The following is a 52,235-nucleotide window of genomic DNA, read 5'->3' on the forward strand; positions in this document are numbered from 1 at the left end:
GCCCTCAGGACACTCCGGCGGTCTGTTGCGCTCGACCTCCTTGAGTATAGGCAAGGCTGCCCTAACTTTGCAAGAGGTAGGCTGTAAACCGTGCCGGCCGGGTACACGTGTAGCCGTGGTCGCATAACGAATAGCCCGGCCGTCTTTACGACCGCCGGTAGTAAGCCGGAGTACGCTTGTTTCAACGCTGATGGAGATGAACGAACTATGGCCAAGCTGACACGGCTAGGGGACCTGGAACGCGCAGTGATGGACCACCTGTGGTCCACGCCCGAACCGCAGACGGTCCGTCAGGTGCATGAAGCCCTGTCCGCGCGCCGCGACCTCGCCTACACCACGGTGATGACCGTGCTGCAGCGGCTGGCCAAGAAGAACCTGGTCTCCCAGATCCGTGATGACCGGGCGCATCGCTACGCACCCGTGCACGGCCGTGACGAACTGGTCGCCGGGCTGATGGTGGATGCCCTGTCGCAGGCCGAAGACCCGGGCGGCAGGCAGGCCGCGCTCGTGCATTTTGTCGAGCGCGTCGGCGCTGATGAGGCCGAAGCGCTGCGCCGTGCCCTTGCCGAACTGGAAGCAAATCAACGCAATACGCCATGAGCTGGCGCTAGACCGGCGGCCTGAGGGACACTAGTGATGTGTCCGCGATGGCCTTCACCTTCCTCGCGGTGCTGCTGATTGGCCCAACGCCAGCCCTGTTAGCGCGCGCGTCCTGGCCACTGCGCGCCCCGCGTGCGGCGATGGTGCTGTGGCAGGCCATCGCCGTGGCCGCCGTGCTCTCCACGTTCAGCGCCGGTATCGCGATTGCCACCCGCATTCTGATGCCGGGCCCCGACGGCCGTCCCACGGCCAGCGTCGTCGGCGCCGCGGGGCGGCTCGGTTGGCCCCTGTGGACGGCCTACATCGCGGCCTTCGCGCTGACCGTGCTGGTCGGTGTGCGTCTGGTGGTGGCCGTCCTACGGGTCGCCATCGCCAACCGGCGCCGGCGGGCGCACCACCGAATGCTGGTCGACCTGGTGGGGGTCGGGCACGACGCGGCCCTTTCCCAACCCTGTGCCCGCACCCGCGACCTGCGCGTGCTGGAGGTGGACGAACCGCTGGCCTACTGCTTACCGGGCGTCCGCAGCCGGGTCGTCGTCAGCGAAGGAACACTCACCAAGCTCAACAACGACGAAGTCTCGGCCATTTTGACCCATGAGCGGGCGCATCTGCGTGCCCGGCACGACCTGGTGCTCGAAGCGTTCACCGCGGTGCATGCCGCGTTCCCGCGGCTGGTCCGCAGTTCCAATGCGCTGGGCGCGGTGCAGCTGCTGGTCGAGCTGCTCGCCGACGACGCCGCGGTGCGTGCGGCCGGGCGCACTCCCCTGGCCCGCGCACTGGTGGCCTGCGCAGCCGGGCGGGCGCCGTCGGGGGCGCTGGCCGCTGGTGGTCCCAGCACCGTGGTGCGGGTCCGCCGGTTGTCCGGGCGGGGCAACAGCGTGGTGCTTTCGGCGGCCGCGTACCTGGCCGCGGCGGCCGTTCTGGTGGTGCCCACCATCGCACTCGCGGTGCCCTGGCTCACCGAGCTCAAGCGACTGTTCAACCTCTAGCGCAGCCCACAGCGAATCCCTTTGGCGGACCGCAACTCCGCTGTGCCACAGTGTGACGGAAACCGTGTAGCAAAAAGTTCTCCAACCTGAGAGGCGAAGACATGAGTGCCTTGGACTCCAAGGATTCGAAGACTGGTACCGCGCAGATCGGCGTCACCGGGCTGGCGGTCATGGGCTCGAATCTCGCCCGCAACTTCGCCCACCACGGCTACACCGTGGCGCTGCACAACCGATCGATCGCCAAGACCGACGCACTGCTCGCCGAGCACGGCGACGAGGGCAAGTTCGTGCGCTCGGAGACGATCGAAGAGTTCCTGGACGCGCTCGAGAAGCCGCGTCGGGTGATCATCATGGTCAAGGCCGGCGACCCGACCGACGCGGTGATCAACGAGCTCGCCGACGCCATGGAAGAAGGCGACATCATCATCGACGGCGGCAACGCCCTCTACACCGACACCATCCGCCGGGAGAAGGCGATCCGCGAACGCGGGCTGCACTTCGTCGGCGCCGGCATCTCCGGCGGTGAAGAAGGCGCGCTCAACGGGCCGTCGATCATGCCCGGCGGGCCGGCCGAGTCATACAAGTCGCTGGGCCCGCTGCTCGAGGAGATCTCCGCGCACGTGGACGGCGTGCCGTGCTGCACTCACATCGGACCCGACGGCGCCGGGCACTTCGTGAAGATGGTGCACAACGGCATCGAGTACTCCGACATGCAGTTGATCGGCGAGGCCTACCAGCTGCTGCGCGACGGACTGGGCAAGTCCGCACCCGAGATCGCCGACGTCTTCGCCGAGTGGAACTCCGGCGACCTGGACAGCTATCTCATCGAGATCACCGCCGAGGTGCTCAAACAGACCGATGCCAAGACCGGCAAGCCGCTGGTGGATCTGATCCTGGACGAGGCCGAACAGAAGGGCACCGGTCGCTGGACGGTGAAGTCCGCGCTTGACCTCGGCGTGCCGGTCACCGGTATCGCCGAGGCGGTCTTCGCCAGGGCACTGTCGGGTTCGGTGGCCCAGCGCAAGGCCACCACCGGACTGGCCTCCGGGGATCTGGGACGGCGAATCAGCCCGGAAGGTGAAGACGCAACGCAATTCACAGAAGACGTACGTCGCGCGCTGTACGCCTCGAAGATCATCGCCTACGCCCAGGGCTTCAACCAGATCCAGGCCGGCAGCATCGAGTACGACTGGAACATCACCCCCGGCGACATGGCCACCATCTGGCGAGGCGGCTGCATCATCCGGGCCAAATTTCTCAACCGCATCAAAGAAGCCTTCGACGAGAACGCCGACCTGCCGTCGCTGATCGTCGCGCCCTACTTCCGCGAAGCCATCGAGGCTTCAATCGACAGCTGGCGCCGCGTCGTGGTGACCGCCACGCAGCTGGGCATTCCGATCCCCGGGTTCGCCTCGGCGCTGTCGTATTACGACGCCCTGCGCACCGAGCGGCTGCCCGCCGCCCTGACCCAGGGCCTGCGTGACTTCTTCGGCGCCCACACCTACGGGCGCATCGACGACGACCCGGACAAGCGCTTCCACACGCTGTGGAGCGGCGACCGCACCGAAGTGCCGGCGTAGCGGAGACATACCAGGGGGCGAGTGCGATGAAGTATCTGAACGGCGACCGGCCCGGCTACGACCTGACCTATAACGACGTGTTCATCGTGCCGAACCGATCCGATATCGCGTCGCGGTTCGATGTCGACCTGTCCAGCAGTGACGGCTCCGGCACCACGATCCCGGTGGTCGTCGCGAACATGACGGCGGTGGCCGGGCGGCGGATGGCCGAAACGGTCGCGCGGCGCGGGGGCATCGTGATCCTGCCGCAGGATCTTCCGATCACGGCGGTTCAGCGGACCGTGGAGTTCGTGAAGAGCCGGGACCTGGTGCTCGACACCCCGGTCGTGCTGTCCCCCGACGATTCGGTGTCCGATGCGCTCGCGCTGATCCACAAGCGGGCGCACGGCGCCGCGGTGGTGCTCTTCGAGGGCCGCCCCATCGGCCTGGTCACCGAGGCGTCCTGCTTCGGCGTGGATCGTTTCGCCCGGGTGCGCGACGTTGCGGTGTCCGACTTCGTCAGCGCCCCGCTGGGCACCGAGCCGCGCAAGATTTTCGACCTGCTGGATCACGCGCCGATCGAGGTCGCCGTCATCACCGCCGCGGACGGCAAACTCGCGGGGATCCTGACTCGTACGGGGGCGGTGCGTGCCGGTCTCTATACCCCCAGTACCGACGCCGTGGGCCGGCTGCGCGTCGGCGCGGCGGTCGGCATCAGCGGTGACGTGGGAGCCAAAGCCCGTTCGCTGGCCGAAGCCGGCGTCGACATGCTCGTCATCGACACCGCGCACGGGCACCAGCACCGGATGCTTGACGCGATCAGCTGCGTGGCGTCGCTGGACCTGGGCCTGCCGCTGGCGGCCGGCAACGTCGTGTCCGCGGAGGGCACTCGTGACCTGCTGAGCGCCGGAGCCGGCATCGTCAAGGTCGGCGTCGGGCCCGGCGCGATGTGCACCACCCGGATGATGACCGGTGTCGGGCGCCCGCAGTTCTCTGCCGTCCTCGAATGTGCCACTGCTGCAAGGGAACTCGGCGGACATGTGTGGGCCGACGGCGGGATACGGCATCCGCGTGACGTCGCGCTGGCGCTGGTCGCGGGAGCGTCGAACGTCATGATCGGGTCGTGGTTCGCCGGCACCTACGAGTCGCCCGGCGACCTGATGCGCGACCGTGACAACCAGCCGTACAAGGAGAGCTACGGCATGGCGTCCAAGCGCGCGGTGGTGGCGCGCAACGCCGCGGACAGCGCGTTCGACCGTGCCCGCAAAGCGTTGTTCGAGGAAGGCATTTCGCGGTCGAGGATGAGCCTGGACCCCGACCGTGGCGGCGTCGAGGACCTGATCGACCACATCACCTCGGGCCTGCGCAGCACCTGCACCTATGTCGGTGCCACGAACCTGGCGGAGCTGCATGAGCAAGCCGTCGTCGGGGTTCAGTCGGCCGCGGGCTTCGCCGAGGGCCACCCGCTGCCGCTGGGGTGGTAATCGGGCCAGCTGTCTTCGCTACCATGTGAATTTCTAGATCTGCACGCCCGTAGCAGCGTGCTGCGAGGCATCAAGCGAAAGGGATGACGTGCCGCAGGCACCCGTCGAACCCCCATGCTGACCCAGGTGCGATAGCTCAGACATGAACCTCACCATCGTCATCAGCGTGCTCGCCATCGCGCTGCTCATCTTCGGCAACGCGGTCTTCGTGGCGGCCGAATTCTCGCTGACCGCGCTGGACCGCGCCACGGTCGACGCCAACGCCCGCAAGGGCGGTCGGCGCGACCGCTACATTCAGCGCGCCCAGGACCGGCTGTCTTTCCAGCTCTCGGGTGCCCAGCTCGGCATTTCGATCACCACGCTGGTGACCGGTTATTTGACCGATCCGATGGTCGCCGACCTGCCGCACCCGTGGTTGGACGCCCTCGGCGTTTCGGATCAGCTGGCCGACGGCATCACCGCATTCATGGTGATGGTGATCGTGACCTCGGTGTCGATGGTCTTCGGCGAGCTGGTCCCGAAGTATCTGGCAGTGGCTCGGCCGCTGTCGACCGGGCGCGCCGTCGCCGGTTTCCAGCTGATGTTCTCGCTGCTGTTCACTCCGGTGATCCGGCTTACCAACGGCGCGGCGAACTGGATCGTCCGCAAGATGGGTATCGAGCCGGCCGAAGAACTGCGGTCGGCGCGCTCACCGCAGGAATTGCTCTCGCTGGTGCGTAGCTCGGCTCGCGCCGGGGCCCTGGATCCCGCCACCGCCGCGCTGGTCCGGCGGTCGCTGCAGTTCGGCGCCCGGACTGCCGAGGAGCTGATGACGCCGCGGTCGAAGATCGTGGCGCTACAGACCGACGACACCGTCCGGGACCTGATTGCCACCGCGGCCGAATCCGGGTTCTCCCGCTTCCCCATCGTCGACGGCGATCTCGACGAAACCGTGGGCATCGTGCACGTCAAGCAAGTGTTCAATGTCCCGCCCGCCGAGCGCGCCTCGACGCTGCTGACCACGCTCGTGCAGACAGTGCCGGTGGTGCCGTCGACCCTGGACGGTGACGCGGTGATGGCCGAGATCCGGGCCAACCCGCTGCAGACCGCGATGGTCGTCGACGAATACGGCGGCACCGCGGGGATCGTGACGGTCGAGGACCTGATCGAAGAGATCGTCGGCGACGTGCGCGACGAACACGACGACGCCACACCGGATGTCGTGGCCGCCGGCAACGGCTGGCAGGTTTCGGGTTTGCTGCGCACCGACGAGGTGGCCGCCGCCACCGGGTACCGGGCTCCGGATGGTCCGTACGAAACGATCGGCGGCCTGGTGCTGCGCCAACTCGGCCACATCCCGGTGGTCGGCGAGACCGTCGAGCTGACCGCGCTCGACGGGGATGGCTTGTTGGACAGCGAAATCCGCTGGCAGGCGACCGTGATCCGGATGGATGGCCGGCGGATTGACCAGGTCGTGCTGACCGAGCTGAGCAGCCGCAGCGAAACACACGCCGAGCAGGGCCGGCGATGAACGACACGCTCGGAGTGCTGGTGGCGCTCCTGCTGATCGCCACCAACGCGTTCTTCGTCGGCGCGGAGTTCTCGCTGATCTCGGCCCGGCGCGACCGGCTGGAAGCGCTGGCCGAACAGGGCAAGAAGCGGGCGGTAACGGTGATCCGCGCCAGTGAGCAACTGGCCTCGATGCTGGCGGGATCGCAGCTGGGCGTCACGGTGGCCTCGCTGCTGCTTGGCCGCATCGGTGAGTCAGCGGTCGCCAACCTGCTGCATTCGGCTTTCGGGTTGACCGGGATTCCCCTGGCGTTGCGACACACGTTGTCGTTCGTGATCGCGCTCGCGCTGGTGGTGACACTGCACGTGCTGTTGGGCGAGATGGTGCCGAAGAACATCGCACTGGCCGGCCCGGAGCGCACCGCGATGCTGCTGGTGCCGCCGTATCTCGCTTACGTACGCGTCGCCCGGCCGTTCATCGTCTTCTACAACAAATGCGCCAACGCGGTCCTGCATCTGCTGCGCGTGGAACCCAAGGATGAGCTCGACATCACGGTGTCCCCGGACGAGCTGAGCGCGATGATCGCCGAATCGGTGTCCGAAGGCCTGCTGGACCCCGAGGAGCACACCCGGCTGACCCGGGCACTGCAGATCGGCAGTCGCGTGGTGGGCGACGTGGCCGTCCCGCTCGAGGAGGTCCGGGCGGTGCCGGTCGCGGCGCCGGGGTCCGGGCCGACGGTCGGCGACGTCGAAAGTGCCCTGGCGGAGACCGGCTACTCCCGCTTCCCGGTTGCGGCCGCCGACGGCAGATTCATCGGGTACCTGCACATCAAAGACATGTTGCCACTGGGCGATGACCCGCAGACGGTCATCGACCTCTCGCTGGTGCGCCCGCTACCGCGGGTGAGCATCACGTTGCCGCTGGCCGATGCCCTGTCGCGGATGCGTCGCACCAACAGCCATCTGGCGCTGGTGACCGACGGCCGCGGCGTCGTGGCCATGGTGGCGATGGAGGACCTGATGGAGGACCTGGTCGGCAGCATGCGCGAGGCGCACTGAAGCCGCCGCCCACCAAAGGGGGTCCCGTCCAGCCCGTATGATTGAACGGCGCCAGTCCAAGAAGGGGCGAGGGCGGGGTGCGGCGGGAACACGCGTTGCCAGAAGGCGCTCCCCAGGGCCCGTCGGGAAGCCTACGGCGAAGCCCGTCAACCGCACCGTGACCTAGCTAGTTGGGGCCAGTCGGGAGTCGAGTGGGACCAATGAGGCAACTATGGAGGAGAAAAATGACTGACCGCGTGTCGGCGGGGAATTTGCGCGTCGCCCGAGTGCTCTACGACTTCGTGAACAACGAGGCGCTGCCCGGCACCGACATCGACCCCGACAGCTTCTGGGCCGGCGTCGACAAGGTGGTCACCGATCTCACCCCGCAGAACCAGAGTTTGCTGAATACCCGCGACGAACTCCAGGCGCAGATCGACAAGTGGCACCGGCAGCGCGTCATCGAACCGCTCGACGCCGAGGCCTACCGCCAGTTCCTCACCGACATCGGATACCTGCAGCCCGAACCCGACGACTTCACGATCACCACGTCCGGGGTGGACGACGAAATCACCACGACCGCCGGCCCGCAGCTGGTGGTGCCGGTGCTCAACGCGCGTTTCGCGCTGAACGCGGCCAACGCGCGCTGGGGCTCCCTGTATGACGCCCTGTACGGCACCGACGTCATCCCGGAGAGCGACGGCGCCGAAAAAGGCAGCAGCTACAACAGGATTCGCGGCGACAAGGTGATCGCCTACGCCCGCAATTTCCTCGACCAGGCGGCGCCGCTGGCGTCGGGCTCGTGGGTGGACGCCACCGGCCTGAGCATCGAAGACGGCCAGCTGAAGATCGCGCTCGGTGCGCAGGCCACCGAGCTGGCCGACCCGGAGAAATTCGTCGGGTACAGCGGCGAGCTCGGCTCCCCCAATTGGTCGGTGCTGCTGGTCAATCACGGGCTGCACATCGAAATCCTGATCGACCCCGAGTCTCCGATCGGTCAGACCGACGCGGCCGGCATCAAGGACGTGGTCCTGGAATCGGCCATCACCACGATCATGGACTTCGAGGACTCGGTGGCCGCCGTCGACGCCGACGACAAGGTGCTGGGCTACCGCAATTGGCTCGGCCTGAACAAGGGCGACCTGTCCGAAGAGGTCAGCAAGGACGGCAAGAGCTTCACCCGCGTGCTCAACGCCGACCGCACCTACGCCACCCCGGACGGCGGCGAGCTGACCCTGCCCGGGCGCAGCCTGCTGTTCGTCCGCAACGTCGGGCACTTGATGACCAACGACGCGATTATCGACGCCGAGGGTAACGAGGTGTTCGAGGGCATCATGGATGCGCTGTTCACCGGTCTGACCGCGATCCATGGCCTCAAGACCGGCGACACCAACGGCCCGTTGACCAACAGCCGCACCGGTTCGATCTACATCGTCAAGCCGAAGATGCACGGCCCCGCCGAGGTGGCGTTCACCTGCGAGCTATTCAGCCGGGTCGAGGACGTGCTGGGCCTGCCGCAGGGCACGATGAAGGTCGGCATCATGGACGAGGAACGCCGCACCACCGTCAACCTCAAGGCCTGCATCAAAGCGGCCGCCGACCGGGTGGTGTTCATCAACACCGGCTTCCTGGACCGCACCGGCGACGAGATCCACACCTCGATGGAGGCCGGTCCGATGATCCGCAAGGGTGCGATGAAGAACACCACCTGGATCAAGGCCTACGAGGACGCCAACGTCGACATCGGGCTGGCCGCCGGATTCTCCGGCAAGGCCCAGATCGGCAAGGGCATGTGGGCGATGACCGAGCTGATGGCCGACATGGTCGAGCAGAAGATCGCCCAGCCGAAGGCGGGCGCCACCACCGCGTGGGTGCCTTCGCCGACGGCGGCCACTCTGCACGCGATGCACTACCACCAGGTGGACGTGTTCGCCGTGCAGAAGGAGCTCGAGGGCAAGAAGCGCACGACGATCGACGAGTTGCTGACCATCCCGCTGGCCAAGGAACTGGCCTGGGCACCCGAGGAGATCCGCGAGGAAGTCGACAACAACTGCCAGTCGATCCTGGGCTACGTGGTGCGCTGGGTCGACGAGGGCGTCGGCTGCTCGAAGGTGCCCGACATCCACGACGTGGCCCTGATGGAGGACCGCGCCACGCTGCGGATCTCCAGCCAGCTGCTGGCGAACTGGCTGCGCCACGGCATCATTACCAGCGAAGACGTCCGCGCCAGCCTGGAGCGGATGGCCCCGCTGGTCGACCAGCAGAACGCCGGCGACGCCGCCTACCACCCGATGGCGCCCAACTTCGACGACAGCATCGCGTTCTTGGCCGCCCAGGAACTGATCCTGTCCGGTGCGCAACAGCCCAGCGGCTACACCGAGCCGATCCTGCATCGGCGACGGCGTGAGCTCAAAGCCCGCGCCGGTGCCTGATTCGGGCTCACCGGGACAGATGACGATTCGACGGAGAGGCAGCGGTCGCCGCAATGGGTAGGCACAGCATGCCCGGGAAGTCGGCCGACGAGCCTTCCGACGAGTCCACGACCAAGTTCACCGCCCGTGACCTGGTGTCTCGCTACCAAGAGGAACGGGACAAGCCGGGCCCACGGAACTCCGGCGAGGACGAGGACGACTACGACTACCCGGACGACGACGCCGACCGGGACGAGCACGGCGAAGCGCACTTCGCGGACGACGAGAACTACCAAGACGACGACCAAGCCGACGAGGATTTCCCCGCCGACAAAGATCACTACGCCGCCGATCGCATCGACGACGAATATCCTGAGTTCCCTTCTCGGCCAGCCAGTGCCGGGCCGGAGGAACCGAAGCAGGGCCGCGTCCTGGGCGATTGGCGTGGCGGGCACCGCAGCGCCGGCGGGCGACGGGGAGTCAGCATCGGCGTGATCGTGGCCCTGGTCGCGGTGATCGTGGTGGTCGGCACCGTCATCCTGTGGAGTTTCTTCGGCGACGCGTTGTCGCATCGCTCGCACAACGCGGCCGCACGGTGCGTGGGAGGCAAGGAAAACGTTGCCGTCGTTGTCGATCCATCGATCGTCGACCAGGTGCGGCCGTTCGCGGAAAGCTACAACTCCTCGGCCGGCCCGGTCGGTGACCACTGCATGGTGGTGGAGGTCAAACCGGCCGGCTCCGACGCCGTCATCGCCGGCTTCATCGGCAAGTGGCCGGCGGATTTGGGTTCCCAACCGGCACTGTGGATCCCGGGCAGTTCGGTGTCGGCCGCCCGGCTAGCCGCGGCCGCTGGCCAGAAGACGATCAGCGACAGCCGCTCGCTGGTGACGTCTCCGGTGCTGCTAGCCGTTCGGCCCGAACTGCAGCAGGCGCTGTCCAACCAGAACTGGGCCGCCCTGCCCGGCCTGCAGACAAATCCAAACGCGTTGGCGGGACTGAAGTTACCGGCGTGGGGATCGTTGCGACTGGCGTTGCCGACGAGTGGCAACAGCGACGCGTCCTATCTGGCGGGTGAAGCAGTGGCTGCGGCGTCGGCACCTCCCGGCGCACCGCCCACGCAGGGCACGGCCGCCGTGCGCTCGTTGACGAGCGCCCAACCCAAATTGGCCGACAACTCGCTCACCGAGGCGATGAACGCACTGCTGAAGCAGGGTGACCCGGCTACCGCTCCGGTGCATGCCGTCATCACCACCGAGCAGCAGCTGTTCCAGCGCGGCGAATCGCTGTCGGACGCCAAGAACACATTGGCTTCCTGGCTGCCGCAGGGGCCGGCGCCGGTCGCCGACTATCCCACGGTGCTGCTCAGCGGCTCGTGGCTGTCGAAGGAACAGACCTCGGCGGCCAGCGAGTTCGCCCACTTCATGCGCAAGCCCGTTCAACTCGCGAAGCTGGCCAAGGCCGGCTTCCGCGTGAACGGCGTGAAACCGCCGAGCAGTCCGGTGACCAGTTTCGCCGCACTGCCTGCCACCCTGTCGGTGGGCGACGACACCATGCGCGCCACGCTGGCCGATGCGATGGCCGCACCGACGAGCGGGCTGGCGGCGACGATCATGCTGGACCAGTCGATGCCCGGCGACGAAGGCGGAAAAACCCGGCTGGCCAACGTGATCGCGGCGCTGCAGGACCGGATCAAAGCGCTACCACCGACGGCGATACTGGGACTGTGGACGTTCGACGGCCACGAGGGCCGCTCGGAGGTCGCGACGGGACCGCTGTCCGACCCGGTCAACGGCCAGCCCCGCCCGGCGGCGTTGGCGGCGGCGCTGGACAAGCAATATTCCTCGGCCGGCGGGGCGGTGTCATTCACCACGCTGCGCATGCTCTACCAGGATATGCAGACCAACTACCGAGCTGGACAATCGAATTCGATTCTGCTGATCACGGCGGGGCCGCATACCGACCAGTCCCTCGACGGGCCGGGACTGCAGAATTTCATCCGCACCAGCGCTGACCCGGCCAAGCCGATCGCCGTCAACGTCATCGACTTCGGTGCGGACCCGGACCGCGCCACTTGGGAAGCGGTCGCCCAGCTCAGCGGTGGCAGCTATCAGAACATGGCGACGTCGGCCTCCCCCGACCTGACCAACGCGATCGGCACATTCCTGAGCTGACGCCCTATCGCGGGCCTACCATCGTGAACATCGATGGAGCAGGGAGGGTCATGGAGCAGGAGTTCAAACCGGATTTCACCCCGGATCCACGGCTGTATCCTTTCGAGTCGCGCTGGTTCGACAGCTCGCGGGGCCGCATTCACTACGTCGACGAAGGAACCGGCCCGCCGCTGCTGCTGTGTCACGGTAACCCGACGTGGAGTTTCCTTTACCGTGACATCATCACGGCTCTTCGTGGCCAATTCCGTTGCATCGCACCGGACTATCTGGGGTTCGGGCTGTCGGATCGCCCGGCCGGATTCGGGTATAAGGTCGATCAGCATGCCCAGGTGATCGGCGAGTTCGTGGACCATCTGGGACTGGACGGCTATCTGACGATGGGTCAGGACTGGGGCGGACCGATCAGCATGGCGGTCGCGGTCCAGCGCGCCGAGCGGGTGCGCGGTGTCGTGCTGGGCAACACCTGGTTCTGGCCGGTCGACGTGCTGACGACCAAGATCTTCTCGCGTGTGATGTCCAGCCCCCCACTGCAAAAAGCGATCCTGCAGCGCAACTTCTTCGTCGAGCGGTTGATCCCCGCGGGCACGGCGCAACGGCCCGCAACCGCGGTGATGGACCACTACCGCGGCGTGCAGCCCAGCCCGGCCGCACGCTTGGGGGTGGCCGAGATGCCCAAAGAATTGTTGGCCGCCCACCCGCTGCTGGAACGGTTGAGCCGCGAGGTCCCGGCCAAGCTCGGCGCCAAGCCGACCCTGCTGCTGTGGGGCATGAAAGACTTCGCGTTCCGGCCTGGTCCGACCATTCCGAGGATGCGGGCGACGTTCCCCGATCACATGCTGGTGGAGCTGCCCACAGCCAAGCACTTCATCCAGGAGGATGCGCCCGACGAGATCGCCTCGGCAATCATCAAATGCTTCGGCTGAACTGTGTTGAACCTAGGCGGCATGCCTAGCCAGTGCGATACCGACGCGCACTTCGATGGCGCTGAGGGTGATCGTGGGTGCCCGCGGTGGGGCCGCTGACCGGTAGGTCTGTCCCGTTGGTGTGGTGAATTCGGCCGTGTGGGTGTGGGTCTCGTCGATACCGGTGGTGACCCGCCAGCCGCCGGCTTCCTTGGCGTAGTTGCACCGCTCGCACGAGCCGAGACCGTTGGCCGCGGTGGTCGCTCCGCTCGCGGCCCATGGTTGCGCATGGTCGCGATGCCGGATCGGCGCATCGCAATAGGGCGTGCGACAACGTTGATCGCGCAACTCGATGAAGCTGGCCAGACCGCGCGGGAAGAGCCGCGCCCGCGACTCCATCGCGACCAGCGCGCCGGAGCGAGGATGAGCGTAGAGCCTCCGCAGCGTCGCCCGGGACCGCCCGTCGGCGACGGCGTCAGAGACCAGTGCGCGGGCGACCGCGGCCGGAATGGGGCCGTAGCCGCCGACGTCGGCCGGTGTGGTGCCATCGCCGAGCAGCGTTTCGTCCGAGAGGACGAGGTTGACCGCTATCGGCATCGGAACCGCCGCGTCACGCCCGGTGACCCGTCCGACGAGGGTGTCGGCCATCACTTGTCCCCGCGAGCGTCCGTCCACGCGCATGTCAGCTTCGCGGCGCAGCGCCGCATACACCGAAACCCCTTGGGCCACCGGCAATAACGCGGTCAGATAGGTCATCGTGTCGGGGGCCGGCCGGATGGTGACGGTGCGTTCGTTCTCGGCCCTGGCGGCTCGTTCGACCACGGCGTGGGGGTCCAGTCGATAGGCGATCGCCTTGGCGGCGGCGGCCACTCGCGCATCGCCCATTCCGTCCAGGCCGGCCACGTCCGCGCACAGTTCGGCATCCAGGGTGCGACGGTCTTCGACGTCCAGGCACGCGCTCTCGCGCACGATCAGGGTGGCCCGCCACTCCGAGAGCGCGCCGCCTTCGAGCGCCGCGAGAGTATGAGGCATCTCGTGCACGAGGGCTTTGGCGAGGCCAAGATGTCGGCTGCCCCGGGCCGGCGAGTCCCGTCGCGCGAGTGCGATCTCGCTGGCCACCCCGCGCCCACGCTGCGCCGCGGGCATTCCGAGGGCCGCTTCGGTTGCCCGGCGCGCCGCGTCGAGGGCGGCCGCAGCCCGGGCCTGGGCCGCCGCGGCGGCGGATTTAATTCTTTCCAGCTCCGCGATGCGCTCGATCAGCGCCGATTGGTCGGCCAACGGATCGATGGCAAGTCTATCGAACATGCGTTCGAGTATAGGACGACCCACCGACACAGCCGCGGACTAGGTGACATCACAACTAGGCGCCGCGTTGCTGCCGAGGCCGGCCGAACGGGCTGGACAACTCGTACTTGAGCGCTGCCCGTTCGCGCGACAAGCGCACGCAACCGTCCACGAGCTCCATCAGCTCCGGAAACGTCGCGCCGCGGCTCAGGCCCGCTTGCAGGTAGGGTGCTTTACTCGTACGTCTCGATCGGTGGGCAGGAGCACATGAGGTTGCGGTCCCCGTAGGCGCCGTCGATGCGGCGCACCGGCGGCCAGACCTTCGGCCGGAAGCCCTTGCCCAGCGGGTAGGCGGCCTCCTCGCGCGTGTACGGGTGATCCCAGTCGGAGACCAGCAGGCACTCGGCGGTGTGCGGCGCGCCCCGCAGCGGATTGTCGTCGGCGGACCACTCCCCCGAGCCGACGCGATCGATCTCACCGCGGATGGCGATCATGGCGTCGCAGAATGCGTCGATCTCGTTGAGGTCCTCGCTCTCGGTGGGTTCCACCATCAGCGTGCCGGAGACCGGGAAGCTCATGGTCGGCGCGTGAAAACCATAGTCCGCCAACCGCTTTGCCACGTCGTCGACGGTCACGCCGGTGGCCTTGGTGATGCCGCGCAGATCCAGGATGCATTCGTGGGCGACCATGCCGTTCTCGCCGGTGTAGAGCACCGGGAAGTACTCGTCGAGCCGGCGGGCGATGTAGTTGGCCGAGGCGATCGCGGTCAGCGATGCCGCCCGCAGTCCGTCGGCGCCCATCATCCGGATGTAGGCCCAGCTGATCGGCAGGATCGAGGCCGATCCGTACGGCGCTGACGACACTGAGTGCCCCGCGGGCAGTTCGGGTGCGTGCGGATGGCCCGGCAGGAACGGGGCCAGATGCGCACGCGCGGCGACCGGACCCACACCGGGGCCACCGCCACCGTGCGGGATGCAGAACGTCTTGTGCAGGTTCAGGTGGCTCACGTCGCCGCCGAACTTGCCCGGCCGGGCCAGGCCGACCAGCGCGTTGAGGTTGGCCCCGTCGACGTACACCTGGCCGCCGGCGTCGTGCACCGCCGCGCAGATCTCGGCGATGTCATGCTCGTACACCCCGTGCGTGGACGGGTAGGTGATCATCAGCGCTGCGAGCCGGTCGGCATGTTCGCCGACCTTGGCGCGCAGATCGTCGAGGTTCACGTCACCGTTGTCGTGGCAACCCACCACGACCACCCGCATGCCGGCCAGGGCGGCCGACGCCGCGTTGGTGCCGTGCGCGCTGGACGGAATCAGGCATACGTCGCGGTGCGGTTCGCCGCGGCTGGCGTGATAGTCGTGGATCGCCAACAGGCCGGCGTACTCGCCCTGCGACCCGGCGTTCGGCTGCAGCGAGACCGCGTCGTAGCCGGTGATGTGCACCAGCCAGGTCTCCAGGTCGCTGATCAGCCGGCGGATGCCCGGGGTGTCGGCCGCCGGAGCGAACGGGTGTAGCCGGGAAAATTCCGGCCAGGTGATCGACTCCATCTCGGCGGCGGCATTGAGCTTCATCGTGCACGAGCCGAGCGGAATCATGCTGCGGTCCAAGGCGATGTCCTTGTCCGCCAGGCTGCGCAGGTAGCGCATCATCGCCGTCTCGGTGTGGTACTGCGTGAAAGCGGGATGGGTGAGGAATTCCGATGTGCGGGTGGCGATGTCGGCCCCGGATGGTTCGGCGGGTGCCACCCCGAACGCGTCCAGGACCGTCGCCACGTGGGCGTCGGTGGTGGCCTCGTCGCAGGACACCGACACATGGTCGGCGTCGACGCGCCAGAGATTGACGCCCCTGGCCTTGGCCTTGGCCAGCACTTCGTCCGCGCGTCCCGGCACGCGGGCCAGCACCGTGTCGAAGTACCTCTCGTGCACCAGCGCCTCACCGAGCGCGGCAGCGACGGATTGGGCGCGGCCGTGGACTCGGCGGGCAATGGCGGTCAGGCCGTCGGCGCCGTGGTAGCTGGCGTACATCGCGGCCATCACGGCCAGCAGCACCTGCGCGGTACAGATGTTGCTGGTCGCCTTATCGCGGCGGATGTGTTGTTCGCGGGTCTGCAACGCCAGGCGGTAGGCCGGTGAACCGTCGCTGTCGACCGAGACGCCGACCAGTCGGCCCGGCAGCTGACGCGCGTGTGCGGTGTGCACCGCCAGATACCCGGCGTGCGGGCCGCCGAATCCCATTGGCACACCGAATCTCTGGGTGCTACCAAACGTGACGTCCGCACCGATCTCGCCCGGCGGGGTGATCAATGTACACGCCAGCAGGTCGGCGCCGATCGCGACCAGCGCGCCCCGCTCGTGCGCGTCGGCGACCAGCGCGGACCAATCAGTGATCCGGCCGCTGGCGCCGGGCAGTTGGGTGATGACACCGAAGAAGTCACCGGCCGGCAGGCCGTCACGCAGGTCAGCGGAGACGATCTCGATCCCCAAAGGTTCAGCGCGAGTGGTCAGCACGGCCGCGGTCTGCGCGAAGACGTCGGCGTCGACGGCCAGCCGGCTGGTCTTGGCACGCGATGCCCGGTGCATCAGGGTCATGGCCTCGGCGGCCGCGGTCCCTTCGTCGAGCATCGAGGCGTTGGCGATCTCGAGCCCGGTCAGATCGGCGACCATGGTCTGGAAGTTCAGCAACGCTTCCAGCCGGCCCTGGCTGATCTCGGGCTGGTACGGCGTGTAGGCCGTGTACCAGGCGGGATTCTCCATGATGTTGCGCAGCAACACCGGCGGGGTGAGCGTGTCGTAATAGCCCTGCCCGATCATCGACACCGCGACCGTATTGGTGTCGGCCAGCGCCCGTAATTCGGCCAGCGCCTCGGCCTCGCCGGCGGCAGGCGGCAGTGCGCTCAGACCCGGTGCGAGGCCGCTGTCGGAGAGTTTGTCGAGGATGCCGGCCGGTACGGCCTTGGCCGCCAGCTCGTCGAGCGAGCCGACCCCGATCACGTCGAGCATGGCCTCGATGGCCTGGCTATCCGGTCCGATATGACGGTCGGCGAAACTGGATTGGTCGAGCACGGGTACTCCTGACGTCGGCAGAGGGACTATCGGCCCTCTCCCTCTGTCCTTACCCAGTCACGGGCGCCTGAGAGATTCGGCGCGTAGTCCCCCCAAGCGCCTTTCCCCATCGGCGGGTGCCGCTCGAGGCGGCACCGCTTTCCAGAGGCATCGTCACCTTGACGCGGTCCGGGTGCCTGAGAGGTTGACGGAGAGGTGTTGCTCCTTCGGCGTCCATGGCTGGCTGCCACAGAACTCTCCCGCGCGGGCGTGATGCAACGTCCAGTTTACCCGTGAGTGACGCCCGGTACATGAAATACCCCAACAATGCGTGTCGGGATAACGAACAGTGAGTTGCTATCCGATTTTGCGGTCGCGGTGCTTGCGCCGCGACGCCAGCTCGTCTTCGGGTGCGGCGATCGACTCGCCGCCGTCGGCGCGCTCACCCGGGAAGTCGGCAATCACGCCGGTCAGCTCGCGCATGGCGCCCGAGACGGCGATGCCGAACACGCCCTGGCCGCCTTGCAGCAGGTCGACGACCTCTTCGGCGGAGGTGCACTCGTAAACGGTGGTGCCGTCGGAGAACAGGGTGATGTTGGCCAGATCCTCGACGCCACGCTGACGCAGATGGTCGACGGCGACGCGGATGTTGTGCAGCGAAATGCCGGTGTCCAGCAGCCGCTTGACGATCTTGAGGACCAGAATGTCTTTGAAGGAGTACAGCCGCTGGCTGCCGGAACCGGCCGCGCTGCGAATCGACGGCACCACCAACGACGTGCGTGCCCAGTAGTCCAGCTGCCGGTAGGTGATTCCGGCGATCTGGCAGGCGCTCGGCCCGCGGTAACCGACGAGCTCGTCGGGCACCGAATCGTCAGGAAACAGGCCGGGCTGCACGGGGCCGACGGCCACGGTGACGCTCGGTTCACCATTGGCAGCGGCATCCGTTTGGTCAGCAAGGTCCAGCTGTTCTTGACGTGGCTGGTCGCTCACAGTGAATCCTCTCGCCGATCGCGCTCTAGTCACTAGCTGCGTCCACTGGCTGCCTTTACAGCCGCGTTGGCCAAGGCCCGAGTGTTAGAGAGCTTACGCTGTCCAATCGCTGCCGTGCCTTAACTTGTCCTCAAAGTATGGCGGCCGTAACGGCAAGGGGCGTGCTATCCATCAGGCGTGTCGACATCACAGTGTCAGATGAGACGGATCCGTGATGTCGGTACCCACCTTAACGCGGGATTTCCCGGCTAGGTGGCCTTGAAATCGTCGGGCGACACGCTGTCCAGAAATTCCTTGAATTTCTCCACCTCGTCTTCGCGAACGGCGGTGTTGGATTCCTCGTCGCTCTCGTCCGGGATCAGCAGACCCGCCTGGGCGAGAACGGCCTCCTCCACGTAGATCGGGACACCGACGCGAAGCGCTATTGCCACCGAGTCCGACGGGCGCGCCGACACCGTGATGTTGCGGTCGAAGACGAGGTCGGCGTAGAAGGTGCCTTCCTGCAGATCGACGATCCGGACCTCTTTGAGTGAATGGCCAAGTGCTGCAATGAGATCGCGAATCAGGTCATGCGTGAGCGGGCGGGGTGGCTCGACGCCTTGTTGTTCGAGCGCAATGGCGGCCGCTTCGGACTGGCCGATCCAAATCGGCAGGTAGCGGTCTCCGTTGGCCTCGCGCAACAACAGCACCGGCTGGTTCTGCGGCTGCTCGACGCGAATGCCGACAACACGAACTTCACCCATTTGTGTCTGCCCTCCGCACATGCCGCCGTGTCCGACTTTCGCCCGGCGTGACGACCCGGTGGGGCACCATTCCTCTCCGTGTCGTCGAACGCCAAGCTGTTGAGGGAAGTCTAGTCCTCAGCGTCGCAGAACGTCGCGAACGGCGGACTTGATCAGCGACGTGTGCAAAGTAATTGCGAGCGCGGCAACCTCACGCGCCAGATCGTCGGCGCGATCACGGGCGCCGGCCTTGTCGGCTTTGATGAGCGGCCCCGCGATCTGGGCGATTAGATCGGACTGCCGGTCGGCCGCCGAGCGGAACGCACGCAAATGCCGCGGCTCGACGCCGTAGTCGGACAGCGCCCGGGCGCACTGCAAGATCACGACGGTGTGTTCGTCGAAGAATCCGCCCGGACCGGTGGTGACGACGCCCGCTTTGAGCAGCGCGGTGAGCAGGTCTTCGTCCACGCCCGCGCGTTCGAGGAGGTCTTCTCGACTCAACCGGACGCGAGTGGGTGCCACCGCGGCCGCGTCGGATCCCGTTTCGGGGGCGGCGTCGCCGTCGCTCACCGAAACCAATCGCGGTACGCCATAAGGCGATCCGAACGGCGGCAGCTCGCCGTCGGGCTGGGCGTCGAGCTGAGCCCGGATCACCTTCAGCGGCAGGTAGTGGTCGCGCTGTGCGGTGAGAATGAAGCGCAGTCGCGCGCAGTCGTAAGCGGTGAATCTGCGGTATCCCGACGCGGCGCGTTGCGGCGTCACCAGTCCTTCGGCTTCCAAGAACCGAATCTTGGAAATCGTGACATCGGGGAAATCCGGCCTCAACAGGTCCAAGACCGCCCCAATCGACATCCCGGCAAGAGCCGAGCTATCGGGTGCGCTCACTAGCCTCCGGATCCTCCGTCGTCGTCACCTTTGGGCCCCGTCAGGAACACCAAGCGGAACTTGCCGATCTGTACTTCGTCGCCGTTCGCCAGCACCGCCGAGTCCACCGGCTCGCGATTGACGTATGTGCCGTTGAGGCTACCCACATCGACCACGTGGAATTCGTTGTTTTCCAACCTGAATTCGGCGTGGCGGCGGCTCACCGTCACGTCGTCGAGGAATATGTCGCTGTCGGGGTGCCGTCCGGCCGAGGTGATGGCCTGGTCGAGCAGGAAGCGCGATCCGGCGTTGGGCCCCCGTTTGACGACGAGCAACGCCGAGCCCGCGGGCAGCCCTTCAACCCCGGAGACCGTGCTCTCGGCGCCCGACTGGGCGGGCGCGTCCAGTTCGTTCAGGAAGTCGGCGCGGAAGACCGAAGTCGTCTCCACAGTGACTTCGTCCGAAGTCTGGTCTTGTGAACTTCCTGAGTCCATATCCGTCACGCGCTGCTCCTCACTGGCCGCTGTGGCGTCGTCTGACCGGGCCGTTCGGCCGGCTTCCCACTAGGTTTCTGCAACCCTGTATTGCCGATTACTTGCCTTCTAACGCTGATGTGTTGACCGTACCGCGCGGTGGTTCCGAATGCGCTAGCCACCGGCAGGATCGCTAACCGGCCAGCCCCCGTGGCAGGGACACTAGCAACCGTCACTCCGTCAATGTGCCGCGGTAGGCCTCGGCATCGAGCAGCGTTGAAACGGCGGACTCCCACTGCGAGCCGTCGGTGACCTGAATATCCAGCAGCCAGCCGGCACCGTACGGGTCGGAGTTGACCAGCTGCGGGTCGCCTTCCAGATCGCCGTTGACGGCGCTCACCGTGCCGGACACCGGCGCGTACAGGTCTGAGACGGATTTCGTCGATTCCACTTCGCCGAAGGATTCGCCCGCGGTCACTTCGGTGCCGACGTCGGGCAGCTGGACGAAAACAACGTCGCCCAGTGCCGATTGCGCGAAGTCGGTGATCCCGACCCGCACGGTGTCGTCACCGCTCCGGCGAACCCACTCATGTTCGGCGGTGTAGTGCAGATCGGGTGGGATATCGCTCACGGCAGTCCTGTTCTATTCGGCGTCTCACTTGACGGGCTGAGCGTATTGGTGCGGTTTTGGTTGTCGCAAGGTGGTCACGTCGATGCGGTCGCCCTGCTGCACGGACATCTTTCCGCCGACTCGCTTGATGCTGTCCTCGGCACCGCCGGGAATGTTCATCGCCGCCGCCAGCGTGGGCGGATCGCCAATCGCCAGAATCGAATACGGCGGCGACAGCGCCTTGGTGTCGATGGTCAGCGCACCGGGCGTGCCGACCACCCAGGTGTCGACACCGACCCGCACCGACTGATGTCCGCCGTTGACCTCGATCGCCTCGGCTCCGGCGGCGCGCAACTCATTGATCACGTCGAGCATTACTTCCGGAGATATCCCCGGTCCGGGATCATCGATCGTGATGGTGACGCCGGGCCCGGTCGCGCCGACCGCGCCCACCAGGATGGACAGCGCGGCCAACCGGGCCTGCGCGCTTTGGATCGCGGCCTGATCGGTGTTGCCGGACGCCTGCAACGAATTCAGCGTGTTCTGCAGCTCGTTGACCTCGCCGTTCAGCGTGCCCTCGCGCTGCCGCAACGAATCAAGCAGCACCAGCAGATCCGCCGGACGCGCGGTGTCCAGCGAGTCGCCCGACCGGGTCTGGCGGACCTGGGTGACGATCGCGACTCCCAGCAGCAGACAGAGCAGGACCGCCAGCGTTCCGAACATCAGCCGCGATCGCCCGGTCCGCCCGACCGCGCCGATCTCGGGGCGCGGGCTGTGCGCCGGTAATTCGTGACGACCATGCTGTGCGGCATCGTCGGCCCCGGGCCTCGGATCGTCGTGTCGGGTTGGCGCGTCCCGACTTTCGTCGGCCACGCCGTCGGGCGGATCCTGGCTCATTCCCGTTACGCCCCGAACAGCCTGCGCCGCAACGCGGCGGCATTGCCGAAGATCCGGATGCCCAGCACGACGATGATGGCCGTGGACAACTGCGTGCCCACGCCCAACTGATCGCCGACGTAGACGATCAGCGCAGCGACAAAGACGTTGAACACGAACGAAATCACGAAGACTTTGGAGTCGAAGATCCGCTCGAGGTAGGCCCGCAGCCCGCCGAAGACCGCGTCGAGCGCGGCGACCACCGCGATGGGCAGATACGGCTGGACGACCTCGGGCACGGCGGGGTGGAAAACCAGGCCCAACACGATGCCGACCACAAGCGCCGCGATACCGATCATGCGAGGACTTTTCTCACTAGGGCCCAATCTGCTTGGCGAACTTGACTTCCCGGACCGATCCGGCCGGCAGCGAGAGACCGTCGGAGACGTCGACGGTGATGCCGACACCGTAGGAGACCTCCAGCAGCCTGAGGCGCTGCAAACCGGGGCTGTTCTCGAAGACGTCCCGCATCCCGTTCGGCGGCCCGACCGCGAGGATCGTGTACGGGCTGCTGGTGGGGTTGTTGTCGACCAGGATCGCTCCCCCGGCCTGGCGGATCGTCACATTCGGCCCGATACGCACCCCACCGACCGAGATCGCCTCGGCGCCACTGGCCCACAACGAATTGACCACGAGTTGCAGGTCGCGGTCGAGGATGATTTGCCGGCTCCCGTTCACGCGCTGCTTGGACACGTCGGAAAGGTTCGGGCTGGCACCGGGATCGGTCACTTTCACGGTCAGGCCGGGACCGATGATCGCTGTGCTGGCCGCCGCCAGGCTGAGACTGTCCAGCCGGCTCAGCAGGCGCTGGCCCTCGGCGTCGTCGGCCAGCGCGAGCCGTTGCACGTCGTAGACCTTGCGCGACAGCATGCTGCGCTGCTGAGCCAATTTCGTGTCGGATTCTTCCGTCGATCGCACGCTGCGCGCCAGCAGCTGCTGAGCGGTGCGCACACCCGGCTCGACCGAACGGGCTTGCGCGACCGCGGCGGCGAAGACCGTGGCGACGAGCATTGCCGCCAGGGCTTGCCAGAACCAGCGGGTGCGACCACGCTGCGGTGCGCCCGCAGCGGCGCGCCGCTGCGCTGCCGCGGCGTATCCGGGATCCAGATGCTCCGACAGCAGCGCGCGCAACAGCGAGGGCACCGGAATCAGTGTGGGGCGCGCGGCGGCGTGCGCGCTGCGGCCCGCGTTGGGGTCGTAGCCGCCGAGCAGGCGATCCGGTTCAGCCATGCTCACCCGCTTTGCGGGCGGTCGCCGCGTGATGGGTGACCTTGGGCATTCGTCGCATCACCAGGACCATCTGCACCGCGTACAGGACGAATGACCACAGGTAGGCGTACATACCCCAGATCAGAAAGCCCCAACCGCAGGCGCCGATCACCCGGCTCCACAACGTGTCCCAGGTGCCCAGCAGCACGAGCGGGAAGCCGGACATCAAGGCGAATGTCGCGGCCTTGCCGAAGTAGGTCACCGGCAGCGCTGTCAATCCGCGACTGTGCAGCAGCGGCAGCGTCGCCGCCAGCAGTGCGTCACGCACGATCAGGGTGATCACGAACCACCACGGCACAATGCCGCTGATCGCCAGCACGACGGGAACGGTCACCATGTAGAGCCGATCGACCGCCGGGTCCAGCAGCACGCCCAGTCGCGACGACTGATTCAGCGAGCGGGCGATCTTGCCGTCGGCCCAATCGGAGGCGCCGCTGAACATCAGGATCGCCACCGCCCAGCCGTTGGCGTGTGCGACCAACAGCAGGTAGATGAACACCGGGATGAGGACCAGGCGCAGCGCGCTCAACAGGTTGGGCACTGTCAGCACCCGGTCTGGCGGAACCGGCTCCATGAGGCGTGACATTAGCTCGGTGACAATGTGGTCCGCACCGCGGGACGAGCCGCGCGACGCCGTTTAGCGGAATACCCCGGGCAGGCTCAGCGTGGACAGCGTGTCGTCGGACAGCGGGTTGTCGTTGACCATGTAGGTCCACGTCGACGTCGGTCGCGCCAGCTTGGACAGATCCAGGCCGGGCTCCTTCTCGAGGATGTTGGCGGTTTCGAACGTCTGCTGAGCCGCCTCGATCGCGTCGGCGGCCAGCGACGCGAACGCGTCGACCGCCATCCGGTGGAATTCGTCGAGCGGGTTCTGCCGGCCCAGCGCGCGCAGGTGGATGCTCTCGCGGATGTCGGCCAGGAACGCCAGGTGGTCGGCCCAGCCGCGGTCCAGGTGGTAGAGCATGATCTGCCGGCAGATGGTCTCCAGGCGTTCTTCCGAGATCTGCTCGGACAGCTCCTCGTACCGCTTCGGCGCCAGCTCGGCCAACTCTTCGCGCGCGGTTGCGGTGCGCAGCAACGTGTTTCGACGATCCACGATGATGGCCCGCTGCTGGGCGGTCAGTTGGTTGTACCGCCAGGTGTTCGCGTGCACGTCGAGCATGCGGCCCTCCGCGACGCGCTGGGCGTGGTCGAGCAACCCGGCTGCCTTGGGGCTGACGATCCGGCCGTCCTCGTCGGTCTGCTCCGGCAGCTTGTTGCGGTCGAGGTTGGCCGCGACGACGTCGTCCTCCCAGCTGGAGAAGAACACCGACGAACCGGGGTCGCCCTGACGTCCGGCCCGGCCGCGCAGCTGGTTGTCCAGCCGCTCGGTGTGGTGGCGGCCGGTGCCGACCACGTGCAGCCCGCCCAGCTCGGCGACCCGGTCGTGGTCGGCTTCGTCTGATCCGCCGAGGCGGATATCGGTTCCGCGCCCGGCCATTTGGGTGGACACCGTGACGACGCCGTACTTGCCGGCCTCGGCGATCACCTGAGCCTCCTCGGCGTCGTTCTTGGCGTTGAGCACCACCGCCGCCACCCCGCGGCGGACCAGGCGCTCGTGCAGCTCCTCGGACTCGGCCACATCGCGGGTGCCGACCAGCACCGGCTGTCCGGTCTCGTGCACCTGGGCGATGTGCTCGACGATCGCGTCGTTCTTGGCCGCGGCGGTGATGTAGACCCGGTCGGTCTCGTCCTCGCGAATGTTGGGAGTATTCGGCGGGATTGGTGACACACCAAGCTTGTAGAACTGACGCAGCTGCTCCCCGGCGGCCAGCGCGGTCCCGGTCATTCCGCACACCGTCGTGTAGCGGTTGATCAGCGCCTGCACCGTGATGGTGTCGAGCACCTCGCCGGTCTCGGTGGTCTCGATGCCCTCCTTAGCCTCGACGGCGGCCTGCAGGCCGTCCGGCCAGCGCTGCAGTTGCGCGATGCGGCCACGCGAGGCGTTGATCAGGTGCACCGCATCGTCGCGGACGATGTAATGCACGTCGCGCTGCAACAGCACGTGGGCGTGCAGCGCCACGTTCACCTCGGTCAGGGTGGTGGCGACGTGCTCCTCGGAGTAGAGGTCGATGCCGCCGAGCGCCTTTTCGACCTTGCGTGCGCCGACATCGGTGAGGTGTACGTTGCGGCTGTCGGAGTCGGTGTCGTAATCGATCTCCGGGGCGAGCTCGCCGACCAGTTTGATGATCTCGAGCCGCGGCGTTTCCCGGTGCGTGGTGCCGGCCAGCACCAACGGCACCAGCGCCTCGTCGACCAGCACGGAATCGGCCTCATCGATTAGGGCCACATCGGGATTCGGCGACACCAGGTCGTCGACGTCGGTCACCAGCTGATCCCGCAGGACGTCGAAGCCGATCTCGTTGACCGAGGCGTAGGTGACGTCGCAGTCGTAGGCGGCGCGGCGTTCCTCGCTCGTCGACTCCGCGGTGATCCAGCCCACCGTCAGACCCATCGCCTCGAGCAGCGGGCCCATCCATTCCGCGTCCCGGCGGGCCAGGTAGTCGTTGATGGTCACCACATGGACGTGCCGGCCGGCGATCGCGTATCCGGCGGCCGCGATCGCGCCGGCCAGGGTCTTGCCCTCGCCGGTCGCCATCTCGATCACGTCGCCGTCGAGCATGCGCAGCGCACCCAGCAGCTGAACGTCGAAGGGCCGCAAACCCGTTGACCGCTCCGCGGCCTCCCGCGCGATCGCCAGGAACTGCGAGATGTCGTCGGAGTCCGCGAGATCGTCGAGGTTGAGCAACCCGGTCGCCTTGCGCAGTTTCTCGTCGGGGAGGTCGGCTGCCTTCTCGTCGTATTCCGAGGAGTCGCTGACCTGCGAGAGCGAGCGCGAGCGGTTCTTTTCCGTACTGGCGCCGAGTAGCTTCCAGAATCTGCTGCTCAGGCGGCCCGGTTGGGTGCGGATGGTCTTTGGCACAGGTCAACGGTACGCGGTGAGCTGCGCTGACCCCGTCAGGCCAGGTTGCTTCGGCGCGGATAGGCGATGCTCGGGTCGGTGAGCACGTTGACGACCGCGGGCAGGCCGCTGGCAAACGAGCGCTCCAGCGCGGGACGCAGCTCGACGGGCGCCGCGACCAGCTCGCCGTGGCCGCCCAGGGCGCGCACCACCTCGTCGTAGCGGGTGCCCGGACGCAGCTCCGCCACCACGGAGTAGCCGTAGATCGCCTCCATCGGGTGCTTTTCCAGCGCCCAGATTCCGTTGTTGCCGATCACCGATACGACCGGAACCTGATGGCGCACCAGGGTGTCCCACTCCATGCCGCTGAAGCCGAAGGCGCCGTCGCCCTGCAGCAGCACGACCTGACGCTCGGGATGGGCCAGTTTGGCGGCCAGGGCGTAGCCGGGGCCCGAACCCAGGCAGCCGAACGGGCCGCTGTCCAGCCAGCAGCCGGGCAGATAACTGTCGATCATCCGGCCGGCGTAGGAGCCGAAGTCGCCGGCATCGATGACCACGATCGCGTCGCGGTCCAGCATCGGCGCCAATTCGGCGTACACGCGCATCGGGTGCAGCGGGATTCGGTCGTCGCCCAGATCGGCGGTCTCCTGATCACGGGCGGCGGTCTCGGCCGACCGCAGCGACGCGATCCAGTCGTCGTGATCACCTGCGCTCCCGGACAACGCCGAGAGAATGCCCGTCAGGTCGCCGTGCAGGCCCGCCGCGATCGGCCGCGGATGCTCCCGGTCGGGTTCGGCCCGATCCGCGACGACGAGCTGGGTTTCCGGTCCGAACACCTTGCCGAAGCCGAGCCGGAAGTCCATCGGCACCCCGACGACCAGCGCGACGTCCGCCTCGCCCAGCGCATTGGCACGTGCCCGCGAGAACGCCAGCGGGTGATCGGCGGGCACGACGCCGCGGGCCATCCCGTTCATCAGCACCGGGATCCGGCGCTCCTCGGCCAGCCGAAGCAGCGCCGCCTCGGCGTGTCCCCACCACACGTTGGTGCCCGCCATGATCACCGGCCGCCGCGCACCCGCCAGCAGCTGCGCGGCGCGATCCAGCGCGTTGCCATCCGGAGCTTGTGGCGGTGGTGGCACGGTGAGCGCGCCGGGGCGGCCGTCGTCCTCGGCGACGGCGAACACGTGATCCATCGGAAAGTCGACGAATCCGACTCCTGACGGCGCGCCGACGGCGGCCCGCAGCGCCTCGTCGACCAGTCGGCCCGCGTCGGCGGCGGACTGCGCGGTAGCCGCAAAGCGCGCCAGCGGTGCCACAAACGGCAGGTGGTCGATCTCCTGTAGCGAGCCCATGCCCCAGCGCTGCGCCGGTGCCCGTCCGCCGAGCACCACCAGCGGCGACTGGTTTTGCTGCGCGGCCGCCATCGCGCTCATGCCGTTGGTGACGCCGGGGCCCGCGGTCAGCGCGGCCACGCCCGGCACCCTGGTCACCTTCGACCAACCCTCGGCGGCGAACGCCGCGGTCTGTTCGTGGCGGGTGTCGACGAGTCGAATGTCCTCGTCGCGGCAGCCGTCGTACATGGAGAACAGGTGGCCGCCCGACAACGTGAAGACGGTGTCGACACCGCTGGCCCGCAGGCGCCGGGCGATCAACCGGCCGGCATGGACAATCTGGCTGGACGGAGCGTCGATGCTCATGCTGGCAGCCTATCGGCCGGTCTCGGGTACCTTCGCGGGGAAGCATTCGCCACGAGGCTCCTCGAGATGCCTCGATAGCAAGGAGACGTCGAAGTTGGGTCCCACGCTATTCAAGCCATCCATCAACTGGTCGTCGGCACTTGTGGACTCGTTGCAATGGGTCGCCATCGCCTGGGCGATCGGCGCCGTGTGTCTGATCGTCGTGCTGGCAGCGTTCAGGTTCTTCACACCGTGGGGCCGCCAGTTCTGGCGGATCACCCACGGGTATTTCGTCGGCCCGGCCAGTGTCAGGGTGTGGCTGGTACTCGGGGTGCTGCTGCTGTCGGTGCTGCTTGCGGTACGGCTGACGGTGCTGCTCAGTTACCAGGGCAACGACCTGTACACGTCGGTTCAGATCGCGGTCCAGGGCATGGCCGCCGGCGATGACACCGTCAAACAGTCTGGTATTCACGGCTTTTACATGTCGCTGTGGATTTTCAGCATACTGGCCACTCTCTACGTCGTCCGATTCATGCTCGACATCTACATCACTCAGCGGTTCATGATCGCGTGGCGCATCTGGCTGACAGCTCACCTGACCGATGACTGGCTGCACGGCAAGGCCTATTACCGAGATCTGTTCATCGACAACACGATTGACAATCCTGACCAGCGGATCCAGCAGGATATCGACATCTTCACCGCCAACGCCGGTGGCACTCCGAACAATCCGTCCAACGGCACCGGCGGCACCCTGCTGTTCGGGGCCGTCAACGCGGTCGCGTCGGTGATCTCGTTCGCCGCCATCCTGTGGAACCTGTCCGGAGACCTGACCCTTTTCAGTATCACGTTGCCGCGGGCCATGTTCTGGACCGTGCTGGTGTATGTGCTGATCGCAACAATCGTCGCGTTTTGGCTTGGGCGCCCGCTGATTTGGCTCAGCTTCAACAACGAGAAGCTCAACGCCGCGTTCCGGTATGCGCTGGTGCGGCTGCGTGACGCCGCGGAAGCGGTCGGCTTCTACCGCGGCGAGCGGGTGGAGCGGTCACAGTTATGGCGGCGCTTCACCCCGATCATCGACAACTATCGCAAGTTCGTCCGCCGGACCATCATCTTCAACGGCTGGAACTGGTCGGTGTCGCAGGCGATTGTGCCGCTGCCGTGGATCATTCAGGCACCGCGATTGTTCGCCGGCAAGATCAACTTCGGCGACGTGGGACAGACGGCAACGGCTTTCGGCAACATCCACGACTCGCTGTCCTTCTTCCGGAACAACTACGACGCGTTCGCGTCGTTCCGCGCCGCCATCATCCGGTTGCACGGGTTGGTCGACGCCAATGCCCAGGGCCGCGCGCTGCCCGCGGTGCTGGTCAAACCGAGCCAGGACAAAGCGGTCGAGCTGGCCGGAATCGAGGTCCGCACGCCGGCGGGAGATCAGCTGATCGATTCGCTCGACGTCGAGCTGGACACCGGCGACTCGCTGGTGATCACCGGCCGTTCCGGCGCCGGCAAGACCACGCTGCTGCGCAGTCTGGCCGAACTGTGGCCGTACGCCTCGGGAACGTTGTGCCGCCCGGACGGCGACAACGCGACCATGTTCCTCTCGCAGTTGCCATACGTGCCGCTGGGCAGTCTGCGTGGCGTGGTGTGCTACCCGAATCCGCCGGAATCCATCAGCGACGGCGAGCTGCACGAGGTGCTGACGAAGGTGGCCCTGGCCCCGCTGATCCAACGGCTCGACGAAGAGCAGGACTGGGCCAAGGTGCTCTCGCCGGGTGAGCAGCAGCGTGTTGCCTTCGCCCGAATTCTGCTCACCAAGCCGCGCGCCGTCTTCCTCGACGAGGCCACCTCCGCGCTCGATGAGGGGCTGGAATTCGCGCTGTATCAACTACTGCGCAACGAACTTCCGGAGTGCGTCGTGGTCAGCGTCAGCCATCGCCACACCGTCGAGCAGCATCACGAACAAGAGCTGCAACTGCTCGGCGGCGGCCGTTGGCAGCTCGGACCGGTCGGCCAGGAGCCCGCGACGGTGTAGTGCTACGCGTCCACGCCGTGTTGAGCGGCGTGCGTTCCGGCGCGGTGCCGTAACGCGCCTACGCGCCCGCGGCGTGCGCCGCGTGCGTTCCGGCGCGGTGCCGTAACGCGCCTATGCGCCCGCGGCGTGCGCCGCGTGCGTTCCGGCGCGGCGACCGAAGAACGAGCCCTCGCCGAGCTGGGTGCCGCTGGCGTAGCCCTTGCCGTCCTGGGCGATGTTGGACGCACACGCCGCGACCGCGTAGAGGCCGGGCACCGGCGTGCCGTCTTCGCGCAACACCTCACCGTCCACCGACGTGGCCAGCCCGCCCATCGTAAACCCCGAGTACATGGCCCGGCCCAACGAGAGGTCGAAGACAGCCCAGGGCCCATTGTCCTGTGCCGCAAGGTATTCCGGTTGCTTGTGGAAATCCGGGTCCTCCCCCTTGGCCGCGAACTCGTTGTAGCGGTCCAGGGTGGCGGCCAGGTTGCCGCCGGGGATACCCAGCGCGTCCTCCAATTCGGCGATGGTCTCGTAGCCGTCGAGGAATTTGATCAGCGGCATTTCCGGCATCTCGGTGTGCGCCTCGTCGACGATCAGGTAGGCCGTCTGCTCCGGCTGTTCGAGGACGAATGCCGAGGTGCGCGAATGGTAGGAGTCCTCGGTGACGAAGCGCTGGCCGTCCTTGTTGACGATTACGCCGGTCAGCAGAATCGCGGGCGGATACGCCGCCGCGGTGATGAACAAGTCGTCCATGTTCTTGGCGACTCCACCCGCCGAGACGCCCATCCTGATGCCCAGGCCGTCGTCGTTGGGGTTGCCCAGGATGTAGGGCGCCACCATGCCGTGGTGCTTGGTTTTCCGTTCCTGGGCCAGTGCGGGGGTGTACTCGGCGACCATCTCCGGGTTCATCGCAAAACCACCGGCGGCAATGATGACCGACTTTGCTTTGATCGCACCGGTTTCGGTGAAGTGCTTCCAGGCGACGCCGACCACCGCGCCGTTGTCGTCGATAACGAGGTTGGTCGCCCCGGTCTCGTAGCGCACCTGCACCCCCAAGTCGGCGGCGCGTTTGACCAACAGGTCGATGACCATCGCCGCGCCACCCAACTCACCGGGCACCGGGACCGAATGTCCGCGCGGTGCGGGCTTGGCCTGCTCGCAGAAGGGCCACACTTTTTCGTTGCCCGTGTAGCTCAGACCCTCGGTCCCCGGTGGGACGACTACCTTTCCCGGGTAGTAGCTGCGCTCGAACTGGAAGCCCAGATCCTCCAGCCAATTGAAGTGCTCGACGCTGTCGTCGGAGTACACCCGAATCTTCTCGAGATCGGGCTCGCGAGAAACCGCGACGAGGTACTTGTACATCTCCTCGGGAGTGTCGTCCTGGCCGGTGGCCTGCTGGACCGCGGTGCCGCCGCCCAGGTAGAAGTGGCCGCCGGCCATGGAGGAGGTTCCGCCGGCTGTGGCGGCGCGCTCGAGGACCAGCACCCGCGCACCGGCGGCCGCCGCACTCACCGCGGCGCAGCCTCCGCCGATGCCGAAGCCGATCACGAGGACGTCGACGTCGTCGGACCACGACGTCACGGTGTCCGCCTTGACCGTTGCTGGAATCTCGGTGCTCATCGGCGCCACTCCTCCTCATTGCTGCGCGCTGCATCGTCGCCGGCGCGGCTCACCCTTGCTCCTGTTTGATGTAGTCGTAAAACGCCCTCATCTCGGGCGAGATGTACGCGATCTCCACAAACGGCACACCCGCCTGAGGCGCTGCGATGTACGCGAATTGGATGCCGCCGGGCATCACGCCCTGCTGCACCACTTCGGCGCCGTGGTTGGCGGCGTCGGCCAGCGCCGCGTCGAATTGCTCGGGGGTTTCGGCCGCCATGCAGAGGTGGTGCAAACCTGGTCCGGCGTCACGAAGAAATTCACTATAGATGTTCTCCCCGCTGACCGGTTCTATGAGCTCCAGCTGCATGTCGCCGAGGTAGCTCAAGGAGATGTGGGCGACGAAGTCGGCCGGCTTGCCGCGGTAGCTGCAGCTGTCCGGAGCAAAGTGCACGTCTGGTATCCGGACCCATTTCCGGACGCCTAACAGGCCGGTGAGAGCCGTTTCGGTGGCGTCCAGGTTTCGGGTGACCCAGGCGATCTGTATCGGTGATTGAACGGGTAGCGTCATCGTTTGGCAGGATAGCCCAGTCTGTCGGCCCCTTGAAAGGTCCTTAAATTCTTTGCCGCAATCCGGCGATCGGTGTCCGGAACAGCCGGGTGAACACGTTCTAATTCGGGCCGGTGCGGTGGGTCAGTGCTGGGCGAGCATGTCCACCAACAGCTCGAGCTGGGTGTTGAAGACGGCTTCCGGGTCGGTCAGGGTGTCGGTGCCGTATTGTCCGAACACCTCGAGGCTGATGGCGCCCACTACCCCGGCCCAGAACAAGAAGCACTTGGCGATGACGGCGTCGTCGCCGGGAAAGCTGAACTCTTGCCGGATCCGGTCGAAATCCGATGACATCGGTTGCGGGACAGTGGTATTGGTCAGCCGGACGTCCCCGGTGGTGATCCCGGCGGCGATGGCATCGAAGATGGCTCCCACTACGCGGGTGCCGACTCCGACGGTGCGTTCCGCGGGCGCGTGATATCCGGGCACCGGGCTGCCGTAGAGCAGAGCCCACTGGGCGGGATGCTCGACGGCCCAGCGGCGCGCCGCCCGGGCGATCGCGACGAGGTCGTGGCTCCACACTTCGTCGGCGGAGTCGCGGGCTCGATCCACCGTGTTTGCCAGGTCGGAGTAGGCGTCGATCAGGAGCAGGGTGAGCAGTTCGTCTCGGCTGGACACATACCGGTACACCGCCGAGGAGACCATGCCCAGATCGCGGGCGATCGCACGGAGCGACAGCCCGGCCGCGCCGCGATCGACCAGGTGCCGACGGCCCAGCTCGACGATGCGCGCCTCGATCTGTTCCCGCGACTCCTGGCGTTTGCCCACGTCATCAGTGTTACACGAACCGAGAACACCGCTCTTGCATTTCGGCGAGTGTTGTGCCAACGTGATCAAGTGTGAGAGCACTGCTCTCCGTTTCTGGGCCGGCCGAGAGGATCCACCATGTCCACCCGCTACGAGGAACCCAACCGTGTCGCCCGCGCCGGTAACACCGTGATCCGCTGGCTCGCCGAACTCGGGGTCAGCATCGCGGGGACCCGGGCGCTGCGCGTCCGCGGGCGCAAATCGGGAAAGGCCCGCTCGGTGGTGATCAACCTGTTGACCATTGACGGCGTGGCCTATCTGGTTTCGCCGCGGGGCAATACCCAATGGGCGCGCAACGTGCGCGCGGCCGGGGTCGTCGAGGTCGGGCCGCGGTGGCGTCGCAAACGCCTGACGGCCACCGAGGTCGAGGATGCGGCCAAGCCCCCGGTGTTGAGGCGCTACCTGGACCGGTGGTACTGGCAGGTCAAGGGCTACGTTGCGGGCCTGACGCCGGATTCGACGGAGGACGAGTTCCGCGCGGGCGCCCCGTCCATACCGGTGTTCGTGCTCGGGTCGTGGTGACGCGCGTCAGCCGCCGTTGAGTTGCCCCGCCATGTCCTGGTGGACCTGCTCGGAAGTGGACCGCCACGACACCGCCGCGGGAAAGTCACCCCACATGCTGTTGAAGATCCCGACGATCTGCCCCGGACCGGCGGCCGAGGCCAGATACACCGGTCCGCCGGAGTCGCCCGGATGGCTCTGGACGCCGTGGGACATGGTGAACCAACCGTTGTTCACCGCTTCGACGGTCCCGCAGGTCTCACCGGTGGAGACGCCGAAGTGGCAGACCGCTTGCCCGGGCTGCAGCGCCACGTTAGGGCTCGACACCAGCGGCCGTCCGCCCGGCAGGGTGTTGTTCAGCGCAATGTTGGGGTCCAGGGCGATCACTTCGTAGTCGCTGATGGCCTGGTCGACGGCTACGGTCGAGCCGCTGGGGGTGTCGTCGCGGAAGGTCGCGAGATGGCCGATCGGGTTGCGGTTTCTGTCGGTGACGATGTTTCCGGTGCTGCGGCAATGCCCGGCGGTGTAGGCGATTCTCGCGGCCTGATCGACGTAGCCCAGGGTGCACAGCCGGTTGTCCTGCAGGATCTCCATACCCGGGGACACCACCACCGGGTCTGCGTGGGCGGTGGCTGCCGGCAAGCCTGAGGTGCAGGCCAGGGCGGCGATCGTCGCAGCCAGTACGCGAAGTGCCATGCGGTACACCATGGACGGACTCCGTTCCGTCAAGGCCGGCTGGTGCTCCGACCACAAGTTGAGATTACGTCGTTACTGTTTCGTCATCGACCTTTTCGCGCTAGCCCGGGCTAGCGTTACAGCGACGTCAGCTACGACGACGTCGCCAACCGAACGGAATCGTCGGTGACAGCGGCCGGGCGCGGAGTCCAGCCGGGCGGTCCGAATACGTAACCCAGCCGGTCGCGCAACCGGCTCGCCGAGCGCCAGTCGCGCGCGATCGCGACGTATTCGCGCGTCTGCAGCTTCCAGATGTTGAAGGTGTCCACCTGCTTGGTGAGACCGTAATGCGGGCGGAACAGCTCGGCCTGGAAGCTGCCGAACAGGCGGTCCCAGATGATCAGGATGCCGCCGTAGTTTTTGTCGAGGTACACCTTGTCCATGCCGTGGTGCACGCGGTGGTGTGACGGCGTATTGAAAACGAACTCGATCGGTCGCGCGAGCTTACCGATCCGCTCGGTGTGCACCCAATACTGGTAAATCAAACTGATAGAGAAGGCGAAGAACACCATCCAGGGTGGAATCCCCAACAGCGCCAACGGAATCCACATCAGGATCTCGCCGCTGTTGTTCCACTTCTGCCGAAGGGCGGTCGCGAAGTTGAAGTATTGGCTGGAGTGGTGGGCCTGGTGAGTGGCCCAGATCAGCCGCACCCGGTGGGCGATTCGGTGGTAGGCGTAGTACAGCAGGTCGACGCCGAGGATCGCGATCACCCAGGTGTACCACTGGTCTGCCCGCAGGTGCCACGGCGCCAGGTAGGCATAGATCGCGGCATACCCGAACAGGGCCAAGCTCTTCCAGCCGGCGGTAGTGGCGATCGAAACCAGCCCCATCGAGATGCTGGCCCACGAATCGCGGTTCAAATACGCTCCGGACGCCGGCCGGGGATCCCCGTCGGCGGCCACCAGCCGGTCGAGCTTGCGCGCCGCGGTCCACTCGAGAATCAGCAGCAGCAGGAAGAACGGAATCGCGAACAGCACCGGGTCCCGCAGCTGCGGGGGCAGCACGGCCAAAAACCCGGTAATCGCACTCACCCAGACAGGTTACGACCTCGCGCACCGTGGTCATCAGCCGATCTGTTGCACCGGCCGCCGGACAGTCCAGACTGTGGCTGATGGCAGACAAGGCGGCGGTGCTGATCATCGGCTCCGGATTCGCGGGATTGTGGGCAGCGTTGGGCGCTGCCCGGCGACTCGACGAGCTCGCGGTTCCGGCGGGGACCGTCGATGTCACCGTGCTCAGCGCTACGCCGTTCCACGACATCCGGGTCCGCAACTACGAGGCCGACTTGAGTGCCTGCCACCTCCCGCTGGCCGAGCTCCTGGACCCCGTCGGGGTGGCCCACGTCGTGACGGAGGTGACCGCGATCGACGCCGGCGCGCGCACTGTCGGCACGGCCGATGGTGCGACGTACGGTTACGACCGGCTGGTGCTGGCCTCGGGTAGCCGGGTGCTCAAACCCGCGGTGCCGGGGCTGCGGGAGTTCGGTTTTGACGTCGACACCTATGCCGGCGCGGTCGCGCTGCAACGGCATCTGCAACGGCTCGCCGACGATCCGCCGGCGGCGGCGGCGACGGTCGTTGTGGTCGGCGCCGGACTGACCGGCATCGAGACGGCATGCGAGCTGCCGAACCGGTTGCGCGCGCTGTTCCCCGGGCATCCCCGGGTGATTCTCGTCGACCGAAATCCACTGGTCGGATCCGATATGGGGGCTGCGGCGCGGCCGATAATAGAAAAAGCGCTGTCGGACAACGGGATCCAGACGAGGACTGGGGTCGGTGTCGATGCGGTCAGCTCTAACGGTGTGACCCTGTCCTCGGGTGAGCAGCTGGCGGCGGCCACGGTGGTGTGGTGCGCCGGGATGAGGGCGAGCTCGCTGACCGAGCAGTTGCCGGTCGAGCGCGACAGCTCGGGCCGGGTGCCCGTCGATGACTATCTGCGGGTGATCGGGGTCGGGTCGGTCTTCGCCGCGGGTGATGTGGCGGCGGCCCGCATGGATGACGAGCACCTGTCGGTGATGTCGTGTCAGCATGGGCGGCCGATGGGTCGTTATGCCGGCTACAACGTCATCAGCGATCTGTGCGGCGAGCCGATGCTTGCCCTCCGAATCCCTTGGTATGTAACGGTCCTCGATCTTGGACCGGCTGGCGCCGTCTACACCGAGGGGTGGGACCGCGTGGTTGTCGCCACGGGCGCGGACGCCAAGGAGACCAAGCGGACCATCAATTCCAAGCGGATCTATCCCCCATCGACCGGCATCCGTGCCGACCTGTTGGCCGCGGCCGCACCGGAGTTGCAGGCGCGGCCGTAGCTGTCAGTCGGCCTGCGCCTCGTCGCCGGCGTACCACTGCACCGCGCGAACTCCGGGCTGCAGGGATAGCTCGGCGACTAAACGCTCGAGCTTGGCCGGTGTATGACCATCCACGAGAAGGTGTGCGGTCAAGGTGATCTCGTCATCGTCGGAGTGCCCGGTGTGGATGCCGCGCAGCGTCAGGTCGTTGCTGCTGGCGTGCTGGACCAGCTGCGCCCGGGCGTACTTCTCGGATTTCGGGCGACAGATCGCCTGCACCAGAAAGGGTTGGCGGCCTTCGTCTTCCTCGGCGTCGTTGTCATGGTCGATGACTCGCCCCAGTGGGCGGCCCACCACGTGGATGGTGATGACGGCCAGAGTGGCGATCAACGTGAACACCAAGTTCCCGGAGGCGGCCAGCACACCTATCGCCGCGGAGCACCACAAGGTGGCGGCGGTGTTGAGGCCCCGGACGTTGACACCCTCGCGCAGGATCACCCCGCCGCCGAGGAAGCCGATACCGGACACCACATAGGACGCGACCCTGGTGGGGCTGCTGTCCGGGGTGGCGACCGCATACAGCACGAACAGGGTCGCACCCGCAGCCACCAGCGCGTTGGTCCGCAGACCGGCCCGGCGTGCCCGCCACTGCCGTTCGATCCCGATCAGGGCGCCACACCCCACCCCGACGCCCAGCCGGAGCGCGAAATCGGCGACGCTCAACGTCTGCGACATACCGGACTCCTTCCCCCGACGGCATTTCCCAATGCGATGCGGCGAGTTAACCACTACCGGGTAAACGGCAGATGGATTCCAGCCTGACCTGTTGCGCCCCTGACGCCCGGGCGTAACCCGTTGCGCCGGGCAGACTTCCGTCTACCGCGTCGCTACCCTGCCGAGGCCGGTTTGTTTGCGAGCCGCTGCGGGCAGTAGTACTTCGCCGCTATTCCCACGAACACGGTGGCGTGGTCCGTCGTCAGTCCGGGGTTATTGCGCTGCAGGTTCTGAATCAGTTCCGGCCCGGATTTGCCGGCGCCCATCAAGCCGCACACCGCCTTTCCGAATGCGACGGCCTGACCCGAGTCGGTATAGGTGATACCAGCGCCGCGTACCGTCGCAAGGAAGCCGGCGTCGTCGGAGCCGCCGTCCGGAGCGCCGTACGCGGGCGCGGCCAAGCCGATCATCGCGGCAACACCGAATAGCGCGAGCAGTGGTCGCATGGGGAACCGGCTCTCGCTCACGCCTTCGAAAGTTGGTGCGGGCAATAGAATTTCGCCGAGATCAGCGCGAAATTCGATGCCATCTCCATGTCCATCCCGGGATTGCGGCTCTTGACGTCGTGGAGCAACTCCAAATTGTCCTCTCCGTTGTTCAGGCAGGAACACACCGCCCTGCCGGCCGCGACGGCAGCACCCTCGCTGGAAAAGCTGAATCCGGCCTGGCGCAGAGCAGCAATGAAACCCGCGTCGTCGCCGTTGGGCTCCGGAATCGGATCCGCGTACGCCGGCGCCGCAAAGCCGATCATCGCGGCAACGCCAAGTGCTGTCAGTAACCGTTTCATGTCACTTGTCCCCTACCCTAATTGCGCTTCTTCGGAAGGAACGACCTTGGACTTGCCCTTCTTCAGATGCACCGCGTGGATACCCGGCTTCTTGGCCAGCTGCTCGAGCAGTGCGTCGAGGCCTTTCTCGTCGACGTCGTGATGCTGCACTGTTTCGGGCCTCTCCGAAATCTGTGCCACCAAACGTTTCAGGTGCTCCGGCGAATTCTTGTCCTTGAGGTCTTTGAGTGGTTTCATCCGGTCGCGGACGCTGGCATTGACCACGGTCGGACCTCCAGCGCCCATCGCGCTGCCCAGCATCCCGGCCATCCCCAGTGAACTGAACAAACTGCCCTCACCGAGGGCAGCCGCCGGGATCGCCTCGGGGCCCGCGGCAGTCAGGGCGGCGGCCACCGTCCTGATTGCCGGGGTGGCCGAGGCCCAGCTGGGTGGGACCGTCAACGATCCGACCAACGTGCCACGTGCGAAACCGGCCGTCGGGCTGATGGAGTCGAACAGTGTGCCCCGGCTGAAGCCCAACGCGCCCAGACCGGCCCCCAGCGCATCTTTCGGCAGCGCGCCGTAGGCCGCCGGTGGGGCGAACTTGAGCCACTGCGACACGGGGAAGTTGATCAGCAGTCCAATGTCGTTGTACTGGGTGGTGAGGCCAAGCGGGATCTTCAAGGCGTTGTAGAACTGCGTGTAAAAGTTCGCCCCGCCTGGAACGGTATTCAGCAGGTTCGTCCAGAAGTTCTGGTAGTCCGTGGCCAGCTGCGCGAGCCACGCCAGCGGACCGGTGTAGCCGCTGGGCGTGGTGGCTGCAGCGGCCACCGCATTCGCCGCGTTCCCGGCGCCGGCACTGGATGACGAGGTGACCGCGGCCGCCTGCATGGTCGTGGCCGCCTCATTGGTGGTCTGCGGCGCCGGGCTGAATTCCTCCAGATTGTTGGACGCCGTCGCAGAAGAGGCGAAGTACGTATCCATCGCTTCGCCGTCCTGGGCCCACATTTCGCCGTACTGCGCCTCGGTGGCAGCAATCGCCCCGGTGTTCTGCCCGAAGAGGTTCGTGGCCATCAGCTCCGCGAGCAGTTCACGGTTGGCCGCAATCAAGGGAGGCGGCACGTGGGCGGCGAAGGCCGTCTCATATGCGGCGGCGGCCTGCGTCGCTTGCGCCGCGGTTTGGGCGGCTTGCGCCGCGGTTTGTTGCATCCAGTTGACGTAAGGAGTCGCGGCGGCTGCCATGGCAAGCGATGACGGGCCCACCCAGGGCCCGGTGGTCAGATTCGAGATCACCGACGAGTATGAGGTCGCGATCGACTGCAATTCGGCAGCCAGGTTCTCCCAGGCCGTCGCTGCCGTCACCAATGACTCCGCTCCCGGACCGGCGTACATCCGGCCCGAGTTGAACTCCGGTGGAAAGGCTCCGTAAAACATGTCGTTACCCCTTACTTGACGGCGCGATTCGGGTGGACCATGCCGGGTGGCTGTGCGTCGTGTTCATCGCGATCAGTCCTCCAGAGCCGGTATGACGATGATGGTGGCGGCGGCGGGGTCGGCCTCGGCCACCAGACCACCGAGCGCGGATGCCGTGGCGGCATTCCCGCTCACCGTGTGGGTCGCGGTGGCGGCGACGGCGCGGCCAGCCAGGCTGGACAGCGCCATCTGGCTGAAAACGCCTTCTTCGCCGATCAGCGAGGCGGCCGGCGCGGCAGCCAAATTGGTGGGCAATGACTGCGCGAGCATTCGGATGTTCGGCGCGGCTTCGGTCCAGCCCTGCGGTACCGACATGCTTCCGACCAGGGCTGACTTACCCATCGACCCGCTGACCTGAGCTTCGCTGACGGCGGAGCTGAGCATGGGCCGCACGGCGGCGCCCCTCGTCAACGGCTCCAATTGACCCGAGATGAATTTCGGCCCGGCCAGATAGGCCTGGGCGGCCTGACCGTTTTGTGCCCATGCGTACGTCTGTCCGAAGGAGAGGAATGGACCGCCGGGGATGGTGCTCCACGACTGGGGTGAGAAGACACCGGTGATAGCGCCCCAGATGGTGTTCCAGTTGCTCACCGCCGGCGGCACGGTCAATCCTGTCGACGGGGCCGCCGCCGCGGCCGCGGGTGTCGATGCGGCCTGGGTGAGTTGTAGGGCCGTATTGGTGCCCGCGGTAGAGCTCGACTGAACCAGTGCGGCCGTCTGCATCCCCGTCCCGGAGTCGTTCGTGGTCTGCGGCGGCTCGGCGAACGGCTGCAACCGTGACGCCGTCGCCGACGACCCGGCATAGCCGTACATCGCGGCGGCGTCCTGCGCCCACATCTCCATGTACTGGGCTTCGGTGGCCGCGATCGCCGGCGTGTTCTGTCCCAAGATGTTGGTCGCGATCAACGTCGCAAGCAGGGAGCGGTTGGCCGCGATGACAGGCGGCGGCACCGTCGCCGCGAAGGCCGCCTCGTACGCGCCCGCAGCAAGTTTGGCCTGGATGCCCGCCTGCTCTGCCTGGGCCCCCGTCGCGCTCATCCATTGCACATACGGTGCGGCGGCGGCGGCCATCGCGATCGAGGAGGGGCCGGTCCACGGTCCGACGGTGAGGCTCTGGATCGTCGAGCCATACTGCGCCGCCGTGGAGAACAGCTCCGCGGCCAACTCGTCCCAGGCGGCGGCGGCGGCCAACATCGGCCCCGATCCCGCACCAACGTACATTCGACCGGAGTTGATCTCCGGTGGTAACGCCCCGAAGTCCAACATTTTTACCTCCGCTCCCTCATTTGGCCGCCATGGTAGGCGCGGTTTCGCGGCCCTCGCCGCAAACGCGCCGCAGCTCTAATGAAATACATCGAATCCGCGCTGTATGACACGTGTTTAACGACAACATGTTCGTAACTCTCTCGGCTAAAATTCTCTCGGGTTCTCGTCCGGTCGTGATTCGCCACAAGGGCTCGATGTTGCGGATATTATCGGCAAAAATCATGCGCGGCACGTTCCCTACCGGTAATCGCGCTGTAAAAAAGAAATGTCACAGCGTGGAGCGCTAGTGTGAGAACATCGAAGTGATGTAGCTAACATGTGTAGTGGAGTAATCCCATTATAAATGGTATGAAATCACTATTTAGCGAATGCTGACAGCACTGCCTGGGATATCCAGATTTCGGTAAATACCGCGCCGGAGTGACACCATCGCAATCGCGCTTCCGTTATCCGATACTACTGTAACCGACTCTATAGTGACTTACTTCATCCTTTCATTCTGTACATCCAGAAACAAAATTGTGTGTAACGTGAAAGTGCATCAGTAATTCGGGCTGCGCGCCGAATTTGGGAGTCGTTAGAAATACGAGCTGAAATTATCCTAGAACGGCATCCGGCAGCGAATTATGGATACCATGAAATGGTCGCTGGCATTAGGGATTGTAGGCCTACAGGATTCGTGCGGCGCCAAAAGTCCCCTGCGGCAAGCGCATCGCCGGTGCCGGGCTAGGGCTCGGCCGCGCAGGAGGTGACCTGGGCGCGGATCGACGCGCGATGTCCAACGGCAGCGCCGAATTGGCAGGCAATGGTCATATGCAGCTCCCCTACATTTCACCCAACATAAACACGTAGAACTGCTACGACGCTTATTGAGATCTGAAGGTTTGCTGTGAGGGCGAAAGGGCGAGATCAGCCGCCACCGCCGCCGCCATCGCCACCGCCCGGGTAGGTGCCGGCACCACGGGGGTCGTTGCCGCCGCTGTCGGTGGAGAGGCGTTCTGGGCAGTAGGCCATGGCGGCCGCCTTGGCGAACTGCGCGGCCTTCGTCATGGTGAATGCCGGGTTGAGATCGCGGATGTCGCGGATGATGTCGAGCTGCGAGGTCCCGGAATTGGCCAGGTCGCAGACCTTTTGGCCGGCTTTGATCGCGTGCTCCGGGTCGTGATAGGTGATGCCCGCGTTGTTGAGCGCCGCGAGGAAGGCGTCGTCAGCCGGATCGGCGTGTGCCGGTGCGGCCAGGCCGATCAGGGTGACGACGCTTGCCAGAAACGGTAGGGCCTTCATATGTCGTTAACCGGCGGCGGGTGGGCGCCCGATGACGCGGGGCCGGAACCCGTAGATCGGGTCCGCGAACTCATCCTCGTGTGCACCCGGAACACCGGCCAGCGGCACCCCGGGCATGCCCACTGCCCCGGCTTCTTCCATCACCATCGGGGTGGCGGCGCCAAAGCTGTGGTACGCCCCGGCTCCGACCTGAGTCGTGGCCGCAACCGTGCTGACGGTCGCTCCGCTGCCGGCCCAGGTCGGCGGGACAGACAGGGCCCCAACGAGACTCGCCTGTCCTACCGCCGCGGTGGCAGCCGCGCCCGGCAGGCTCGTCGTCGATGACACAGCAGCCGCGCCACCGAGGCCGGCGGCCAGATCCTCTAAGCCTGACGTGGTCGCGCTTTGTACGGCGCTGTTCGCGGCCGCCGTGGCGGCGGGATCGATGATCGTCGTCGGGTTCAGAATGCCGTTGGTGGTGAAGGCGTTCGACAGGCCGGACACGCTGTTGTTGTTGAGGAAAGCACCCAGCAGATTCGGGTTTGAATTGCTGAAGATGTTCAGCAACCCGGAAAGTCCGGTGGTGTCCGAACCCGAGCCGGGCGTGAATATGCTGTCCCCCGCGCCGGCAGCCAGCGGCGCGGCCAGGGCATTGGCGTTGTTGACCGCGTCGGCCTGCAGGACCGTTGCAGCCGGGGCGGTGTCGGACTGCGGGTCGCTGAACGGCGTCATCGCAGTGGCGGCCCGCGACGCCGCGGTGTAGCTGGTCATCGCGGAGGCATCCTGCGCCCACATCTCGCCGTACTGGGCCTCGGTGGTCGCGATCGCCCCGCTGTTTTGGCCAATGATGTTGGTAGCCACCAGGTTCGCCAGCAGCGTGCGGTTGGCGGCCACCAACGGCGGAGGCACCGTCGCGGCGAACGCGGCCTCGTACGCGGCAGCGGCCGCGTTGGCCTGAGCGCCGGCCTGCTCGGCCTGCGCGGCGGTGGTGCTCATCCACTCGAGATACGGCTGCAGCGCGGCCGCCATCTTCGCCGACGCCGGCCCCAGCCAGCCCTCGCTGACCAGCGACTTGATCACCGCTTCGTAATTGCTTGCCGCCGAACGCATCTCAGCAGCGACCGCGTTCCATGCCGCCGCGGCGGCCAGCATCGATCCGGACCCAGGTCCGGCGTACATCTTGGCCGAGTTGACTTCCGGCGGTACCGCCCCAAAGTTCAGCATGACATCTCCTCCTGAAGTCTCTTATCCGGCGGCCGGCGGGCGCGGCATGACGACGGGCCGAAACCCGTACCTGGGGATGGCGCGGCGCAACCTCTTCCCGGTGCCACCCAACGGCCCGGCAACACCGCCCGGTCCGCCCGCGGCCGGCGTCCCGGCGGACCCGATGTCACTGAGGCCGGTGACCGGCGCCGGTCCCTGACCGGCACTGATCGTGGCGGCGTTGCTCCAGCTGGGCGGTACCGACATCGAACCGATCAGATGCGCATTACCGATTCCCGCCGAAGCACCACCCATGCTCACCGACCCCACCGAGTTGGCCGTCAGGCTGGTGGTTGCGGCCTCGGCACCGCCAGTGAAATCGTCCAGACCGCCGAGCGTTGTGGCCGTCGTCTGCAAGAAGTTGAAGCCCTCGACCGTTCCGATGATGGACTGCGGGTTGAACGGGCCGCCGGCGATCGAACCGTTCAGGATCGAGTTGGCGAAGAAGTTGCTGCTCAAGAACTGGCCCGCGGCTGTGTTGTTCGTGTTGCCGAAGAATTGGGTGAGGTAATCGTAGAGCGATCCCGACGCCTGCGGAGCGGCCGGGGCGTTGACGTCATTGGTAGACAAGGTGTTACCCGACAACAACGACTGCGTGTTCCCGGTCGCTGAGTTCAATGCCTGAGAGACCGCCTGGTTTTGTCCGGTTGCCGCATCCGGAGTGGTGTTCGTCTGCGGCGAGGTGAACGGTGTCATCTGCGCAGCCGCGTTCGAGGCGGTCGCGTAGCCGTTCATCGCCCCGGCGTCCTGCGCCCACATCTCCATGTACTGAGCTTCGGTGGCCGCGATCGCCGGGGTGTTCTGCCCGAAGATGTTGGAGGCCACCAGGTTCGCCAGCAAAGTACGGTTGGCCGCGACGACCGGTGGGGGTACCGTCGCGGCGAACGCGGCCTCGAAAGCGGTGGCGGCCGCGTTAGCCTGCATACCCGTCTGTTCGGCCTGGGCCGCAGTGGCGTTCAGCCACGCCAGGTACTGCGCGGCCGCGGCCAACATCGACGCCGACGACGGACCGATCCAGCCCGCGCTGCTCAGTTCCCGGAGCACCGACTCGTAATCGGTTGCCGCGGAACGCATTTCAGCGGCAAGCGCATTCCAGGAGGCGGCAGCGGCAAGCAAGGGCCCCGACCCGGGGCCAGAATACATTCTGGTCGAATTGACTTCCGGCGGTAACGCCGCAAAATCCAGCATGGTTCCCCCTCGGCGCTTAACAGGTGGCCGTTACGTTGGCTGCCTTGGTGGCCGCACACGAACCGGCAGTGGTCTGTACGTCGGCAGAGGTCATCGGAGTTCTCCTCAGGAATAAGGGTGAGCCGGAGGCGCGACCCTTGCCAGGACGTACACCGATTGCGCAACGTGGCTAGGCGACTCGGTGCAAGCCGACAGGCAAGTGCGAAGCCTTGACCGGCTCGAACGAAACGTCATCGATCGAGAAATAGGACTATCACCGGGATTAATTTCGTTCTCACCTCCTTGCGGCCTGGGCACACCGATATGCCTTTATTCTGCACGAAGGGATGGGGACACAGGCGCGTTCGCCGGATCCGGCACCCCTCTCATCAGAGCTTCGGCACCACACTGCGTATCCGGCCGAAGCCAGAAGCCACTTGGGCTCAACCCTTAAGCCGGGAAGAGCTGTCCTGACCCTGGGCGTCTTTCGACGTTTGAGGTCAGTGGCCTATATCCGTAATGGAAGCCTCACCTAACGAGGTGCTTGCACAGGCCATCGTGGCATTCGAGACAGAGTGAGTCAAGCTTGCTGCGAGGCGTTCGCAACAATTCACTGCGCCGCCACACCAAATCCATTTGGCCGCCCCGCGGCCGTGTTAGGAGTCTAGTGAGCGGGCGTTCAGCTCGACTTCTTCTCCGCGACTGCCGCGCTGAGGCCCTCGAGCAGATCATCACCGCTGAGTTCCTTGAACCGCAGCAGCTGAAGCTCGCTGAATTCGGTGGTGTCGCTGGCCAGTACCGCGTCGAGGTCCTCGTCGTCGAGGCGGAAGCTCCGGTGGTCGCGGGCCTTTTCCACCACGTTTCGCACGAAGCCGGCGTTACCGAGTGTGTCGATGCCGCGGATCAGGTCCCCGTCTTCGGAGTAGCTCTCGTCGGAGTAGAACTTGGTGTACGACGGCAGCAGAGCCTCGGCTGCTTCCTCGGTGATGACGTCTTCGTTCTCCTGGCCCATCAGGCGCGTCAACGCGACCAGCTCGTCGGGCGTGTAGCTGAAGAACTCGATCACGGTCGAAAAGCGCCGTCGCAGACCCTGGTTCACGTCGAGCATCTTGTCCATTGCCTTGGCGTAGCCGGCGCCGAAGACCACCAGGTCGTCGCGATGGTTTTCCATGTACAGCAGCAGGGTGTTGATGATCGCGTTGCCGTACGGGTCGCCCTGTTGGTAGCCCTTCTCGTGCAACGTATGCATCTCGTCGAAGAAGACCGCTCCGCCCAGGGCTTCCTCGAGCATCTCCTCGGTATTCTTCTCCGCGTCGGCCATGTAGCGGCCCAGCAGCTTGGTGCGGCTGGTCTCCACCACCACGGGCTTGCGCAGCACCGTCAACCCGCACAGTTGTTTGCTGAAAGCACGCGCCACCGAGGTCTTTCCCGTTCCGGGCGGGCCCAGCAACAGGGTGTGGCGCGAGGTGACCGGCACCGGAAGTCCCATCTTGGCGCGCGCCAGGTTCACCTTGGTCGTGGACTTGATGAGTTTGATTTCCCGCTTCGCTCGCTCCATGCCCAGCATGGCGTTGAGCTCGGCGTCACCCTCTTCCAGGTACTTGGCCGCCGTCTCGGCTTGCTTGGCCGCCTCGGTCTGCGCGCGGGTCGGTGCGCTGTCCGGGTCCCACGGGTCGGTGCGCGCCTCGATGGTTTCGGGGTCGGTCAGCACCAACTGGTAGTTGGGGTTGTCGAGGGCTTCGCGGGCGGGGCCGAACTTCGGGTCGCGGGAGTACACCCGGCGCAGCACCTCGACGGCTTCTTCCTCGCGTCCGAGGTGTCGCAGGCACATGCCCTGGGTGTACAGCGCGACGTTGGCCGCTCCCGGTACCCGATCCGCCTCGATGGCGTCTTGGCTGCGCCGCACCGCCTCCTCGAAGACGCCGAGCGACGCCAGCGCCGTGGTCGCCATCGCCGCGCCGGCCGCCTTCAATTCGGGGTTGCGCCAGATCTTTCCCTCGGGGAATTGCGCGAGGACATCCGGCCATCGTCCGGCACGGAAGTAGAGGACCCCTCGCACGTAGGCGATCAGCTCTTCGTCGATGGGTTGGCGCGGCTCGACGCGGTCGAGCAGTTCGGCGGCTTCCTCGTAGCGCTTTGCCTCCGCGAGGACCGCGGCGTACGCGCACGCGAGCGACTCCACGCTGAGCACCGCCAGCCGCAGAAACAGCCCGTCGGAGACGTCGGGATGAAACTGCATTTCCGTGACGCCGAGCCGACGGGTCTCCCAGCCGAACGTGCTTACCGCCGCCCAGGCTCCCGCGATCACCTCGATGCTCTGGTCACCGGCCAACAGCCGTGCCAGCCAGGCGTCGCACATCGCCGGGTCGAGCGTGGTGGCCGTGCTGAACATCCGCAGCGCCACTTGCGGGTTGTGGCTGGGCTGAAGACCGTTGACGGAGATTCCCGACGCCAACAGCCCGGCGACCATTGCGTTACGGGCGTCCTCCGCCGTCGATTGCGGGCGGCTCATTGACCCGCGAGCAAGCGCTCAGCGTCCTCCCGCACCTGGCCCACCTGAAGCACTAGGTCGTCGTCGGGGAGCAGTCCTCGAGTGGGCACGACCAGCAGTGGGCGAGTCGTCGGAGCAGGCAGGCTCGCGCGCACCGCGGCCAGCTGGCGGCCGGTGAGCCGGTTCAGTCCCGACGACACTCCCCTGGGCAACCTGCTGTCGCTGTGATAGCGCACCCAGCCGGAGACCTCGGGGTGGCCGTCGTCTGCGGTGAGCTGGATGGTCACCACGGTCGCCTCGGCGTCGGGCAACCACAGCTCCTCCAGCGTCTCGGTGGTGATGTCCGACGGCGTCAACCAGAAGCTGGTCGCGAACCCGTTGAAGTGCTTCAGGTAACGCCAGCCGGGACGGCTCCAGGTCGGCTCCAGGTCCGCCAGCACGGCGCTGTCGACCTCGGCGATCTCCTCGGAGGTCAGCGGCCGGGGCGTGCAGCCCGGTGCGTCCAGATCCTGGACCAGCCGCTCGGTGGCCGCGACCAGCGTGGAAGCCAGCGAATCGCGGGCCGCTACCGCGGCGACGTTGGACTGCGGATTCATCCGCAGCACCAGCCAGGTACGGCGCACGTACGAGGCGGGCTGATCGCTGACCAGTCCCCACTCCTCGGGACCCAACTTGTCGAGCTTGGACAACTCGGCGGCGTTACCGCCGCGGCGCATCTGCACCGACACGATGTCGATGCCGTCCAGGATGACATCGAACTGGCGCAGTCCGGCGGCAACCGATCGCACCAGCACGCTGGCCGGCGGCGCGCTCTTCTGGCGGTGGTGGCGCGATGTGGCGTCGTCGTCGCCGTCCAGCGCGATCACGGTGACCAGCCGGCCGTCGTATTCGCGCACCCCGACCTTGTCGCGCCCGAACCGGCGCTGGTAGTCGAGCGCGGGCGTGCAACCGGCGGCCAGCGTGGTGCCCGGGTCGGCGGACCAGTCCCAGAGCCAACCGGCCAGGCCGGAGGTCACCGTCAGGCCGTGATGGGTGACCAGCGACAGCAACGTGATGATCACCGAGATGCCGACACCCACCCACCAGGCGATGTGGTACTTGCCCTGCCACGACTCGGGGCAGTGGCTGGCGATCAACAGGATCCCGACGACGACCAAGAACACGACCGTGACCCGCGCCCACGACAAGGACAACCCAAACCTGCGCTGAGCCTTCATTGCTGTTACTGCTCCGCCCTTATTGTTGCTGCCTACGACGCTTCATCAACGTCGCGATACCGAATACGGCGCCGCCTATCAACAGTGCGCCGGTCAATCCCCCGGCCGCCACCCACACCGGCAGCATGTCGCGATGCGGAGGCGCCTTCGGCACGTTCAACGGTATCGACAGTTGCTGCGGCGGCTTGAGCGGGCCGTCGGGAATGTCCCAGGTCAGTGCCGCCACCGGGTCGACGACACCGTAACCGAGTTGGTTGTCGACGCCGCGGGCCGGTGCACGCGCTGACCGCTCCAGCCGGTTGATCACCTGATACGCCGACAGCTGCGGGTACTTGGCGCGTACGAGTGCGGCCACGCCGGAGACAATCGCGGCCGAGAAGCTGGTGCCGCTGGGGACCAGCAGCGAGTTGTCCGGTCCGTCGATCGCGTTGATCAGCCCGTCGTCGCGCGGCGAGAGCCCGATGACGTCGCTTCCGGGCGCGGCGATCCCCACCCACGGTCCAGCCACGCTCGACGGGCCCTGCCCGTTGCTGCCCTGGGTCTGCGGGTGACCCTCGGAATCCACCGCGCCGACGGTCAAGACGTAGTCGCTGAACCAGGAGGGCGTCACCACGGTGGTGACAGCGTTCCAGTCGCGGGGGTCCTTGGGCTTCAACGGATCGAAGATCGGGTTCTGCTTGCAGTCCTTCTTGCTGGTGTCGCCGGCGGCGGCGACGATGACGGCGTTGCGGTCGACCGCTGCGTAGCGAACAGCGGCTCCCAGCGCTCGCTGGTCGATAATGTTGCGCGCACTCATGCAGGTCACGTCGGAGATGTTGATCACCGAAGCCCCCATGTTGGCGGCGTGCACGATGGCCCGTGCCATGGTCTCGACGCCGGAGATCTTCGCCGAGGTCTGCGGGTCCTCGTCGCCGGTGTAGGCGTCCTTGAGGCCGAAGGCCTGGCTGGACTGGCGGATCGAGATGATGTCGACATCGGGAGCGATGCCGCTATAGGCATCGGGCCCCGCGGACCCGGGCGGTGGTGGCGGCGGTGCGGGCGTCGGCGTCGGCGCCAGCGGGTGCGGATTGCCGATATGAATCGTCTGCCCGCCACCGGAGTAGGCCGGGATCGTCACCGTGCCGCCGCCATGGTTGGCGGCTCCGGGAGCCGCCGGTGCGGGTGGCGGCCCCGGCGGTGCTCCCTGCGGAGCCTGCGACGGCGAGGCCGGTGCGGGTGCGGCGGGCGGGGGCTCCGACGGCGGTGGCTGCGGCATCCACGGTGGCGGCGGCGGGCCCTCGGATGGCGGCGTGGCCGGAACCATGGTCACGGTCTGCGGTAACGGAGACAGGGTCACCGTCTGCGGCGGTGGCGCTTTCGGCGGCGCCTCGGTAGTCGGAATCGTCACCGGCTTGCGCGGTCCCGCCACCGGCGGCGGTGCCGCGCCGTTTGCCTGTGCCGCGCCGATCATCGACGCCACGATGGTGCCGTGCGCGTCACAGTCGGACAGCCCGTCGCCGCCCATGATGTAGTCCCCGCCAGGGATCAGGTGCGGGAACCTGGGATGCGGGGTCACGCCCGTGTCGATGACGGCGACCTTGATCCCGGCGCCGCGGCCGAACTGCCATGCCTCCTGCATGTTCAGCATGTCCATGTACTTCGGCTGCAGCTTGAAATCGGTGCCGGGCAGCACCCCGACCTCGGTGCAGTACGAGTTCTGCTTCATCGGCGCCGGCGGCCCGGGCGGACCGTCCGGCGGCACCGCCGCCGGGTCGATCGTCGGCGGCGATATCGCGTAGGCGGGCGGTAACCCGGCTAGTGAACCCGATGTGAGCAGGAGTGCGGCGATCGCCGCACGGGATGCGCGCCTACGCCACACCTTGCCGTTACCGGTACCGGATTGCTGCATAGACATTCATCAACCACAACGCCAGCGGGAAGATCGGCATCAGGCAGACGTATTCAATCCATTCCACAAACTTGCGGAACAGCGGGCTGTAGATGCTGTTCGGGACGACTGCCGCGGACACCAATCCCGCCGCGGGCAGCAGCACCAGGATCCCCACGCAGACAGACACCGACAGCGGCGACTGCAGTTCCAGCGCGTAGCGCACCACGACCGTCGCGACGATCATCACCGACGTGCCGGCCAGGGTGATCGCCTGCAGGCGATCCACGTAGGAGCGGCCGCGCAGCATCAGGAAGCCGGCGCTGAAACCGGCCAGCAGCAGCGGCAGCCACCGTTCCCCGGTGTGCGGGTCCGATAGCCCCGCCAGCGAGACCACCATCAGCACGCCGAAGCCGAGCAGCAGACCGGACAGGAACGATCGGGCACGTTCGGCTTGCAGCAGCACGTCGCGCACCGACGCGGGTCCCTCGAGGACCGGCGGGCCGCCGCCGGTGCGGGTCACGGTGGTGGGCAGATCGGGCCGTGCCTCGAAGACCCAGCGGCTGGTGGCCGACGGGAACACCGGCAATCGGATGCCGGACAGCCGTCGCGCCATGGCGGGCGCGCACTGGTAGCCGATGACGGAGACCAGCACGATGGTCGTCAGCATCGTCACGGCGCTGGTCATGGCGACCATCCGAGCCAGGGCCGCGATCGTGGTCAGCGAGCTGACGGTGATGATCGCGGTGTACAACCCCAGCCTGCGTCCGGTGAACCGGAGAGCCAGTATCGCGGCGATGGTGAGGACGCCGAAGCCCAGCACCGCGTGCGGCGATCCGACACCGCCCGGTGGCGCCCCGGCCGCGGCGATCGAAAGCGGGGCCAGGCTGCTGACCAGCATGATGTCGGCGATGCGCCGATCGGCCTGCGTCTGGGCGCGCATCAGCAGCATCATCGATACGCCCAGGACGACCGCGGCGATGACCGCGGCGTAGATCGTGGTCAGCCAAGAGTTGTGGTGCCAGCGCCACCAGCCCAGCAGGGCCGCGGCGAGGAAAACGCCGCCGGACACCATCGCGGCGCCGACCTGCACGGCGACGACCGGGTCGATCGCGGCGAACCGCTTGCTCAGGTTCTGCGAGACGGCAGTCGAGATGTGCTCGATGACCTGCGAGCGCTTTTCGGTGTCGGGGACGAACCGGATCCACAACCGGTCGCCGTCGAGAACGTCCTGCTCGGACAGCGACTGGGTGGCGCGCAACGGCGAGCCGTCAACCAGGCACAGCGCCCACTTGCCGCGACCGGTCGCCTCCAGCGGAGTCTCGCCGAGCTCGCGCAGGCGGCTGTTGACCACCTTCAACAGCGGGTCCGTCATCACCGACACCGGGGCGTTGGCGTCCAACAGGACGCCGATCTGGACGCCCTCGCCGGCCATGATGCCGACTACGACTGCCCGTGGCTGTGAGATCCCCTCAATATCAGCCTGTGGCGCATCAGCTACCGCAGTCATCGGGCTGCACCCCCTGTCGTGGTGAACGTGTGGCTCTGGATCGCCAGTCGCGTGAAGGGCTCTGTCGACCTACTTGCCGAGGCTCCGGAAAGTAGTGGTTCGACCTTTTCCAATTCCATTTACCCCGCCTCGCGATTGGTGAATCCGCCGACTCTGACATTCTTTATTTGCTGCTTATTCATAGAGCAGTATGACGTGTTCGTGGCCTGGCCGCACCCTGAGTTCAAAAGCGTTACAAGCCTTAACATTTGATACTTCTTGTTACACCCAGCTGTGGGTCTTCCACTCGCCGTACGGAAGTGTGTCCAGCACGGTCTTGACCCCGACTTGCACCAGTTGCGGAGTCGCCGGACAGATGGCCAGCCAGGCCTCCCCCGAACCCGCGGTCCGCGCCTGTTGGTAAAGCGCGATACGGCCGCCAGAACCGTCCTTTAGTGACAGCACCGAGGCGCTGGGCCCCTTGGCGTCGTCGCGGTATTGGCGCGCATACACAGCAACCTCGGCTGCCGGATCCGAAAGCGCCTGGCCCAGCGCGGCGACGGTAGCGGCGCTGATGCCCATGCGGCGCAGGTCGCCGCCGGAGAACACGTTGAAGCCGGACTCTTGCCACGACTTGGTGGCTTCCAGCATGTCGTCTAACGGCACGTTGACCGCGTTGATCGCGGCGGGCTCGGCGTGGTGAATCGACTCCAGGCCGTCCAGTACGAGGGCGGCGATCGACGCGCTGTCCGCGACGGCGACGTCGTCGACGGTGATGTCGGCGCCGACGCGAACCGCCGAGACCCAATGCTGGCCACGCCGGGCCAGGACCACCCGGAACTCGTTGTCCGGGATGTCGCGGGAGCCCGGGGGCTGGTTTTCGTCATCGACGACGCCGTAGAGCAGCTTGCCCCGAGACAGCAGTGCGATGACCTCAAGATCTGGCGCGGCGAGCACCCGCATCCGCGCCGCTACTTCTTCATTGACATCGTCGCCGACGACAATGCCCTGCTCCCGCATCACCTTCATGCCGGGGTGATCGTTGAGCCAGTCACTGCTGTCGGTGGATACGTAGGGCCGGCACCGCAGCTCCGGAGCGACGTGTCGGATGTCCAGTAACGCCTGGAGCATCCAGAAGCCGTCGACGTTGACGGTGATGTCGGTGCGAGTGCTCTGCTGGTCCATTAGTACCCCG

43 protein-coding genes and 2 riboswitches are annotated in these 52,235 nt (G+C 66.5%); of the genes, 12 read left to right on the forward strand and 31 right to left on the reverse strand.

Going from position 1 to position 52,235, the window contains the following annotated elements; translation table 11 throughout:
- The first annotated feature begins 207 nt into the window (after positions 1-207).
- The 9 genes from AC5Y5O_RS27505 (at position 208) to AC5Y5O_RS27545 (ending at position 12,663) form a co-directional block, all read left to right on the forward strand.
- On the forward strand, positions 208-600 hold the full coding sequence (locus AC5Y5O_RS27505) for a BlaI/MecI/CopY family transcriptional regulator (RefSeq protein ID WP_096287780.1): 393 nt from the start codon (positions 208-210) through the stop codon (positions 598-600).
- Between the two features lie 38 nt (positions 601-638).
- On the forward strand, positions 639-1,589 hold the full coding sequence (locus AC5Y5O_RS27510) for a M56 family metallopeptidase (protein ID WP_096287778.1): 951 nt from the start codon (positions 639-641) through the stop codon (positions 1,587-1,589).
- 101 nt (positions 1,590-1,690) lie between these two features.
- Positions 1,691-3,169, forward strand: coding sequence for an NADP-dependent phosphogluconate dehydrogenase (gnd, locus tag AC5Y5O_RS27515; protein WP_423790898.1), 1,479 nt, complete (start codon positions 1,691-1,693; stop codon positions 3,167-3,169).
- A 26-nt stretch (positions 3,170-3,195) separates the two neighbouring features.
- Positions 3,196-4,632: a GuaB1 family IMP dehydrogenase-related protein gene (locus AC5Y5O_RS27520; RefSeq protein WP_500028241.1), complete on the forward strand. Its 1,437-nt coding sequence runs from the start codon at positions 3,196-3,198 to the stop codon at positions 4,630-4,632.
- 142 nt (positions 4,633-4,774) lie between these two features.
- Positions 4,775-6,142, forward strand: a complete 1,368-nt coding sequence (locus AC5Y5O_RS27525) for a hemolysin family protein (protein WP_096287776.1) — start codon at positions 4,775-4,777, stop codon at positions 6,140-6,142.
- Positions 6,139-7,179, forward strand: a complete 1,041-nt coding sequence (locus AC5Y5O_RS27530) for a hemolysin family protein (protein ID WP_096287774.1) — start codon at positions 6,139-6,141, stop codon at positions 7,177-7,179. The genes AC5Y5O_RS27525 and AC5Y5O_RS27530 overlap by 4 nt, the downstream gene beginning before the upstream one ends.
- 224 nt (positions 7,180-7,403) lie before the next feature.
- Positions 7,404-9,590 carry a malate synthase G gene (locus AC5Y5O_RS27535; protein ID WP_096287772.1) on the forward strand — a complete coding sequence of 729 codons (2,187 nt, stop codon included), beginning with the start codon at positions 7,404-7,406 and terminating at the stop codon, positions 9,588-9,590.
- Positions 9,591-9,643: 53 nt separating this feature from the next.
- On the forward strand, positions 9,644-11,740 hold the full coding sequence (locus AC5Y5O_RS27540) for a substrate-binding domain-containing protein (protein WP_500028243.1): 2,097 nt from the start codon (positions 9,644-9,646) through the stop codon (positions 11,738-11,740).
- A gap of 50 nt (positions 11,741-11,790) precedes the next feature.
- Positions 11,791-12,663 (forward strand): haloalkane dehalogenase, encoded by an 873-nt coding sequence (locus AC5Y5O_RS27545; protein ID WP_096287768.1) that lies wholly within the window; start codon positions 11,791-11,793, stop codon positions 12,661-12,663.
- A gap of 12 nt (positions 12,664-12,675) precedes the next feature.
- Here AC5Y5O_RS27545 and AC5Y5O_RS27550 read toward each other — a convergent pair whose 3' ends face one another.
- The 13 genes from AC5Y5O_RS27550 to AC5Y5O_RS27610 all read right to left on the reverse strand — a co-directional run bounded on the left by AC5Y5O_RS27550 (position 12,676) and on the right by AC5Y5O_RS27610 (position 27,466).
- Positions 12,676-13,947 carry an HNH endonuclease gene (locus AC5Y5O_RS27550; RefSeq protein ID WP_096287766.1) on the reverse strand — a complete coding sequence of 424 codons (1,272 nt, stop codon included), beginning with the start codon at positions 13,945-13,947 and terminating at the stop codon, positions 12,676-12,678.
- A 212-nt stretch (positions 13,948-14,159) separates the two neighbouring features.
- The gene (gene gcvP, locus AC5Y5O_RS27555) at positions 14,160-16,985 is read right to left on the reverse strand and encodes an aminomethyl-transferring glycine dehydrogenase (RefSeq protein WP_500028246.1); all 2,826 of its coding nucleotides are present in this window, start codon (positions 16,983-16,985) and stop codon (positions 14,160-14,162) included.
- Positions 16,986-17,139: 154 nt separating this feature from the next.
- Positions 17,140-17,237, reverse strand: a riboswitch (glycine riboswitch).
- Positions 17,238-17,321: 84 nt separating this feature from the next.
- Positions 17,322-17,954, reverse strand: coding sequence for a MerR family transcriptional regulator (locus AC5Y5O_RS27560; protein ID WP_500028248.1), 633 nt, complete (start codon positions 17,952-17,954; stop codon positions 17,322-17,324).
- A gap of 248 nt (positions 17,955-18,202) precedes the next feature.
- A complete protein-coding gene (locus tag AC5Y5O_RS27565; RefSeq protein ID WP_036469133.1) occupies positions 18,203-18,697 on the reverse strand; it encodes a bifunctional nuclease family protein in 495 nt (164 codons plus the stop codon).
- Positions 18,698-18,814: 117 nt separating this feature from the next.
- A complete protein-coding gene (gene ftsR / locus AC5Y5O_RS27570) occupies positions 18,815-19,561 on the reverse strand; it encodes a transcriptional regulator FtsR (RefSeq protein WP_096287760.1) in 747 nt (248 codons plus the stop codon).
- On the reverse strand, positions 19,561-20,034 hold the full coding sequence (gene garA / locus AC5Y5O_RS27575) for a glycogen accumulation regulator GarA (RefSeq protein WP_423790916.1): 474 nt from the start codon (positions 20,032-20,034) through the stop codon (positions 19,561-19,563). Before garA ends, ftsR begins: the two co-directional genes overlap by 1 nt.
- Positions 20,035-20,245: 211 nt before the next feature.
- Complete coding sequence (gcvH, locus tag AC5Y5O_RS27580) at positions 20,246-20,644, reverse strand: glycine cleavage system protein GcvH (RefSeq protein WP_096287756.1); 399 nt, start codon at positions 20,642-20,644, stop codon at positions 20,246-20,248.
- A 24-nt stretch (positions 20,645-20,668) separates the two neighbouring features.
- The gene (locus tag AC5Y5O_RS27585) at positions 20,669-21,520 is read right to left on the reverse strand and encodes a DUF881 domain-containing protein (protein ID WP_096287754.1); all 852 of its coding nucleotides are present in this window, start codon (positions 21,518-21,520) and stop codon (positions 20,669-20,671) included.
- A 5-nt stretch (positions 21,521-21,525) separates the two neighbouring features.
- Complete coding sequence (locus AC5Y5O_RS27590) at positions 21,526-21,858, reverse strand: small basic family protein (RefSeq protein WP_096287752.1); 333 nt, start codon at positions 21,856-21,858, stop codon at positions 21,526-21,528.
- Between the two features lie 16 nt (positions 21,859-21,874).
- Entirely contained in the window at positions 21,875-22,789 is a 915-nt protein-coding gene (locus AC5Y5O_RS27595; RefSeq protein ID WP_096287750.1) for a DUF881 domain-containing protein, read from the reverse strand.
- Positions 22,782-23,402 (reverse strand): CDP-alcohol phosphatidyltransferase family protein, encoded by a 621-nt coding sequence (locus AC5Y5O_RS27600; protein WP_500028253.1) that lies wholly within the window; start codon positions 23,400-23,402, stop codon positions 22,782-22,784. Before AC5Y5O_RS27600 ends, AC5Y5O_RS27595 begins: the two co-directional genes overlap by 8 nt.
- A 63-nt stretch (positions 23,403-23,465) precedes the next feature.
- On the reverse strand, positions 23,466-25,790 hold the full coding sequence (gene secA2, locus AC5Y5O_RS27605) for an accessory Sec system translocase SecA2 (protein WP_500028255.1): 2,325 nt from the start codon (positions 25,788-25,790) through the stop codon (positions 23,466-23,468).
- Positions 25,791-25,825: 35 nt separating this feature from the next.
- Positions 25,826-27,466 (reverse strand): acetolactate synthase, encoded by a 1,641-nt coding sequence (locus AC5Y5O_RS27610; protein WP_500028257.1) that lies wholly within the window; start codon positions 27,464-27,466, stop codon positions 25,826-25,828.
- 94 nt (positions 27,467-27,560) lie between these two features.
- On the opposite strand from AC5Y5O_RS27610, the gene bacA reads away from it, so the two are divergent.
- On the forward strand, positions 27,561-29,480 hold the full coding sequence (gene bacA, locus AC5Y5O_RS27615; RefSeq protein WP_500028259.1) for a vitamin B12 ABC transporter pemease/ATP-binding protein BacA: 1,920 nt from the start codon (positions 27,561-27,563) through the stop codon (positions 29,478-29,480).
- A 111-nt stretch (positions 29,481-29,591) separates the two neighbouring features.
- On the opposite strand, the gene AC5Y5O_RS27620 is transcribed toward bacA, so the two are convergent.
- The 3 genes from AC5Y5O_RS27620 to AC5Y5O_RS27630 all read right to left on the reverse strand — a co-directional run bounded on the left by AC5Y5O_RS27620 (position 29,592) and on the right by AC5Y5O_RS27630 (position 32,439).
- Complete coding sequence (locus AC5Y5O_RS27620) at positions 29,592-31,082, reverse strand: FAD-binding protein (protein WP_500028261.1); 1,491 nt, start codon at positions 31,080-31,082, stop codon at positions 29,592-29,594.
- Between the two features lie 49 nt (positions 31,083-31,131).
- Positions 31,132-31,632: a VOC family protein gene (locus AC5Y5O_RS27625; protein ID WP_370497595.1), complete on the reverse strand. Its 501-nt coding sequence runs from the start codon at positions 31,630-31,632 to the stop codon at positions 31,132-31,134.
- A 123-nt stretch (positions 31,633-31,755) separates the two neighbouring features.
- Positions 31,756-32,439, reverse strand: coding sequence for a TetR/AcrR family transcriptional regulator (locus tag AC5Y5O_RS27630; RefSeq protein ID WP_500028264.1), 684 nt, complete (start codon positions 32,437-32,439; stop codon positions 31,756-31,758).
- A gap of 117 nt (positions 32,440-32,556) precedes the next feature.
- Between AC5Y5O_RS27630 and AC5Y5O_RS27635 the strand changes: the two genes are divergently transcribed.
- A complete protein-coding gene (locus AC5Y5O_RS27635; protein WP_500028266.1) occupies positions 32,557-33,000 on the forward strand; it encodes a nitroreductase/quinone reductase family protein in 444 nt (147 codons plus the stop codon).
- Between the two features lie 6 nt (positions 33,001-33,006).
- On the opposite strand, the gene AC5Y5O_RS27640 is transcribed toward AC5Y5O_RS27635, so the two are convergent.
- Together AC5Y5O_RS27640 and AC5Y5O_RS27645 are read right to left on the reverse strand one after the other, a co-directional pair.
- A complete protein-coding gene (locus tag AC5Y5O_RS27640) occupies positions 33,007-33,687 on the reverse strand; it encodes an Rv1815 family serine proteinase (protein WP_370497598.1) in 681 nt (226 codons plus the stop codon).
- Between the two features lie 119 nt (positions 33,688-33,806).
- Positions 33,807-34,748 carry a sterol desaturase family protein gene (locus AC5Y5O_RS27645; protein ID WP_500028269.1) on the reverse strand — a complete coding sequence of 314 codons (942 nt, stop codon included), beginning with the start codon at positions 34,746-34,748 and terminating at the stop codon, positions 33,807-33,809.
- Between the two features lie 80 nt (positions 34,749-34,828).
- On the opposite strand from AC5Y5O_RS27645, the gene AC5Y5O_RS27650 reads away from it, so the two are divergent.
- Entirely contained in the window at positions 34,829-36,025 is a 1,197-nt protein-coding gene (locus AC5Y5O_RS27650) for an NAD(P)/FAD-dependent oxidoreductase (protein WP_500028272.1), read from the forward strand.
- A gap of 3 nt (positions 36,026-36,028) precedes the next feature.
- On the opposite strand, the gene AC5Y5O_RS27655 is transcribed toward AC5Y5O_RS27650, so the two are convergent.
- From AC5Y5O_RS27655 to AC5Y5O_RS27715, 13 genes are all read right to left on the reverse strand, one after another.
- Positions 36,029-36,739: an MgtC/SapB family protein gene (locus AC5Y5O_RS27655; RefSeq protein WP_370497601.1), complete on the reverse strand. Its 711-nt coding sequence runs from the start codon at positions 36,737-36,739 to the stop codon at positions 36,029-36,031.
- Positions 36,740-36,891: 152 nt separating this feature from the next.
- Positions 36,892-37,224, reverse strand: coding sequence for a DUF732 domain-containing protein (locus tag AC5Y5O_RS27660; protein WP_370497627.1), 333 nt, complete (start codon positions 37,222-37,224; stop codon positions 36,892-36,894).
- A gap of 17 nt (positions 37,225-37,241) precedes the next feature.
- Positions 37,242-37,565: a DUF732 domain-containing protein gene (locus AC5Y5O_RS27665; RefSeq protein WP_370497602.1), complete on the reverse strand. Its 324-nt coding sequence runs from the start codon at positions 37,563-37,565 to the stop codon at positions 37,242-37,244.
- Between the two features lie 12 nt (positions 37,566-37,577).
- The gene (locus tag AC5Y5O_RS27670) at positions 37,578-38,978 is read right to left on the reverse strand and encodes a PPE family protein (protein ID WP_370497603.1); all 1,401 of its coding nucleotides are present in this window, start codon (positions 38,976-38,978) and stop codon (positions 37,578-37,580) included.
- Between the two features lie 72 nt (positions 38,979-39,050).
- On the reverse strand, positions 39,051-40,283 hold the full coding sequence (locus tag AC5Y5O_RS27675) for a PPE family protein (RefSeq protein ID WP_500028276.1): 1,233 nt from the start codon (positions 40,281-40,283) through the stop codon (positions 39,051-39,053).
- A gap of 909 nt (positions 40,284-41,192) precedes the next feature.
- Entirely contained in the window at positions 41,193-41,567 is a 375-nt protein-coding gene (locus AC5Y5O_RS27680; protein ID WP_500028278.1) for a DUF732 domain-containing protein, read from the reverse strand.
- 6 nt (positions 41,568-41,573) lie between these two features.
- Positions 41,574-42,770 carry a PPE family protein gene (locus tag AC5Y5O_RS27685; RefSeq protein WP_500028280.1) on the reverse strand — a complete coding sequence of 399 codons (1,197 nt, stop codon included), beginning with the start codon at positions 42,768-42,770 and terminating at the stop codon, positions 41,574-41,576.
- 21 nt (positions 42,771-42,791) lie between these two features.
- Positions 42,792-43,997 (reverse strand): PPE family protein, encoded by a 1,206-nt coding sequence (locus tag AC5Y5O_RS27690; protein WP_096287722.1) that lies wholly within the window; start codon positions 43,995-43,997, stop codon positions 42,792-42,794.
- Positions 43,998-44,350: 353 nt separating this feature from the next.
- Positions 44,351-44,523, reverse strand: a riboswitch (M-box (ykoK) riboswitch).
- A 132-nt stretch (positions 44,524-44,655) separates the two neighbouring features.
- The gene (eccA, locus tag AC5Y5O_RS27695) at positions 44,656-46,488 is read right to left on the reverse strand and encodes a type VII secretion AAA-ATPase EccA (protein WP_096287720.1); all 1,833 of its coding nucleotides are present in this window, start codon (positions 46,486-46,488) and stop codon (positions 44,656-44,658) included.
- A complete protein-coding gene (eccE, locus tag AC5Y5O_RS27700) occupies positions 46,485-47,684 on the reverse strand; it encodes a type VII secretion protein EccE (protein WP_096287718.1) in 1,200 nt (399 codons plus the stop codon). The genes eccA and eccE overlap by 4 nt, the downstream gene beginning before the upstream one ends.
- A 19-nt stretch (positions 47,685-47,703) precedes the next feature.
- Positions 47,704-49,572: a type VII secretion-associated serine protease mycosin gene (locus tag AC5Y5O_RS27705; protein WP_500028283.1), complete on the reverse strand. Its 1,869-nt coding sequence runs from the start codon at positions 49,570-49,572 to the stop codon at positions 47,704-47,706.
- A complete protein-coding gene (gene eccD / locus AC5Y5O_RS27710) occupies positions 49,550-51,061 on the reverse strand; it encodes a type VII secretion integral membrane protein EccD (RefSeq protein WP_096287716.1) in 1,512 nt (503 codons plus the stop codon). Before eccD ends, AC5Y5O_RS27705 begins: the two co-directional genes overlap by 23 nt.
- Before the next feature lie 261 nt (positions 51,062-51,322).
- Positions 51,323-52,225 carry an ESX secretion-associated protein EspG gene (locus AC5Y5O_RS27715; RefSeq protein WP_500028287.1) on the reverse strand — a complete coding sequence of 301 codons (903 nt, stop codon included), beginning with the start codon at positions 52,223-52,225 and terminating at the stop codon, positions 51,323-51,325.
- Positions 52,226-52,235 lie beyond the last annotated feature (10 nt).

Source organism: Mycobacterium sp. NGS40 (genome assembly GCF_059812735.1).

Coding starts and splice junctions, on each gene's coding strand:
- AC5Y5O_RS27505 (WP_096287780.1), top strand. CDS start 208: ATGGCCAAGCTGACACGGCTAGGGGACCTGGAACGCGCAGTGATGGAC.
- gnd (WP_423790898.1), top strand. CDS start 1,691: ATGAGTGCCTTGGACTCCAAGGATTCGAAGACTGGTACCGCGCAGATC.
- AC5Y5O_RS27520 (WP_500028241.1), top strand. CDS start 3,196: ATGAAGTATCTGAACGGCGACCGGCCCGGCTACGACCTGACCTATAAC.
- AC5Y5O_RS27525 (WP_096287776.1), top strand. CDS start 4,775: ATGAACCTCACCATCGTCATCAGCGTGCTCGCCATCGCGCTGCTCATC.
- AC5Y5O_RS27530 (WP_096287774.1), top strand. CDS start 6,139: ATGAACGACACGCTCGGAGTGCTGGTGGCGCTCCTGCTGATCGCCACC.
- AC5Y5O_RS27535 (WP_096287772.1), top strand. CDS start 7,404: ATGACTGACCGCGTGTCGGCGGGGAATTTGCGCGTCGCCCGAGTGCTC.
- AC5Y5O_RS27540 (WP_500028243.1), top strand. CDS start 9,644: ATGGGTAGGCACAGCATGCCCGGGAAGTCGGCCGACGAGCCTTCCGAC.
- AC5Y5O_RS27545 (WP_096287768.1), top strand. CDS start 11,791: ATGGAGCAGGAGTTCAAACCGGATTTCACCCCGGATCCACGGCTGTAT.
- AC5Y5O_RS27550 (WP_096287766.1), bottom strand. CDS start 13,947: ATGTTCGATAGACTTGCCATCGATCCGTTGGCCGACCAATCGGCGCTG.
- AC5Y5O_RS27565 (WP_036469133.1), bottom strand. CDS start 18,697: ATGGGTGAAGTTCGTGTTGTCGGCATTCGCGTCGAGCAGCCGCAGAAC.
- garA (WP_423790916.1), bottom strand. CDS start 20,034: ATGGACTCAGGAAGTTCACAAGACCAGACTTCGGACGAAGTCACTGTG.
- AC5Y5O_RS27585 (WP_096287754.1), bottom strand. CDS start 21,520: ATGAGCCAGGATCCGCCCGACGGCGTGGCCGACGAAAGTCGGGACGCG.
- AC5Y5O_RS27590 (WP_096287752.1), bottom strand. CDS start 21,858: ATGATCGGTATCGCGGCGCTTGTGGTCGGCATCGTGTTGGGCCTGGTT.
- AC5Y5O_RS27595 (WP_096287750.1), bottom strand. CDS start 22,789: ATGGCTGAACCGGATCGCCTGCTCGGCGGCTACGACCCCAACGCGGGC.
- AC5Y5O_RS27600 (WP_500028253.1), bottom strand. CDS start 23,402: ATGGAGCCGGTTCCGCCAGACCGGGTGCTGACAGTGCCCAACCTGTTG.
- AC5Y5O_RS27610 (WP_500028257.1), bottom strand. CDS start 27,466: ATGAGCATCGACGCTCCGTCCAGCCAGATTGTCCATGCCGGCCGGTTG.
- AC5Y5O_RS27620 (WP_500028261.1), bottom strand. CDS start 31,082: ATGAGCACCGAGATTCCAGCAACGGTCAAGGCGGACACCGTGACGTCG.
- AC5Y5O_RS27625 (WP_370497595.1), bottom strand. CDS start 31,632: ATGACGCTACCCGTTCAATCACCGATACAGATCGCCTGGGTCACCCGA.
- AC5Y5O_RS27635 (WP_500028266.1), top strand. CDS start 32,557: ATGTCCACCCGCTACGAGGAACCCAACCGTGTCGCCCGCGCCGGTAAC.
- AC5Y5O_RS27640 (WP_370497598.1), bottom strand. CDS start 33,687: ATGGTGTACCGCATGGCACTTCGCGTACTGGCTGCGACGATCGCCGCC.
- AC5Y5O_RS27650 (WP_500028272.1), top strand. CDS start 34,829: ATGGCAGACAAGGCGGCGGTGCTGATCATCGGCTCCGGATTCGCGGGA.
- AC5Y5O_RS27655 (WP_370497601.1), bottom strand. CDS start 36,739: ATGTCGCAGACGTTGAGCGTCGCCGATTTCGCGCTCCGGCTGGGCGTC.
- AC5Y5O_RS27660 (WP_370497627.1), bottom strand. CDS start 37,224: ATGCGACCACTGCTCGCGCTATTCGGTGTTGCCGCGATGATCGGCTTG.
- AC5Y5O_RS27665 (WP_370497602.1), bottom strand. CDS start 37,565: ATGAAACGGTTACTGACAGCACTTGGCGTTGCCGCGATGATCGGCTTT.
- AC5Y5O_RS27670 (WP_370497603.1), bottom strand. CDS start 38,978: ATGTTTTACGGAGCCTTTCCACCGGAGTTCAACTCGGGCCGGATGTAC.
- AC5Y5O_RS27675 (WP_500028276.1), bottom strand. CDS start 40,283: ATGTTGGACTTCGGGGCGTTACCACCGGAGATCAACTCCGGTCGAATG.
- AC5Y5O_RS27680 (WP_500028278.1), bottom strand. CDS start 41,567: ATGAAGGCCCTACCGTTTCTGGCAAGCGTCGTCACCCTGATCGGCCTG.
- AC5Y5O_RS27685 (WP_500028280.1), bottom strand. CDS start 42,770: ATGCTGAACTTTGGGGCGGTACCGCCGGAAGTCAACTCGGCCAAGATG.
- AC5Y5O_RS27690 (WP_096287722.1), bottom strand. CDS start 43,997: ATGCTGGATTTTGCGGCGTTACCGCCGGAAGTCAATTCGACCAGAATG.
- eccA (WP_096287720.1), bottom strand. CDS start 46,488: ATGAGCCGCCCGCAATCGACGGCGGAGGACGCCCGTAACGCAATGGTC.
- eccE (WP_096287718.1), bottom strand. CDS start 47,684: ATGAAGGCTCAGCGCAGGTTTGGGTTGTCCTTGTCGTGGGCGCGGGTC.
- AC5Y5O_RS27705 (WP_500028283.1), bottom strand. CDS start 49,572: ATGCAGCAATCCGGTACCGGTAACGGCAAGGTGTGGCGTAGGCGCGCA.
- eccD (WP_096287716.1), bottom strand. CDS start 51,061: ATGACTGCGGTAGCTGATGCGCCACAGGCTGATATTGAGGGGATCTCA.
- AC5Y5O_RS27715 (WP_500028287.1), bottom strand. CDS start 52,225: ATGGACCAGCAGAGCACTCGCACCGACATCACCGTCAACGTCGACGGC.